This is a genomic window from Thauera sp. 27, assembly GCF_000310125.2.
In the GTDB taxonomy this organism is placed as follows: Bacteria; Pseudomonadota; Gammaproteobacteria; order Burkholderiales; family Rhodocyclaceae; genus Thauera; species Thauera mechernichensis.
On record NZ_AMXB01000015.1, the window covers coordinates 1 to 57,671 of the forward strand.

At 65.2% G+C, this 57,671-nt stretch carries 47 protein-coding genes and 2 pseudogenes (1 of these 49 running past the window's edge); 14 read left to right on the plus strand and 35 right to left on the minus strand.

Annotated features, from left to right (window positions below; all coding sequences use genetic code 11):
* The 4 genes and pseudogenes from B447_RS09840 to fliF all read right to left on the minus strand — a co-directional run.
* A pseudogene (locus B447_RS09840) lies at positions 1-372 on the minus strand (flagellum-specific ATP synthase FliI); the annotation flags it as partial.
* Positions 369-1,283: a flagellar assembly protein FliH gene (locus B447_RS09845; RefSeq protein WP_002939200.1), complete on the minus strand. Its 915-nt coding sequence runs from the start codon at positions 1,281-1,283 to the stop codon at positions 369-371. The pseudogene B447_RS09840 and the gene B447_RS09845, both read right to left, overlap by 4 nt.
* A 33-nt stretch (positions 1,284-1,316) precedes the next feature.
* Positions 1,317-2,318, minus strand: a complete 1,002-nt coding sequence (fliG, locus tag B447_RS09850) for a flagellar motor switch protein FliG (protein ID WP_002924085.1) — start codon at positions 2,316-2,318, stop codon at positions 1,317-1,319.
* Positions 2,315-4,009: a flagellar basal-body MS-ring/collar protein FliF gene (fliF, locus tag B447_RS09855; protein WP_002924086.1), complete on the minus strand. Its 1,695-nt coding sequence runs from the start codon at positions 4,007-4,009 to the stop codon at positions 2,315-2,317. The genes fliG and fliF overlap by 4 nt, the downstream gene beginning before the upstream one ends.
* Before the next feature lie 218 nt (positions 4,010-4,227).
* Between fliF and B447_RS09860 the strand changes: the two genes are divergently transcribed.
* The 5 genes from B447_RS09860 (at position 4,228) to B447_RS21800 (ending at position 8,777) form a co-directional block, all read left to right on the plus strand.
* Complete coding sequence (locus B447_RS09860) at positions 4,228-5,391, plus strand: sensor histidine kinase (RefSeq protein WP_002924087.1); 1,164 nt, start codon at positions 4,228-4,230, stop codon at positions 5,389-5,391.
* A complete protein-coding gene (locus B447_RS09865; protein WP_002939202.1) occupies positions 5,388-6,845 on the plus strand; it encodes a sigma-54-dependent transcriptional regulator in 1,458 nt (485 codons plus the stop codon). Before B447_RS09860 ends, B447_RS09865 begins: the two co-directional genes overlap by 4 nt.
* A gap of 153 nt (positions 6,846-6,998) precedes the next feature.
* Entirely contained in the window at positions 6,999-7,322 is a 324-nt protein-coding gene (gene fliE / locus B447_RS09870) for a flagellar hook-basal body complex protein FliE (RefSeq protein ID WP_002924091.1), read from the plus strand.
* 149 nt (positions 7,323-7,471) lie between these two features.
* Complete coding sequence (locus B447_RS09875) at positions 7,472-8,356, plus strand: tyrosine-type recombinase/integrase (protein WP_002939207.1); 885 nt, start codon at positions 7,472-7,474, stop codon at positions 8,354-8,356.
* Between the two features lie 4 nt (positions 8,357-8,360).
* Entirely contained in the window at positions 8,361-8,777 is a 417-nt protein-coding gene (locus B447_RS21800) for a tyrosine-type recombinase/integrase (protein WP_051018800.1), read from the plus strand.
* Between the two features lie 48 nt (positions 8,778-8,825).
* On the opposite strand, the gene B447_RS09880 is transcribed toward B447_RS21800, so the two are convergent.
* The 9 genes from B447_RS09880 to B447_RS09920 are packed head-to-tail and all read right to left on the minus strand — an operon-like array spanning position 8,826 to position 17,172.
* Positions 8,826-12,362: a conjugative transfer ATPase gene (locus B447_RS09880; protein WP_002939212.1), complete on the minus strand. Its 3,537-nt coding sequence runs from the start codon at positions 12,360-12,362 to the stop codon at positions 8,826-8,828.
* Positions 12,362-12,802 carry a TIGR03751 family conjugal transfer lipoprotein gene (locus B447_RS09885; RefSeq protein WP_037982637.1) on the minus strand — a complete coding sequence of 147 codons (441 nt, stop codon included), beginning with the start codon at positions 12,800-12,802 and terminating at the stop codon, positions 12,362-12,364. Before B447_RS09885 ends, B447_RS09880 begins: the two co-directional genes overlap by 1 nt.
* Positions 12,783-14,195 carry a TIGR03752 family integrating conjugative element protein gene (locus B447_RS09890; RefSeq protein ID WP_002939220.1) on the minus strand — a complete coding sequence of 471 codons (1,413 nt, stop codon included), beginning with the start codon at positions 14,193-14,195 and terminating at the stop codon, positions 12,783-12,785. The genes B447_RS09885 and B447_RS09890 overlap by 20 nt, the downstream gene beginning before the upstream one ends.
* Positions 14,185-15,075 (minus strand): TIGR03749 family integrating conjugative element protein, encoded by an 891-nt coding sequence (locus B447_RS09895; protein ID WP_002939221.1) that lies wholly within the window; start codon positions 15,073-15,075, stop codon positions 14,185-14,187. Before B447_RS09895 ends, B447_RS09890 begins: the two co-directional genes overlap by 11 nt.
* On the minus strand, positions 15,072-15,767 hold the full coding sequence (locus B447_RS09900; RefSeq protein ID WP_002939224.1) for a PFL_4703 family integrating conjugative element protein: 696 nt from the start codon (positions 15,765-15,767) through the stop codon (positions 15,072-15,074). The genes B447_RS09895 and B447_RS09900 overlap by 4 nt, the downstream gene beginning before the upstream one ends.
* Positions 15,764-16,186: a TIGR03750 family conjugal transfer protein gene (locus tag B447_RS09905; RefSeq protein WP_002939225.1), complete on the minus strand. Its 423-nt coding sequence runs from the start codon at positions 16,184-16,186 to the stop codon at positions 15,764-15,766. Before B447_RS09905 ends, B447_RS09900 begins: the two co-directional genes overlap by 4 nt.
* 13 nt (positions 16,187-16,199) lie before the next feature.
* On the minus strand, positions 16,200-16,559 hold the full coding sequence (locus B447_RS09910; RefSeq protein ID WP_002939228.1) for a TIGR03745 family integrating conjugative element membrane protein: 360 nt from the start codon (positions 16,557-16,559) through the stop codon (positions 16,200-16,202).
* 23 nt (positions 16,560-16,582) lie between these two features.
* Entirely contained in the window at positions 16,583-16,816 is a 234-nt protein-coding gene (locus B447_RS09915; protein ID WP_002939232.1) for a TIGR03758 family integrating conjugative element protein, read from the minus strand.
* Entirely contained in the window at positions 16,813-17,172 is a 360-nt protein-coding gene (locus B447_RS09920; RefSeq protein ID WP_002939236.1) for an integrative conjugative element protein, RAQPRD family, read from the minus strand. The genes B447_RS09915 and B447_RS09920 overlap by 4 nt, the downstream gene beginning before the upstream one ends.
* A 31-nt stretch (positions 17,173-17,203) precedes the next feature.
* Here B447_RS09920 and B447_RS23030 point away from each other — a divergent pair, with 31 nt between their 5' ends.
* Together B447_RS23030 and B447_RS09930 are read left to right on the plus strand one after the other, a co-directional pair.
* A complete protein-coding gene (locus B447_RS23030) occupies positions 17,204-17,596 on the plus strand; it encodes a helix-turn-helix domain-containing protein (RefSeq protein ID WP_443080966.1) in 393 nt (130 codons plus the stop codon).
* 9 nt (positions 17,597-17,605) lie between these two features.
* Positions 17,606-19,276: a DNA cytosine methyltransferase gene (locus B447_RS09930; RefSeq protein ID WP_002939240.1), complete on the plus strand. Its 1,671-nt coding sequence runs from the start codon at positions 17,606-17,608 to the stop codon at positions 19,274-19,276.
* Here B447_RS09930 and B447_RS09935 read toward each other — a convergent pair.
* Positions 19,273-19,719: a very short patch repair endonuclease gene (locus B447_RS09935; protein ID WP_037982640.1), complete on the minus strand. Its 447-nt coding sequence runs from the start codon at positions 19,717-19,719 to the stop codon at positions 19,273-19,275. The genes B447_RS09930 and B447_RS09935 overlap by 4 nt on opposite strands.
* Before the next feature lie 147 nt (positions 19,720-19,866).
* Here B447_RS09935 and B447_RS09940 point away from each other — a divergent pair, with 147 nt between their 5' ends.
* From B447_RS09940 to B447_RS09970, 7 genes are all read left to right on the plus strand, one after another.
* Entirely contained in the window at positions 19,867-21,345 is a 1,479-nt protein-coding gene (locus tag B447_RS09940; RefSeq protein WP_037982642.1) for an ATP-binding protein, read from the plus strand.
* Positions 21,342-24,002 carry a Z1 domain-containing protein gene (locus B447_RS09945; protein WP_002939247.1) on the plus strand — a complete coding sequence of 887 codons (2,661 nt, stop codon included), beginning with the start codon at positions 21,342-21,344 and terminating at the stop codon, positions 24,000-24,002. Before B447_RS09940 ends, B447_RS09945 begins: the two co-directional genes overlap by 4 nt.
* Positions 23,995-24,960, plus strand: a complete 966-nt coding sequence (locus tag B447_RS09950) for a PD-(D/E)XK motif protein (protein WP_002939251.1) — start codon at positions 23,995-23,997, stop codon at positions 24,958-24,960. Before B447_RS09945 ends, B447_RS09950 begins: the two co-directional genes overlap by 8 nt.
* Positions 24,960-27,029 (plus strand): AIPR family protein, encoded by a 2,070-nt coding sequence (locus tag B447_RS09955; RefSeq protein WP_002939258.1) that lies wholly within the window; start codon positions 24,960-24,962, stop codon positions 27,027-27,029. The genes B447_RS09950 and B447_RS09955 overlap by 1 nt, the downstream gene beginning before the upstream one ends.
* 59 nt (positions 27,030-27,088) lie before the next feature.
* Positions 27,089-28,816 (plus strand): hypothetical protein, encoded by a 1,728-nt coding sequence (locus B447_RS09960; protein WP_002939272.1) that lies wholly within the window; start codon positions 27,089-27,091, stop codon positions 28,814-28,816.
* A 169-nt stretch (positions 28,817-28,985) separates the two neighbouring features.
* Complete coding sequence (locus B447_RS09965; protein WP_198291768.1) at positions 28,986-31,352, plus strand: sensor histidine kinase; 2,367 nt, start codon at positions 28,986-28,988, stop codon at positions 31,350-31,352.
* Between the two features lie 17 nt (positions 31,353-31,369).
* Positions 31,370-32,431, plus strand: a complete 1,062-nt coding sequence (locus B447_RS09970) for a histidine kinase (protein WP_198291769.1) — start codon at positions 31,370-31,372, stop codon at positions 32,429-32,431.
* 308 nt (positions 32,432-32,739) lie between these two features.
* Here B447_RS09970 and B447_RS09975 read toward each other — a convergent pair whose 3' ends face one another.
* The 21 genes and pseudogenes from B447_RS09975 to B447_RS10085 form a co-directional block, all read right to left on the minus strand.
* The gene (locus B447_RS09975) at positions 32,740-33,489 is read right to left on the minus strand and encodes a TIGR03747 family integrating conjugative element membrane protein (protein ID WP_002939280.1); all 750 of its coding nucleotides are present in this window, start codon (positions 33,487-33,489) and stop codon (positions 32,740-32,742) included.
* Complete coding sequence (traD, locus tag B447_RS09980; RefSeq protein ID WP_002939294.1) at positions 33,486-35,654, minus strand: type IV conjugative transfer system coupling protein TraD; 2,169 nt, start codon at positions 35,652-35,654, stop codon at positions 33,486-33,488. The genes B447_RS09975 and traD overlap by 4 nt, the downstream gene beginning before the upstream one ends.
* A 10-nt stretch (positions 35,655-35,664) precedes the next feature.
* Positions 35,665-36,216 carry an integrating conjugative element protein gene (locus tag B447_RS09985; protein ID WP_002939296.1) on the minus strand — a complete coding sequence of 184 codons (552 nt, stop codon included), beginning with the start codon at positions 36,214-36,216 and terminating at the stop codon, positions 35,665-35,667.
* Positions 36,213-36,794, minus strand: coding sequence for a hypothetical protein (locus B447_RS09990; protein WP_002939298.1), 582 nt, complete (start codon positions 36,792-36,794; stop codon positions 36,213-36,215). Before B447_RS09990 ends, B447_RS09985 begins: the two co-directional genes overlap by 4 nt.
* Entirely contained in the window at positions 36,776-37,525 is a 750-nt protein-coding gene (locus B447_RS09995; RefSeq protein ID WP_002939299.1) for a TIGR03759 family integrating conjugative element protein, read from the minus strand. The genes B447_RS09990 and B447_RS09995 overlap by 19 nt, the downstream gene beginning before the upstream one ends.
* Positions 37,522-38,517 carry a PFGI-1 class ICE element type IV pilus protein PilL2 gene (locus B447_RS23035; protein WP_083491436.1) on the minus strand — a complete coding sequence of 332 codons (996 nt, stop codon included), beginning with the start codon at positions 38,515-38,517 and terminating at the stop codon, positions 37,522-37,524. The genes B447_RS09995 and B447_RS23035 overlap by 4 nt, the downstream gene beginning before the upstream one ends.
* A 486-nt stretch (positions 38,518-39,003) precedes the next feature.
* On the minus strand, positions 39,004-39,645 hold the full coding sequence (locus tag B447_RS10010; protein WP_002939302.1) for a PepSY-associated TM helix domain-containing protein: 642 nt from the start codon (positions 39,643-39,645) through the stop codon (positions 39,004-39,006).
* Between the two features lie 25 nt (positions 39,646-39,670).
* On the minus strand, positions 39,671-41,800 hold the full coding sequence (locus B447_RS10015; RefSeq protein WP_002939307.1) for a TonB-dependent siderophore receptor: 2,130 nt from the start codon (positions 41,798-41,800) through the stop codon (positions 39,671-39,673).
* Positions 41,801-41,997: 197 nt separating this feature from the next.
* Entirely contained in the window at positions 41,998-43,179 is a 1,182-nt protein-coding gene (locus B447_RS10020) for a type III PLP-dependent enzyme (RefSeq protein WP_002939308.1), read from the minus strand.
* Positions 43,176-43,937, minus strand: coding sequence for an HpcH/HpaI aldolase family protein (locus B447_RS10025; RefSeq protein WP_002939311.1), 762 nt, complete (start codon positions 43,935-43,937; stop codon positions 43,176-43,178). Before B447_RS10025 ends, B447_RS10020 begins: the two co-directional genes overlap by 4 nt.
* Positions 43,937-45,715: an IucA/IucC family protein gene (locus B447_RS10030; protein WP_002939316.1), complete on the minus strand. Its 1,779-nt coding sequence runs from the start codon at positions 45,713-45,715 to the stop codon at positions 43,937-43,939. The genes B447_RS10025 and B447_RS10030 overlap by 1 nt, the downstream gene beginning before the upstream one ends.
* Positions 45,716-45,719: 4 nt before the next feature.
* Positions 45,720-47,417 (minus strand): IucA/IucC family protein, encoded by a 1,698-nt coding sequence (locus B447_RS10035; protein ID WP_198291770.1) that lies wholly within the window; start codon positions 47,415-47,417, stop codon positions 45,720-45,722.
* 43 nt (positions 47,418-47,460) lie between these two features.
* Positions 47,461-48,666 carry an MFS transporter gene (locus B447_RS10040; RefSeq protein WP_002939330.1) on the minus strand — a complete coding sequence of 402 codons (1,206 nt, stop codon included), beginning with the start codon at positions 48,664-48,666 and terminating at the stop codon, positions 47,461-47,463.
* Positions 48,667-48,669: 3 nt separating this feature from the next.
* Positions 48,670-50,412, minus strand: coding sequence for an IucA/IucC family protein (locus B447_RS10045; protein WP_002939331.1), 1,743 nt, complete (start codon positions 50,410-50,412; stop codon positions 48,670-48,672).
* Between the two features lie 14 nt (positions 50,413-50,426).
* Entirely contained in the window at positions 50,427-51,452 is a 1,026-nt protein-coding gene (gene sbnB / locus B447_RS10050) for a 2,3-diaminopropionate biosynthesis protein SbnB (protein ID WP_002939333.1), read from the minus strand.
* Positions 51,449-52,453 carry a 2,3-diaminopropionate biosynthesis protein SbnA gene (gene sbnA, locus B447_RS10055; protein WP_002939336.1) on the minus strand — a complete coding sequence of 335 codons (1,005 nt, stop codon included), beginning with the start codon at positions 52,451-52,453 and terminating at the stop codon, positions 51,449-51,451. The genes sbnB and sbnA overlap by 4 nt, the downstream gene beginning before the upstream one ends.
* Positions 52,454-53,031: 578 nt before the next feature.
* Positions 53,032-54,609: pseudogene (locus tag B447_RS10060) on the minus strand (helicase-related protein); the annotation flags it as partial.
* A 91-nt stretch (positions 54,610-54,700) separates the two neighbouring features.
* Positions 54,701-55,381, minus strand: a complete 681-nt coding sequence (locus B447_RS10065; RefSeq protein WP_198291771.1) for a LysE family translocator — start codon at positions 55,379-55,381, stop codon at positions 54,701-54,703.
* Between the two features lie 45 nt (positions 55,382-55,426).
* Positions 55,427-56,335: a helix-turn-helix transcriptional regulator gene (locus B447_RS10070; RefSeq protein ID WP_198291772.1), complete on the minus strand. Its 909-nt coding sequence runs from the start codon at positions 56,333-56,335 to the stop codon at positions 55,427-55,429.
* Positions 56,336-57,093: 758 nt separating this feature from the next.
* Positions 57,094-57,306 (minus strand): helix-turn-helix domain-containing protein, encoded by a 213-nt coding sequence (locus B447_RS10080; protein ID WP_002939357.1) that lies wholly within the window; start codon positions 57,304-57,306, stop codon positions 57,094-57,096.
* Between the two features lie 9 nt (positions 57,307-57,315).
* Positions 57,316-57,671: the 3' portion of a hypothetical protein gene (locus B447_RS10085; protein WP_002939358.1), read on the minus strand. The gene runs 214 nt beyond the window's last position; 356 of the gene's 570 nt are visible here — the last part of the coding sequence; its start codon lies off the right edge, out of view; it ends in the stop codon at positions 57,316-57,318.

Genomic DNA, 57,671 nt, shown 5'->3' on the forward strand with positions numbered 1-57,671 from the left:
GTCGCCGACTGGCAGGTGCTTGGCGCGGTCGGCGGCGCGCCGGCGCGGCCCGATGCGCCGCCCGGGCACGAGGCGCGGTACGCCGACCTCGATCGGCAGTACCCTCGCCCCCGGAGCGAGACCGAAGACGTCGTCGGTCGGCATCATGTACAACTTGTCGCCGTTGAACCCCACGACCTCTGCGTCGACCGAACCGCCTCCCGGTACCAGGATGCGGCAACCGGCGCCCAGCGGCAGCTTGATGCCGGCGGCCTCCATGACCAGGCCGTTGATGCGCGTGAGACGGCCGGATGTCTCGAGCGGGCTGCAGTCTTCCACCAGGCGACGACCGTCGGCGAGGAAGCTGCGCCACAGGGCTGTGTGCGGGTTCATGCGCCGGGTGACTCCGTGCCAGTTGCGCGCGGTCGTTGCACCCCGTCGTCGTCATCCGGCGGGGGAAGGGCGGTCGAGTTGCCGTCGTCGGGCTCGGGCTGAAGGGGGGGCTGCGGTGCCCCGTCCGCGTCGTCTGCTGCCAGCCCGGCGGTGTCTGTCGTTGCCCACGCCGCTTTCTCGTGGCCTATCGACTCGAGCACACGCCGCCAGCGTGTCTGCAGGGTCGCGTCCACCAGCGTGCCCTGGCCTTCGACACGACATTCTCCGCGCTGAAGGCGCAGGTCCTCGTGCAGGCGGTGTCCGCCGTGCGCGAACTGGTCGCCTGCATTCCTGCGCACGAGATCCAGGTCCTCGGGGTGGAGATGGATCTGCGCATGTCCCTGGGGCAGTTGGAGCAAGGCTTCGCGGACGGTGTCGAGTATGCTTTCGGGGTGGTGTTCGAGGGTGACCCGGACGATACGCCGCGCCATTTCGATGGCGAGCGCCATGACCTCTTCGGCGACCTCGGCATCGAGGGTCTGCATGGCGTCCTCGAGCCCGGCCACCAGCTGTGCGACCCGGGCCGCTTCCGCCGCTGCCAGTGCGTGGCCTTCCTCGTAGCCCTGCCTGCGTCCGGCCTCCAGGCCTTCGGCCAAACCTTCTCGCCGGCCCTCCTCGAAGCCGGCCCGGCGTACTTCCTCGTGCATGCGCTCGATCTCCTCCGCCGTGGGCAGGCGGAAGTCCGGCGGCAGTTGCGGCACTTCTGGTGCGGCGGCCGGCGACGGTGGAGGCGGCGGGGGCGCAGGGGCGTCGAGTGCGCTGGCGGCCTGCGCCTCGGCGTCATCGCCCCTGGCGCCATCGGCCTTGGCGTCGAAGTCGGCGGGCGTCCAGCGCCTGTAGGCGCCAACGGCCTGGTGGCGGGAGATGCTCATGCCGCTTCCCGGGGCTCAGCGCTCGTGCGCGGATCAGACGAAGCCATCGTCTCCGCCCTTGCCGCCGAGCATGATCTGGCCTTCCTCGGCCAGGCGGCGGACGATCTTGAGGATCTCCTTCTGCTCGGCCTCGACCTCGGACAAGCGCACCGGGCCGCGGGTTTCGAGGTCTTCGCGCAGCATCTCGGCCGCTCGGCTCGACATGTTCTTGAAGACCTTTTCGCGCAGGTCAGGCTGTGCCCCCTTGAGCGCGATGATGAGCGAGTCGGACTGGACTTCGCGCAGCAGGGTCTGGATGCCGCGGTCGTCGATGTCGAGCAGGTTCTCGAATACGAACATCTCGTCGAGAATCTTCTGTGCCAGGTCCGGGTCGTATTCGCGAACGTTGTCGATGACCGCCGTCTCGTGCGTCGATCCGACGAAGTTGAGGATCTCGGCCGCATGGCGTATGCCGCCCATTGCCGCCTTCTTGACGCTGGACGCGCCCGAAAGCATTCGCGTCAGCGCATCGTTGAGCTCCTTGAGCGCCGAGGGTTGCACACCGTCGAGGGTGGCGATGCGCAGCACCACGTCGTTGCGCAGGCGGTCGTTGAAGTGCTTGAGGATCTCACCCGCCTGGTCGTACTCCAGGTGAACGAGGATGGTGGCGATGATCTGCGGGTGCTCGTTCTTGATCAGGTCGGCGGCTGTCGCTGCGTCCATCCATTTCAGGCTTTCGATGCCCGCCGTGTCCGAGCCGCTCATCATGCGTGCGAGGAGATGTCCGGCGCGTTCGTCGCCGAGCGCCTTGGTAAGCATCTCGCGCAACTGGGCTTCGTCGGGCTGGATCATCGCGCCCTTGCCGAAGTGCGCGTCCACCTCGTCGAGCAGGGGGAGCACGCGTTCGCGCGTGTGGCCGGGCATTTCGGCCATCTTCAGGCTGAGCTTCTGCACCTCGCGCGGGCCGAGCTGGCGCAGCACTTCTGCGGCTGCATCAGGGCCGAGGGTGAGCAGCAGCATGGCGGCCTTCTCTAGGCCTTCTTCAGGCGTGGTCACTTGCGCGCCTCCTCATTCGTGCCCATCCAGCTCTTGAGCAGATTGGCCATGGTCTTCGGGTCGTCGCGGGCGAGCTGGCGGATGCGCTCGAGACGCTCCTCGAAGGTCTCTTCGGCTTCGCCCGACAGCGTGACCCGCACGCCTTCCTCGTCCTCGCCGAGGGCCGCCTCTCCTTCCTCGCCTGCGGCGGACTCGGGTGCCGGCGGTGGCGGCAGCACGGTGCGCAGCAGGGGGCGGATCACGCCGAAGTAGGCGAGCAGCACCACCAGCAGCACGAGCAGCCAGTTCAGGCCTTCCTTGCCGAGCTCGATGATCTCCGGATCCTTCCACAGCGGCAAGGCGGGCTCGGCCCCATCGTCGGCAAAGGGGCTGTTGGCCACGTTGATGCTGTCGCCGCGATCGGCGTTGTAGCCGACCGCCTCGCGCACCAGGTTGGTGATGCGGGCGATCTCTTCATCGGTGAGCGGGACGCTCGTCGGCGTACCGTCTGTGCCCGGGACGTTGCGGTTGTTGACGACGACGGCCACCGACAGGCGTTTGACCTGTCCTACCGCCTGCCTGATGTGCTGGATGTTGCGGTCGAGTTCGTAGTTGAGCACCGCGCTGCGGTTGCTGCTGACGTTTGCCGCGCCGATGCCGCCCGGGCCACCCGCGACCGGCGGGGCGGTGAGGGGCGCCGTGGCCGGCACCGGGGGCTGGTTGGTGAGCGCGCCGGGCACGCCTTGCGGCCCCTGCAGCGGGTTGATCGACTCGCTCGTCTGCTGGCTGCGGATGGCCTGGTCGGGGGAGGGGTTGGGCTTGAAGGTCTCTGCAGTCTGTTCGACCTGGTTGAAGTCGACGTCGGCGGCGACCTGGGCGCGGAAGTTGTCCTTGCCCACCATGGGAATCAGGATGTTCTCGATGCGCTCGATGAAGGCCTTCTCCATCGCCCGCACGTATTCGAGCTGGCGCGCATTGAGCCCTGCATTCATGAGCGGATCGGCCTGCTCGGTGAGCAGGCTGCCATTCTGGTCGATGATCTTGACGCCATCGGCGGTCATGCGCGGCACGCTCGACGACACCAGATGCACGATGCCGGCGACCTGGTTCTGGCTCAGAACCCGGCCCGGACGCATGTTGACCATCACCGAGGCGGTCGGGCGCTGTTCGTCGCGCAGGAAGGAGGTCTGCTTGGGCATTGCCAGGTGGACCCGGGCACCCGCGACCGCATCGATCGACTGCACGGTGCGCGACAACTCGCCTTCGAGCGCGCGCTGGAAATTGACCTGCTCATTGAACTGCGAGATGCCCAGCTTCTGGCCGTCCATCAGTTCGAAGCCTGCCAGCCCGCCCTTGGGCAAGCCTTCGGCTGCCAGGCGCAGCCGTGTCTCGTGAACCTGCGCCTGCGGAACGAGGATCGCGCTGCCGTTGGCCGACATGCGGTAGGGCACGTTCTGCTGCTGCAGGGCGGTGATGATCTGGCCACCGTCGCGCTCATCGAGGTTGGAGAAAAGTACGGCGTAGTCGGGCGCCCGGTTCCATAGCAGCACGCCCACCACGAGCGCGATTGCAAGCGCGATCGCAGCGGCGGCGGCCAGCTTCTGCCGTTGCGACAGCGCGTTGATGTTCTGCATTGCCTGCTGCAGCCGGGAATCCGCTGCTGCGGGTGCGGTGCCTGGTGGGAGCTCTGCGGTATTGTCTGCTGCGGCCATGGTGGCTGTCCTGTCGCGTGCGCTTCTTCCGATGGCGGCATTGTCCGCCTGCCGCTGCAAGTCCCGTGATTCGATAAGCGGCATTTTTTGCCGCCTGTTTGCCGGCTAAGATAGCGCTCTCCCCCGCTACAGTGCATCTCGTGAAAACGGATTCCGCGCACACTCCCGCCCAGATCGCACCATCCGATGCCGCAGCAAGTACTGCGCCGGCAGGCGGCATGGCGGCGCCTGCACCTGCACTCGACGCCGCCCAGCTTGCCGAAGCCTTCGCGCTCTTCAGTCGCGCATCGGAGGAGCTGTCCTCGGCCTATGCGGCGCTGCAGGAGCAGGTGGGGCAGCTCACGGAGCGCCTCTCCGTATTGATGGGGGCGCTGCCAGCGGGCGTTCTCGTGCTCGATCGGATGGGGCGCATCGTTCAGGCCAACCGTGCGGCTGGTGAGCTGTTTGGTCGTGATCTTGCCGGTAGCGGGCGGGATGAGGCCTTGCGAGCGCTGGAGGAAACCGAGACACCCGGCGAGTACCTGCTGCGCGGGGCGCGCATCGACCCCGGAGCCGAAGCGCGCCGCGTCGCGATGACCGAGGCTGAGCTGGAGTCGGGCGAGGAGCGCATCGTGTTGCTACATGACATCACCGATACCTTCCGCATGCGCCTGACCGCCGAGCGTAACGAACGTCTCGCGGCGATGGGCGAGATGGTCGCCGGCCTGGCGCACCAACTGCGCACACCGCTGGCCGCCGCCTTGCTCTACACGGGTAATCTGCGCCAGACCGAGCTCGATCCGGTGCAGCGCATCAATGTGGCGGATCGCGCGCTCGAGCGACTGCGTTACCTTGAGCGCCTGATTCGCGACATGCTGCTGTTCGCCCGTGGCGACAGCACGGGGCGCCACCGCTTCGAAGTGTGCGAACTGGTGACCGAGCTCACGCATACGCTCGAACCACTGGCGCGCGCACGCCAGCTTCGCTTCGAAAGCGCGTGTGCCTGCCCTCAGGCCCGTGTGCTGGGCGACCGCAAGGCCTTGGGTGGGGCGCTCACCAATCTGCTGGAGAATGGCATCCAGGCTTGCCCGCAGGGGGGGCAGCTTGCTTTCGCTGCGGTCGAGGTCGACGCGGCAGAGTCCGGCATCGGCTGCGCCGCAGTGCGCTTCACCGTACGCGACGGCGGCGCAGGCGTCGCACCCGAGCTCCAGGAGCGTCTCTTCGAGCCCTTCTTCACGACACGCGCCGAGGGCACGGGCCTTGGGCTGGCGATCGCGCGCGGTGTTGCGCGCGCCCATGGCGGCGACATCACGCTGCGGTCCAGCCCTGGGCAGGGCGCCGAATTCACGCTGACCGTGCCACTGGTCACGGCCTCCGCTTCGAATGGGGACGAACCCACATGATCGACACCCTGAACATCCTTGTCGTCGAGGACGACGCTGCGCTGCGCGATGCGGTCTGTTTCACCCTGGAGATGGCCCACCACGGCGTCGTCGGCGCCGACGGTGGGCCCGCTGCCCTGGCCGCACTGGAAGAGGGGCATTTCAACCTCGTGGTCACCGATCTGCGCATGCAGCCCATGGACGGCCTGCAGCTGCTGCATGAGATCCGCGCGCGCTGGCCGCAACTGCCAGTGCTGCTGATGACTGCCTACGGCGACGTGGACAAAGCGGTGGCGGCGATGCGCGGCGGCGCCTGCGATTTCCTCATGAAGCCTTTCGAGCCCGAGGTGCTGCTCGAGAACGTGCGCCGCTATGCCGCCGTGCAGCCCGATGCGGAGGATACCGTCGCCGAGGATCCGCACACGCGCAACCTGCTCGCGCTCGCCGCGCGTGTCGCCGAGACCGACGCTACGGTCATGCTCTCGGGCGAATCGGGGACCGGCAAGGAGGTGTTTGCGCGCTACATCCATGAGCATTCGCCGCGCGCCGGCAAGGCCTTCATCGCCATCAACTGCGCGGCCATTCCCGAGAACCTGCTGGAGGCGACGCTGTTCGGCTACGAGAAGGGCGCGTTCACCGGTGCGCAGTCCGCCCAGCCGGGCAAGTTCGAGCAGGCACAGGGTGGCACCATCCTGCTCGATGAGATCTCCGAGATGCCACTGGGCTTGCAGGCCAAGCTGTTGCGCGTGCTGCAGGAGCGCGAGGTCGAGCGCGTGGGCGGCAAGAAACCGGTGGAACTCGACATCCGCGTGCTGGCTACCAGCAACCGCAACATGCCTGCGGAGGTCGCTGCCGGGCGTTTCCGCGAAGACCTCTATTACCGTCTCAACGTATTCCCGATTGCGATTCCTGCGCTGCGCGAGCGCCCGGGCGACATCGTTCCGCTCGCACGCCACTTCCTTGCACGCCATGCGGCCCGTCTGAAGCGCCTGGTGCGGTTCTCGCCCGAGGCCGAGGCCTTGCTGCCGCGATACGGCTGGCCCGGTAATGTCCGCGAGCTCGAGAATACGATGCACCGCGTGCTCATCCTCACCACAGGGGATGAGGTGAGTGCGGAAACGGTGAGGCTATGCCTGCCGCACTGGAACCCGGGAGCGGCAGATGTTGCCGCTGTGTCGGCAATATCTGCCGCTTCGATGTCGGCAATTGCGCCCATCTTCCCGACGCCGCCGGCCCAGGCGCCCTTGCGGGCCGCGCCGGCAGCTGCAGATGCTGGCCTGCTTCCTGCATTTGCAGTTGCCGGGGCCGGGCCCCAGCGTCCTGCCAACATGAAGGATCTGGAGCGCGAACATATCCTCTCGACCTTGCGCGAATTGGGTGGCTCGCGCAAGAAAACCGTTGAAAAACTTGGCATTTCGGAGCGCACCCTGCGCTACAAGCTGCAGCAGTACCGTACCGAAGGGTATGACTGCTGAGCCTGATTGTCGGGTGTCGACAGGATGACCAAGGGGCTTGCAGGGCCTGAAGCGAGCCGAGGCGACTCCGTGGCCGCTGCCATCGTAGCCGGTGGCATGCCGTTTGCTCTGCTACACTGACGTCACCGAACACCCTGAGGCTGGGGAACGCACATGGATACCCGTGGAATCGACCAGATGCTGAGCGAACTGCGCTCGGTGTCGCAGGCTGCACAAGGCAAGGCCGTATCGCCCGCCGATGCGCCGGCCGGTGGCGTGAACTTTGCCGACGTGCTGGGAAACGCGCTCAAGGACGTCAGTGCGGCCCAGGGCGAGGCCAGGGCAATGGCGCAGAACTTCTCGGCCGGCGACCCGAACGTCAATCTCCAGGACGTCATGGTCAACCTGCAGAAGGCGAGTCTGTCCTTCCAGCAGATGGTGCAGGTGCGCAACCGCTTGGTCACGGCTTACCAGGACATCATGAACATGCCGGTCTGAGGGCGTCCAGCGAGAGCCATGGATGTCCAGTGTTTCGCGGTAATTAGCTGAAAAACAAAGAATTACGCCCTTGGGTCTGTCCAGGGGCGTTTTTGTTCGTCCATTGCATTCCGGTCCTCGTGTGGGTAAAGAACGGAAGAGATTCCGCCATGTCCGCACACACTCCGCTGGCCATCTTGCTCGACCTGTCCGAAGAGAACCGGCTGACCTCGGACGACTTCACCTGCGCGTTGAGCGCCGCACGGGTGCGCGCCACGAAGCCGGGCACGACACCCACCAAGTGCGCCGACGGTGGAGGGCTCACCCTCTACATCCCGCCGACGGGTGCGAAGGTCTGGCGCTACCGCTACCGCCTTGGGGGCAAGGAGCAGATCCTCACGGTCGGCGCCTATCCCGATGTCTCTCTTGAGCATGCCCGCATCGCCCATCGTGCGGCGCGCTGGCTCGTGGCGCGCGGCATTCACCCACTGAGCTACGCGGAGCAGGAAGCCAGGCGCCGGGCGGAAGAGGCCCAAGCCTTCGATGAGCACACCTTCCGAGCAATCGCCGAGAAGTGGCAGCAGGCGACCGCAACGAACCTTGCTCCGCGGACCGTGGAACACCGTCGTGCCATGCTCGACAAGCACGTCATGCAGACGATCGGAGCAAAGTCGATAGGCTCCATCACACGAAAAGAGCTGCACTCGATGCTCACCGAGCTTGACCAGGTGTCGCCAGTGACCGCGCGCCACTGTCGCGGTTACATCCGGCAGATCTTCGAATACGCCGAAGATGCGGAACTGGTTGATGCGAACCCGACGCCGCGCGCTCGCGTGCTGGTGAATGCGACGAAGCGGTCCGAGGTGCCGCGCAAGGCGCTGCCGCTCAATCACCTGGGTGAGTTTCTGAAGACCCTGGACGATGCGCCAGAGACCGATCCGACGACCAAGGCGGCGCTGCGACTGCTGGTGCTGACCTGGTGCCGTACGTCCGAGGTCATCGGCGCGTTGGGAAGAGTTCGACCTGGAGACCGGGACGTGGGTCATCCCAGCTGAGCGCATGAAGGGCAGGGAGGCGCATCGCGTCTTCCTGAGCCGGCAGGCCGTCACGCTGCTTCGTGGGTTGAGGCCGAAGGCGGCCGGCCCGGTATTTCCAAACCGCCGGCATCCGTCGCAGCCGATGCATCGAATGACCCTGACCAACTGGCGCAAGCGCTGGGGGTTCGCCGATGTAATGGAAGTGCATGGCCTGCGCGCCATGGCTTCCACATGGGCAAGCGAGTCGGGCAAGTACCGGCCGGATGTGATCGAGGTGGCACTTGCTCACAAGGAAGGGGATCGTGTACGGGCCGCCTACAACCGCGCCCGGTTCGGCGACGAGTTGCGGGCCTTGTGGCAGGACTGGGCGGATCTGTGTGACGAAAAGGTGGCTGCCGCCCGGTCTGCAACGCGACGTGAACCGCGCCCGGCGCCCTGAGGGAAACGCAGGCCGGTACGCATGGTGACGGTACCGCAGCGAGTGGGTCTAGGCCGGATCCGGTGATGGCTCCCCGACCAGATTGCCCAGATGTGTCGAGCCCACGCGTATGGCGCGCTGGGCGAACCGAGACAAGCTGTCGTTGGCTTCTGCTTTCGGCCGCAGCAGGTAGGTGATCAACTGCGGCGACAGCCCGGCCAGTGGTCGCATCAACACGCCGAGTGGGCGATAGGCCACGATCTGTGCGGTCGGCGCCAAGCCGGTGCCGTAGCCCGCAGCCACGAGCGTCATCATCAAGGCCGAGGACGCGACGCGCTCGGCCACGATTGGGGCGTCGGTCACGTCGTGAAGGATGCGATCGACTTGCAGATGGATGCCCGCGCAGGCAGTCGGATCCCATAGCACCATCGGGTAGCGCCTCGCCTCGGGCAACGGGACGTGCGTGTAGGCGAGGAGGGGAGAGCGCGCCGGCACTGCGAGCGCAAGCGGTTCCCGCCAGACGGGCTTGGCAGTCAATCCGCTGCTCGCCTCGCATGACGTCGCCAAGCCGACATCGTACAAGCCAGTCAGCAAGCCCTCGATTTGGCGACCAAGGTTGGTTTCGGACAGCGAAAGCTCAACGCATGCTGCGGCAGGCATTTCGGTGGATTCGGGTACGGATTTGCCTTCGGCTTCGCCGGAGGCGATCAGGTCCCGCGGTGGCAGCGTCGATGCGGACGGCGCGATGCCGCGCGCCCGGTCGATCTGTTCGGCCACCATGAAGGCCGCCTCCAGTTCGCCGATGCCGTACCGGCGCATGAGCTGGTAGCGCTCCGCTTTCTCCTCGGGCTCCGTTTGTGCGAGCGCCAGATACAGGCTCGGCGGCACGGCGCGGAACAGTACCTCCATCGACTTCGAAAGGATCACACCCTCGCTGAACTTGCCCGCTTCCTTGCGGGCGGACAGCATCAGCGCCTTCTGTGCCGGCGACAGTTCGCGGAAGCGCGCGATATTCTCCACCTCGTCGGGCGGCATGGAGAGGCAGATCCACCACTCGATCATGTTGAGCATCGGCTCGGCCGCCTTCGGCAGGTCGTCGATGTTCTGTGTCGCGAGCCAGTACCAGGCGCCCAACTTGCGCCACATCTTGGTGATCTTGACCACGTAGGGCGCGAGCAGCGGGTTCCTGGTGATGATGTGCCCCTCGTCGGTCACGTTGATGATCGGCCGCCCGAGGAACTGGTCGCGCTCGGCGATGTTGTTGACGGTGTTGATCAGCGAGATGTAGGCGATCGAGAGCTGGGCGTTGTAACCCTCGCGCGCGAAGGTCGCCAGGTCCACGATGGTGATGTCAGCCTCGGGCCAGGGCGTGCCGGGCCGGTCGAACATCTCGCCGTCGGCGCCCTGGCAGAACATGTCCATCGCGTCGGCCATCTCCAGCAACCGCCCGCGCCTGGCTTCCGGCAGGTTGGGATCGTGCCCGCGCTCGCGCAGCGCATCGCGCACGTCGCGGGTCAGCACCGTGCGCTTCTCGCCACCTTCGCAGTGGCAGCGCCGAGCGGCCTCGAGGATGCACTGGCGGATCAGGCTGCGGTCGGCGCGCGTCATGCGCGCTTCCTCCTTGTCCTCGCCGCCGGTGATCATCAGCCGCGCGGTGATCTCCAACTCGCCCAGCACGTCGCGCTGATCGTCGCCCCCGGTCGCGCCGGCCTTGGCGAGGTCCTCGTCGAGCGCGTCGGCATCCAGTGTCTGCACCTGGCTCGGCGTATCGACCAGGCGCCAGGCATCGGCGAACGGCGCCAGGCTGACGCCCGCACCCGGGGCGAGCCGCACGCGGTGAACGGACAGGCCCAGCCGCCCAGCGAAGTCGCCGAACAGGCCGAAGCTGTTGCCGGCCTCGACGATGAAGAGGCGGGGCCGATAGATCGCCGTGACCTGGTTGAGGATGTTGTTGAGCGTGGCCGACTTGCCCGATCCGGTCGGGCCGAACAGGAACAGGTGGGCATTCATCTGCCGGTCGAGCCGGTTCAGCGGGTCGAAGGTGATCGTGCCGCCGCCCCGGTTGAAGAAGGTGATGCCGGGGTGCCCGGTGCCCTGGCTGCGGCCCCATACCGGCGCGAGGTTCGCCGCGTGCTGCGCGAACATGAGCTGCGTGTACCACTGGCGCCTGTCGGCGGCCGGATCGAACACGCAGGGCAACCAGCGCAGGTAGGTGTTGAGTGGCGCCACCTCGTCTTCTTCGCGCACCGGCTGCAGGCCGGCGTTGAGCAGAACGTTCGTGAGCTGCAGGCCGCGGGCATCGAGCTGCGCCCGATCGTGCCCGCGCTGGTAGAAGGCCAGCGCCCCCCGGTACAGCTTGTGCGCGCTGCCGATCAGGCCGCGCGCCTGCTGCACGTCCTGGCGGGCCTGCTCCGAGGCCAGGGTCTCACCCACGGCCTTGCGCGCCAGGTGGTTGAGATGGGCCTCCAGCACGTCCTGCGGCGTGACGACCAGCGTCAGGCACATCACCGTGTCCTCGGGCAACTGGTCGAACAGCGCGTTCATCGCATCGCCACCCTTGCGGGTCTCGCCCGTCAGGTGGCCGGTGGTGGGCGGCATGCGCAGGCGATCCACGACGATGACCCGGTGCGGCATGCCGTCGAAGAACCACAGACCGGCCGCCACGTCCGAGCGTGGCTGGCCGAAGAACAGGCGCTGGGCGAAGTCGGTGCCGCTGGCCAGCTCGATCTCGCCATCGTCCAGTTCGTCGGGGTAGCGCGTCAGCGCGTAGAAGTGCTCGCGATCCTCGGGCTCCGTTCCAAGCATGCTCGGATCGGGGTTGAACCAGCGCAGCAGCCAGTCGTGGATGTCGGCCGCGCCCATGCGCCTGGCCTTTACCCCGGCATTGGCCAGACCGCCGACGAGGCGATCGCAGATCGTCGTCAATGCCTGCTCGGGGGACTGTCCGTGCCGCATCGATGCAGCGTCCGGGGTGCGCCGGTAGACCATCATGCGCACGCGCCGGGTCTGGCCGCGCCACGGCAGGCGCGTCACCGTGGTGTCCTCGAACAGGCCGCCCGGCTTGGCGATCGCACGCAGGTGGTGGGACATCGAGCGCAGGTAGAACGCGCTGAACGTGCTGCCCCGCGCGCGAGAATGCAGATAGCTCGTCAGCGTGCGCAGGTAGTGGTCCCAGTCGGTCTCGTCCTGCGCGTAGAGCTGGATCACCCAGGGGTTCTCGTCCAGTTCATCGAAGGAATCCTGCAGCGCATTCTCCAGGGCATCGCGCGCCTGCCACAGCCAGGCCAGCTCGCGCCCTTCGGTGCCGATCGGCAGGAGCTCGAAGAACGCCGCCACCGACTGGCCGTCCTCCAGCAGCACGCATTTCGAGCCGGGCAGGTACTCGACCCAGGGAAGCAGGTCGGCGAAGGAGGGGGCGACGTCGTAGAGCGCGGCATGGTCGGCCTGCGTGGCCGGCCGGCGTCGTTCGTGTTCGAGTGCGGCGCCTGGCGCATCGATGCCGTGCGCGGCCAGGCCCGCTACATGCCGCTCCCAGGCATCCGGCTCCACGGCGGCTGGCTCCGGTGCGCGAGCTGAGCTGCGCGGCCACGGCAGCTTCCAGCCCATCAGTAGTCCTCCACTCGCTCGCCGGGCATCGCATACTGCACCCGCTGGTAGAGCGGAAACACCGTGCTGTAGCCGGGTACGGGTACCGGATCGGTGCCGGCCAAGTGTGGGAAGACGTACATCACCAGGTCGGGGTTCGGCAGGCGGTGGAACTGGCGGTGGATCTCGTTGGCCGCAGTGCGGGTGTAGGCCGTTCTCAAGGTGGGCGCCGCCCGCGCGTCGGCCTCGGTGAGCGGCCGGCGCAGGCTCTGGCGCGCATCGAGCAACTGGCGACCGGCCTGACCGCCCGGGCCGCCCCCGGTCTCGTGCTGCCAGATATCGAGCATGGTGCGCTCGCCACGCGGCAGCAGCTTCTCCGAATGGGTCGCGCAGCCGCCGAGGGCGATCGAGGCGACGACGACAAGCAAGACCATCGGCCGGTCAATCCAGGTCGAGCGCATGCGTTTCACCCAGTTGGTGGTTCACACGACGCCCCTTGGCGTCGTAGTCGATGGCGATCGGCTGCTCCAGATGTACGGCCACCCGGGCGCCGGGCTGCACGTAGACCGCCGCGAAGGCCTGCCCGTAGAGCTTGTTCACCCAGTCGGCCATGTCGCGCACGCCGCCGGCGAGGATGCGGCCCATCGCCTCATTGCCGCTGATGCCGACCGTACCCAGCGAACCGTTACTGTTGGAGACCACGGCCACGCTGCCATTGTCGGACTGGATGAGCGAGGCCGCCCCTGCGCCGGCCGCGGTGATCAGGGCCTGCGAGCCGAGGTACTGCTGGGCGTTGCTGCGCCGCTCGCCGGAGACGCAGGGGATGCCGTAGGGGTCACTGATCCAGCCCAGGCCGTCCTGCAGGCTGGTGCCGTGCCGGCTGCGGCTGCCGTCGTCCTCTGGCACCGAGCGGATGGTGCCGTCGTGGAACACGAAGGTGATGGCGCGGATCTGCCCGCGCACGCACGAGAGCGTCCAGTCGCCCGAGGCCGTGCCGCTGACGACGGCGCCGGCCACGTCGGGGATCTCGATGCCGTTGGCGGTGAGATTGTCGGCACCGATCAGCACCTTGAAGGGATACGGGTCGTTGACCGTCCCGTCGATGGGGACGCGGCCGATCAGCGCGGTCATCGCGACCGAGCCCATCAGCGTGGCGTTCGCGGGCACGGTATAGACGGCCTGGGTCGCGCTTCCCGCCGCTCGTGCGGCCTTGTCGCCAGCGCCGCCGGTGGCCGTCGGCGGCGCCGACTCCGCCGGACCGAAGCTGCTGGCGAAGCTGGGCAACAGCGTGCCGGAGGAGCCGCCCTTGCCGTCGTGCCCGGCATCGTCCGGTTCGATCCAGCGGATGTCGTCCTTGCCGAGCCGCAGGCCATCGTTCTCGCCGAGACCCAGGCCGATCGGCAGGTCGGAGGACTCGGCCTTGCCGGACAGGCCGTCCAGGCGTCGCTGCAGTTCCTGCATCAGCCCCTGCGTCTGCTGCCGGTCACTGGCGGCCTGGCTGCGCTCCTGCTCCAGGCGGCGACGTTCGCCGTCGAGGGCGCTCTGGATGCGCTGGTCGATCGCCCCCTCGCGGGCGCGCAGGCGCTCGTTCTCGGCCTTGTGCTGGCGGTTGTCGCCCAGCGCGGTCTGCAGCTCGGTGCGCAGCTGCCTGACCTGCGCTACCAGCGTGGCGACGGTATCGCGCGCCGTGTCGCCCGCGATGCCCAGCGCCTTCATCTCCTCGGGCGTGAGATGGCCAGTTGCATCCGGCGCGCCCGACTCAGCGTCGCCACCGGAGAACAACTTGACCCCGACGAACACCAGCAGCAGCGCCATCGGGATCAGCAGCCACTTCAGGAGCGGGTTACTTGTCATGGGAGCCCCTCCCGGCCGCAGCGGCCGGCGGCAGGTTCATGCCGGCATCGATCGGACTCAGCGTCGGCAGCAGCGACTCGGCGAGGCCTCGGCTCCGGGTGACCAGATAGACCACCGTGGTGTCGGTCGAATCGCCCGCCGGCCCCAGGTCAGGGTGTTGGAACGTCGCCGCCACGAAGTCGCCCTGCAGCGCTCGCGGATCGAGTTCGAGCCAGCGGGACGAGGTATTGGTCAGGCGTACTGCGGTCACCCACTGGTCCTCCAGCCGCCATGCCGCCATGGCGCGGGCCCGGACCGGCAGCGCGGGCAGCAGCGTCTCCAGGGCGAGGTCGCGTCGCAGGTTCACGCGCCCGATGCCGGCGACGGGCTCGACCGTGCGCAGCGGCGCGTAGAGGTTCTGCGCCGCGTAGCGGGTCAGGATCACGGGTACCGGCGTCTGCCGGCGTGTGGCGGGCTGCGCGGCCTCGGTCGGCTCGTTCGTGCCGGCGGCACGTCCGTGTCCGGTGGTCGCATCAATGGAGACGATGCGCACCGGCTCGAGCGGCGGTTCGCCGTTCCTCGCGTCCTCGGCGGCGATGTCGAGCAGCATGATGGCGCCGGATTCCACGTCCTGCAGTTGCAGCCGCGTCGGTGCGATGGGCTCGCTTGCCCGCAGGTAGATCGCGCCGCCCGCGCTCTGCACGCGCAGGCGATCGCCCAGGCTCGCGGGCAGGCCGACGCGCACGTTGCGGTCGACGAAGACCACGCGTTCCTGGCCGACCACCAGCGGCACGGCCAGCGGCAGGCGCTCCCAGCGCAGGATCTCGATGGCGTGACCGGACGGCACCGGGCCGAGGCCCACCAGCAGTCCGGCCGCGATGATGAGGACGAGACGTTTCATGGATTGCCTCCATGCGGGAAACCAGTGCCCCCGCTGGGCGTGGCGGCCGGCGATTGCTCCTGCGGTGGCGCCTCGATGCGCTGCGGCGCGCCGGCATAGCAATCCAGCGCCAGGCCGAAGGGGTTGCGCTGGGGATCGACGTCCTGGCGAACCACCTTCAGCGGATAGCGCACCGTCGCACGCTTGACCTGTTCGCCCCCGTGATACTCGTCGGTGCTCACGTCGAGCGTCACGACCCAGTCGCGGCTCGAAACCGTCGTCACCCGCGCGGTGGGGTTGTCGCCGTAGCCGCGGCCCGGGATCTCGTAGATGCCGCGCACCCGCTGGCGCAGCTCGCCGCTGCGGCGACGATGCTCGTAGTCCTGGCGCAGGAAGACCTGGCAGGCGGGCGTGAAGTAGGCCGACAGCGCGTGCAGGTTGCGCGCATAGTCCTCCTCGCCGTTCGTGGGCCAGCGCTGCACCTGTTGCCAGACGTAGAACGCGAACGTATAGACGCTCTCGGGCGGTACGTCCCACCACTTGCGGGTGCTGCCGGAACGCAGGTCCGGCGGCACATGGATGGTGAGCTGCTTGGGCGCACTCCACCACCCGAAACCGAGCAGCAACGCCACCACGAACAGCGCGCCAGCGGCCAGGCGCAAGGTGCGCACGTGCGCCTGCAGGTGGAGGACTTCGTTCCTGACGCGGCTCATGTCGCACCTCGTCCGCGAGCGCGCCAGGTGGTCCTGTGCGTCGTCCAATGGCCCGAGCGGGTGATGAGGCCGTGCTCCCCGAGCCAGGACGCCATCAGCGGATGCCTCAGCGCCAGACGCCACTGCAGTTGCCGGTACAGCCAGGTGTCGGGCCGGCCGCGCTTCTGGCGGCGCAGGAAACCACCGCCGGCAAAGACACCCAGCGCGACACCGGCCACGACCACCGTGGGCACCATGGCGATGCTGTGCGTGGCCCAGGCCAGCGGCACGCCGACGACGAACCCCGCCACGGCGGACAACCCGGCGCAGATCCACAGTTCGTCGGCGGTCAGGCCCCGCACCACGACTGGCTGGCGGTTCAGCCGGTGCGGCAGGAAGGTCACCAGCCCGTCGCGTGCGGTATCGGTCGAAGCGGCCATCACCAGCCGGCCCTTACAGGACGCCCGTGGCCTTGGTGAGCAGCCAGATGCCGACCACCAGCAGGATCGCCCCCACGGCCACCGTCAGTCCGAACTGGCCCCAGGTGGCGCGGCCGGTGTGGATCTCCGAGTAGCGCGTATAGGCGTGGTAGCACACGCCCACGAACATCGAGGCGACCACGAGCAGTGCGATCAGCAGAACGATGTCGTAGCCGTAGTTCTGCAGCGTCTGCATGATGCCGCTGCCCGTGCCACGCGATGGGTCCTCGATGGTCGGCAGACCCTGCGCCGTCGCCGACAGCGGCAGACCCAGCAAGGTCAACGGCGCGAGGATGGAAGTGGTGAGGCGACGGGAGATTGGATGGGGCTTCATGGTGATCGAACCTTTCGTGGCGGTCAGGACAGGAGGAAATAGGTCAGCACCAGGTACATCGCGACGAAGCGCACGACGACACCCAGGAACTGGCGTTGCGAGAGGTGTCGCTCGGCCCAGCCCGTGTAGGCGGTGCGCATGGCCCACACGCCCCACAGCAGCAGGACGGCGAACACGAGGCTGAGCATGGCCGTGGCGACGACCGAAGGGGCGAAGCCGCCGTTGGCCTGAAATGCGCTGATTTGGGCAGCGTTCATTGGGTAGCCTCCTCGTCGGAGGGGCGGTTGGACTGGCGGTAGTCGCCGAGCAGGTCGACCGGATCGCGCGGCTGGGCGCGCTGGGGTGTCAGGTAGTCGTGGATGCCGGCGCGGATGCGCTCGATGTCCTGGTGCAGGCGGGTGTAGTCGAAGTGGTAGCGGGCGCGTTCCTGCGGAGCGGTACCGGCGGCGTGCTCGGCGAGGTGGTCGATCAGGTTGAGCTGGCGGGTGAGCGCGGCCAGTTGCTCCCGCTCCAAGGCGTCGTCGGCAATCGCGGGTTGCAGGGCCGAGAGCGACACGGCCAGCAGCACGGCCGGCAAAGGCCATGCAGGTGCTCTGCGGTTGCTCTGTCCCATCGTGCCATTCCCCGTTTAAGCGGATGGCCAGATGCTGTGGCGCGTGCTCGCTTTGCGCCGCAGAGAATGGGAACTAAGGCATGACCGGATTTGTGGGCCGCGCTGGCCGACATTTGTGCAATGCCTGGTGGATTTTTTGTTGGCTAGCGTCTACCACCTTTTGCTAGAATTGAGCAAACTTGGCAATCAAAAGTCACGAAGGACCAAACCAGATGGTTTACAGATGAGTGAAGTCGAAAGCGAGATCCTCACGCTGGAGGAAGTCGCGGGCTACCTCAAAGCCGGCAAACGAACGGTCTATCGCCTTGCCCAGAAAGGAGAAATTCCGGCGTTCAAGCTTGGGGGAACCTGGCGTTTTCGCCGCTCGGAGCTGGATCGGTGGATCGCCGAAAGCATCAACAAGACGAAGCCGGAGGCCGAGTGAGCGCGGACCATGCCAGCCGCCGAATCACGCTCGGGGAAGAACAAGGGGAGGATTGCTGACGTGCCGGTTCCCATAATTGATCTCTTTGCTGGCCCGGGAGGGCTAGGGGAGGGATTTGCGTCCCTGCAGGGTCACAAGCGGCAGCCATTCTTCGAGATCGGCCTTTCCATTGAAAAGGATGCTGTCGCGCATCGCACGCTGACGCTCAGGGCAGTGTTCAGGCGTTTGCGTGGTACCAGGGACGTCAAGCACTATTACAGCTACATACGAGGCGAGATCGATGAGGCCGCGTTCCGCGGGATCCCTGCCGTGGCCAGCGCCTTCGAGCATGCTGCGACCGAGGCGAGGTGTCTGGAACTTGGCAAGTCCGATGAAGCCAATATCGATAGAGAAATTCGCGCTGCACTGAAGGGGCAGGAAACCTGGGTGCTGATCGGCGGCCCGCCCTGCCAAGCGTATTCTCTGGCAGGGCGCTCCAGACGCGCCAAGGACAAGGACTTTCACAACGATGAAAAGCACTTCCTCTACAGGGAGTACTTGAGAATCATCCGGGTGCACAAGCCCACGATCTTTGTGATGGAGAACGTCAAGGGTCTGCTTTCCTCGAAGCACTCCGGCGACCCAATGTTCGAGAAGATCATTGCAGATCTCTCGATGCCGACCGAGGGGCTCGAATATGAGATCCGCTCCTTCACCAAGGAGGGCGACGGCAGTTCGCTGGAACCCACCGACTACCTAATCCATTCGGAGCGCCATGGGATCCCTCAACGCAGGCATCGCGTGATTCTGCTCGGAGTGAGAAAGGGGCTGGACATGCCTCAACACCAGTTGCTGGCACCGGTAGCAAGGCCTGCCACGGTCAAGCAGGCCATTGACGATCTTCCCCGAATCCGCAGCAAGTTGTCGCGTGGCGATTCAGTGGAGGCATGGCGCAAGGCTGTTCAGGCTGCCCCCTCTTACGTCAAGGGATGGAGGACGGAAAACGAGTCGGTCATGATCGAGACAATGCGTGCCTTTGCCACTGCGGCAACCAGCACCACGACCGGTGGCGCCTTCATTTCACGATGCTACAGAAGGCCGAGGAAGCCGACCGAGCTTCAGCAATGGCTGCACGACCGAAGCCTGGGTGGCGTCTGTCAGCATGAAGCACGTGCGCACATGGCATCCGATCTTGCCCGCTATCTTTTCTCGGCCAGCTTTGCTCATTTATGGGGATATTGCCCACGGCTGGATGTGTTCCCTCCCAAGCTGCTTCCCGATCACATCAATGTGCATGTCGAGCGTGAATCCGAAGCCATCCCGTTCAAGGATCGGTTCCGCGTGCAGTGCAGGAACGAACCGTCCACCACGGTGGTGGCGCATATTGCCAAGGACGGGCACTACTACATCCACTACGACCCCTCCCAATGCAGAAGCCTCACGGTCAGGGAGGCAGCACGGCTCCAGACGTTTCCCGACAACTATGTCTTCGCGGGCAACCGCACGGAGCAGTACACCCAGGTCGGCAATGCGGTGCCTCCGTTGCTTGCCCACAAGCTGGCCAGGATCGTTCGCAGCCTTCTGAACGAAATGAGCAGGAGGAAGCGGAGGCAGGCTGGTGATGCCGTACAGAAGATACCGGCGGGAAGCGTGCGGCGAAACCTGCCGGAACAGCTTCCGGTGCTTGCCGATGCGGGCTAGTCAATGACCTGACCAATCACCAGGACATCCTCATCGCCATGCAGCCACTCCTCAACCGCTTGCGCAGTCTCCTCGACCGAATGTTTCAAGGCGCACTCCCAGACGACCGCCACGCGCCAGCCGAGCGCATGGAGCGCCTCCACGTGTCTCCTGTCGCGATCGACATTGCCCAGGAACTTCCGTCGCCAGAACTCTTCGTTGGTCCGGGGGGTGGTGGTGTAGCGGCAGCCTTCGTGCCGATGCCAGAAGCAGCCGTGGACGAACACCACCGCCCTGTGCTTCGGGAACACAAGGTCAGGGGTGCCGGGCAGCTTTTTGACATGAAGTCGATAGCGAAATCCCCTGGTAAAAAGAAGGGAGCGAAGGGTTCGTTCCGGCCAGGTGTTCTTTCGGCGAATGCTCGACATCATGCGGCTGCGCTGAGGGGTGGTCGGGACGCGCATGGCCTTGAGGGCATTTCACCTGGATGTCTGCAGAAACCGCCACTTCGCGCATCCTCAGCCAATCCAGTCGAGGGGGCGCGATCCGCGAGACGGCTTCTGGAAGCTTAGCATGCAGCTGATTCGCGAGAAATCACGAGGGGTATCTTGATGGCACGGGAACACAGACATCCACCAAGTGCGGCCTGCCTTTCGGCGTCGATGAGGGATCTGGGATACTCGCTCGAAACGGCCATCGCGGATCTGATCGACAACAGCATTTCTGCCTGCGCAGACAGGATCGACATCGTTTGCGACGTCTCCGGCGAGCAACCTCTTGTCGTCATTCTCGACAACGGTCGGGGAATGACGGAACGCGAGTTGTTGGCTGCCATGCGTCATGGAACCGGCAACCCCAGACAGCTTCGCTCACCAAAGGATCTCGGGCGCTTTGGTCTGGGGCTGAAGACGGCGTCGTTCTCTCAGTGCCGGTCCCTGACAGTGGTGAGTACGACGGGTGCTTCCATCTGCGGTGCCGAATGGAACCTGGATCGCATCGATGCCGCGGACGACTGGATCTTGAGCGTGCTTGATGAGCCCGATATCGCGGCACTGTCTTATGTCGAGCGGCTTGGCAAGCGCGGGACGGCAGTCATCTGGCGAGAACTCGACCGGCTGATGGAGGACGAGGCAGGTGATCGTCGGCAGGAAATCGTGAACGAGAAGCTCGAGGCGGTGGGTCGGCACCTTTCCCTCGTTTTTCACCGATTCCTTTCAGGCGAGGTCAAGGGGCATTCCAGAATTTCGCTCACCATCAATGGTCGTCCCATTGCCGCATTCGATCCCTTTTGCAGAAAGAACCCGGCCACCCAGGTCCTTCCCGAGGAAATCGTCCGCATAGGCGATGCCGAGGTGCGCCTGCAGCCCTACGTGCTGCCACATCACAGCCGTCTGTCCGCGTCCGAGTATGACTTCTATCAGGATCGCAGCGACTTTATCTCCAACCAGGGAGGTTATATCTATCGGAATGGGCGCCTGATGGCGTGGGGAGATTGGTTCCGACTGGTGCCCAAGGGTGAGGCCACCAAGCTGGCGCGAGTGCAGATCGACTTTCCCAACAGCCTGGACGAGGCATGGACCATCGATATCAAGAAGTCGCGCGCTCGTCCGCCACATGCGGTGCGTGAGCGATTGCGTCAGATCATCAGCAAGGTCACCACCCGCAGTGTGACGGTACACCGGGGGCGCGGGCAGAAGCTGTTTCAGGAATCCCAGGCGCCGTTCTGGGAGCGCTACGCCGATCATGATGGCATTCGGTTTGCGATCAACGATCAGCACCCGATCATCGCCTCACTGACAGGAAGACTTTCGCCAGAGGATGCAGACCTGCTCCACACGCTTCTTGATTCGGTTGCGGCCTCGCTGCCGGTGGAGATGATCTATTCCGATTACTCGACCCATCCGCGCGAGATCAACCAGAGGGCCGTGGATGAAAACCAGACTCTGGAGCGCCTGAAGAGTCTCAGGAAGGTACTCTACGGCGACGGGCCGGGCGATCCGAATGCCTTTCTCCAGATCGTGCGCTCGACGCACCTTTTCGATGGCCAGATCGAACTGGCCGAAAAATTCATCAGCGAGACCTTTGCATGAGCCTCACAGTCATCACGGAAGAGCGAAACATTGCCAACGCACTCATCTCAGGTCTTGCCAACATGGCCGAGACGCCGACGCGCGAGCAGGTGGAGGAAAAGGCGAGACAGATCGCCGCGATCTTCGGCTATACGGGTGATCTCCGCAATATCGTCACCGAGGCGATGATCTCGGTCGACACGCGCATGGGGGCCGGTGTTTCGCTGGTGGATGTCACTGCGAAGCATGATGATCAGTGGGTCCACAAGCGTGAGGATGTCGCCTGGACGTATGCGGAATCCTATGGAAACTTTCTTCTCAAGGAAGGCTGGCCACCGCAGATGGTCCAGTCGCTGAGCGATGTGACGACCCGCATTCTCGGCCACCTGCAGGATCCGTTGAGCGAGGGCACAACCTGGAACCGTCGCGGCCTTGTCATCGGTCATGTGCAGTCGGGCAAGACGGCCAACTACACCGGCCTGATAGCACGCGCCGCCGACGCCGGCTACAAGTTCATCATCGTCGTCGCCGGCATTCACAGCAATCTGCGCAAGCAGACGCAGCAGCGCATCGATGAGGCCTTCATCGGCCGGTCCAGCGATCCCGAGGATCGTCGCAACATCGGTGTCGGCCTCGCGCCGGGCTATCCGCACCCGGCCACCCTCACCAACATCAACGAGGACTTCAACAAGAACACGGCGGAAAAGAGCGGCTGGAAGATCAACGACTTCAGCAAGCCGATCATTCTGGTCATCAAGAAGAACGTCACGACGCTCTCGGCTCTTCACAAGTGGCTGAAGGAGCTGAACGCCGAGGGCGATGGCCGGATTTCCGACGTGCCGATGCTGCTGATTGACGACGAGGCCGACAACGCGTCGATCAACACGAACAAGGAGGATCTGGATCCGACCCGCACGAATGCGATGATCCGGCGCATCCTCGGGCTGTTCGCGAAATCGTGCTATGTCGGCTACACGGCGACACCGTTCGCCAACATCTTCATCAACCCCGACGCCTACGGCGATGATGTGCGTGAGGAGCTGTTCCCGCGCGATTTCATCTATTGCCTGGACGCACCAACGACGTACTTCGGTGCCGAGAAGGTGTTCCTCGACGAGGCGACCAGCCAATCGATCGTGAGGCCGATCGACGATTGCGAGGATCTCATCCCGTACGCCCACAAGCGTGACGATCCCGTCCACGAGTTGCCCCCCAGCCTCTATCGCGCACTCGACGAATTCATCGTCGCCCGCGCCATCCGGAACCTGCGTGGGCAGACCGGCAAGCATTGCTCAATGATGGTCAATGTGTCGCGCTTCGTGCCCGTTCAGAAGGCCGTGCGTGACTTCCTGAGTCTCAGGGAGAAGAAGATCAGGGAAGCGGTTCTCGCCAACTACGCGATGCCGGAAGAGGTTTCCTCAAGGAACGCGTACATGCAGGGCCTGAAGCACACCTTCGATACCGAGTATGCCGATGCTGGGTTTACCTGGGCGGAGGTGAAGGCTGCCCTCAGCGGCGTCTTTGAGCACCTCCACCTCTATGTCATCAACAGCAAGAGTGACGAGGTGCTCGACTACGCCCGCTACGCGAAGGAAGGAATCGGGTTGACCGCGGTCGCGGTCGGTGGTCTGAGCCTCTCCCGAGGCCTGACCATCGAGGGGTTGACCGTCAGCTACATGTACCGCAACACGAAGATGTATGACACCCTTATGCAGATGGGCCGCTGGTTTGGCTACCGGCCGGGCTTCGAGGACCTCTGCCGCGTCCATCTCTCGCGTGATTCGATCAACTGGTACTCCCACATCGCTGATGCCGCCGAAGAGCTTGTACAGCAGGTCAAGCGCATGCGGCGCGATCGCCTCAGCCCGAAGGATTTTGGCCTGTACGTCCGCTCGCATCCGGACAGTCTGCTGATCACGGCGGCGAACAAGATGCGATCCGGCCAGGAGGTCACGGTCGAGCAGAGTTTCAGTGGGCGATTGCGGGAGAGCTACATTGTCTCCACCGACCCCGACGTGAATTCCAGGAACCTTGCGCTGATCGCCGATCACTGGCGCAGTGGATTCGGCGGGCGACCGGAGGAGTCCACCGAAAAGGGCATCATCTTCAGGGACGTGCCCGTCGAGGTGATCGACGATTTCCTCACCCGGTTCGAATGCCATTCGACCTTTGCCGGACAGAAGTCGGACGTGGTGAGCTATCTCGAACGGATTGCGACGAAGCGCCCGCTGGCCGATGTTCTGCTGATTTCCCCTTCCGGTGGCTCAGGCGGTGAAAGCCCGTTCACCCTGAGGAATCAGGTGCGCGTCGTCGGGAAGGATCAGCCGAACGGCACTTCGTGGCGCTTGAACAAGGACAGGGTTGCCTCGCGTGGCGACGAGAAGCTCGGGCTCAGCGACACGCAACGAAATGAGGCCAAAACGCTCGCTGGCGGCGAAGATGGCTCAGGAGCGGTATCCGACACACATTACCGCATGGTTCGGAACAAGCCGCTCCTCATGATTCACAGCCTGGAGCCCAAGGGCGAGGCCGTGACGGGACCGATCGCCGCCTTCGGCGTCAGTTTTCCCTACGGGGACTATTCGACGACCATCAATGTCGTCGTGAACAAGGTCTGGCTCCAGCAGATGCAGGGTTACGCCGACGATCCTGACGAGGAGGATGACTACGATGCCTGAGTCCTCTCCGTGGGATGACATCGCCGTTCCGGGGGCGGACTTCAACGTCCGCCAGGTTGCGGTGGGAACGGCCGTGCCCTGTTTCTGGGGACGCGATGCCGGTGGCGCCTGCCTGTTCATCGTGGAGCTTCACGGCGACCACGCAGCCCAGTACCGGAAGAACGCGGTCACGGTGAACGGCATCGATGTCGATCTTCGTGCCGGAGATCAGGGGCAGCAGCACCTGGTTCTCGCCCTTGAAAGGCAGGTTGACCGCGATCTCTTCGAAGGACTGTGCCGCACCCTTGCGTCCTCGCTGGAGCACGCCACCGATTCGGCCAGCGCTCTCGCAGTCTCGCTGGCACACATCCGCCGTTGGAAGACCTTCCTATCAGGCCGAAGTCAGCACCTGTCCATCGAGGAAGTCCGCGGCCTCTTCGCCGAAATCGTCTTTCTGATGGAACTGATCGATCGACAGATGTCGAGCGGAGCCGCCGTCGAAGCCTGGCTCGGTCCGGAACGATCACATCAGGATTTCATCTTCGGCAACACAGCCGTCGAGGTCAAATCGCTCTCGGGTGCGGAGCGGAGCAGCGTCCGCATTTCATCGGAAGACCAGCTCGAATCCCTGAACGATGCACTGTTCCTGCGCGTGTACCGGCTGAGCAGTCTGGCCGACGCGGCAGGAGCCCGCTCGCTCAACGAGATCGTCACCGCAGTCCAGGCACGGCTCGGCGAGGCGGACGCCGTCGAGACCTTTGACCGGAAGCTGGTTGCGCACGGCTATGCGCCGCTCCCTGACTACGATGAGCCTCGCTTTGTCGTCAGCGACGTGCGCAGCTATCGTGTCGGTGACGGTTTTCCACGTCTGATGCGGTCGCAGCTGCCGACAGGGATTGCCAACGTGGCCTACGACATCAGGCTGGAAACGATTGCTCCGTACGAGTGTGACGAAGCAGCCATCTTCGGGGAGGATTGATGGAGCAGACCTGCGAAGAATTCTTCCACGACTTCCGACAGGAACTGTTGGCGGGCGCCGAAGCCAATGGCAGCTTCCAGCTCTCCGAGTTCATGGAGGCCATCGCGAACGACCTTGTCGAGACAGGCTTCACGGAAGGTTTCGAACTCTGCCATTTCCGGGCGCAGCGGGGCATGCGCGTGGACGGCTACTGGTTCAATGACGAAGGAGTTCTGGACCTCTTCATCGCGGACTTCGACTCCCGAAACGAGCTGGCATCGCTCACCAGAACAGAAGTGGCCGCGGCATTCAAGCGTGTTGCCAACTTCTTCGAGGCCAGTGCCAACAAGGGCCTGGCCGGCGAGCTGGAGGTCACATCGCCGGAGTACGGCCTTGCCAGGCAGATTGCGGATCGCAAGGACGCCATTCGGCAGGTCAACCTGGTTCTCTTCTCCGAGCGCACGCTCAGCGAGAAAATCCAGGCCCTTCCCGATACGGAAGTGGCAGGTGTTCCGGCTGCTCACCACATCTGGGACATCTCACGACTTCATCGTCAGCGAAGCTCCCGCAGCCACAAGGAGCCACTCGACCTCGACTTCGAGCAGATGTTCGGCAAGGGCATCGCCTGCCTTCCCGCACACCTGGGGACCGATGCCTACCAATCCTATCTCATGGTCATGCCTGCCGAAGTGCTGGCGACCCTGTACGAAAGATTCGGAGCGCGATTGCTTGAGCAGAACGTCCGAACATTCCTGCAGGCTCGCGGCAATGTGAACCAGGGAATCAGGGCAACGATCCTGAACGAACCTGGGATGTTCTTTGCCTACAACAACGGGATCACGGCCACTGCACAGAGTGTCGAGACAGGGATGACGGATTCCGGTCTGGCGATCACGAGGGTTGTCGACCTCCAGATCGTCAATGGTGGCCAGACCACTGCATCGCTGTTCCACACACGGAAGCGGGACAAGGCCGATCTTTCCCAGATATTCGTCCAGTTGAAGCTGTCCGTCATCGACAGCCTGGAGAGCGAAACGGTCGTTCCAAGGATATCGGAGTATGCGAACACCCAGAATCGGGTGAATGCCGCCGACTTCTTCTCGAACCACCCGTTCCATGTGCGGATGGAAGGGTTTTCCCGGCGGATCTGGGCGCCGGCGCAGAAGGGCGCCCCGCGCGAGACGAGGTGGTTCTATGAGCGCGCACGCGGCCAGTATGCCGATGCACAGTCGAAGCTCACACCTGCGGAGCAGCGTCGATTCAAGGCGGAGCATCCAAAGCCACAGATGTTCACGAAAACAGACCTTGCGAAGTTCGAGAATGTCTGGGATGACCACCCCAGGTGGGTGAATCTTGGCTCCCAGAAGAACTTTGCGCGCTACGCCGCCCGAATCGGCAGCGAGTGGGAGAAATCGTCCGACGCGTTCAACGAGTTCTATTTCAAGAGGGCCGTCGCGCGCGGGCTGATCTTCCGTGCCACGGAGCGCATCGTTTCTGCGCGACCCTGGTACAACGGCGGGTACCGAGCAAACATCGTGGCCTACACACTGGCGGTACTCGGAGACATCACGAAGCGCAGGAGGGAGAGCGTCGACTTTCTGGGCATCTGGAATGCACAGAAGGTCGACTCAGTGCTCGAAAGTGCCATCACTGCCGTGTCGGGGGTCGTGAACGACGACATCATCAGACCCCCGCAAGGCATTTCCAACATTTCCGAGTGGTGCAAGAAGGATGCGTGCTGGACGAGGATACAGGCTCGTACCGACGCCATCGCCAATCTCCTCCCGCCTGAGTTCTACGATCGACTTGTTCCGCAAGATGATCAGGCAGCGATCGTGAAGACTGCGAAGCAGACGCAGAGGATCGACAACGGCATCGAGGCGCAGCGAAAAGTGCTGGCTGTTCCCGCTGCGGAATGGGCTCGCATCCATCAGTCGCTGCTTGAGAAGGATCTGCTCACGCCGAAGGAGGACGGCGTGCTCAGGGTGGCCATGCAGATACCTGCGAAAATTCCCACCGAGAAGCAGTGCGCGATTCTTCTCGACGCACTTGAAAAGGGGCGTGTGGAAGGGGTTGTGGTTGATGGCTAGGTTCTCAACGCGAGCGGGATGCCTTCTGCCAGCTCGAACATAAAGCGAAACATTTGCCTATGGGCTCAGCGGTCAGTAACTTTTTCGAATCACTCAACAAAGAAGAGGCCAAGCTGGTTCCTCGGCTGGCTGGCGATCGTCTTGGCATCCAACTCAGGTGCGCGCTGAGTGAGCTCGACTGGTACTACTACAACATCACAAGAACTCAAGAACCAACCTTCGAACAGCAAGAGCACTACTACATTCTCCAGCTTGGGGTGGTTCGACTGATCCATCTCGCGCTCAGCAGTCGTCCATCGTTCGATGTCCCGGTGGTCTCTTTTCCAAGGCGGCCCGAACTGTCGAAGGCCGTTCTGGAGCTTGCCTCAGCTCTGGGAATGATTCAACACGGTCGCCGTATCGCTCAGTACGTTGCCATGGGCGTGGGCGAAATTTCTGAAGGCGAGCAAGGCGAGTTCAACGTGATGCTGCCAGAAAAACTCGTCAACAGCTCCGGCCATGAGCAGGATGTCCTTGAGGGGTTTACATCTGAATCCAAGAAGCGATTCGAGCGTCTCATGCAGGTGGAGCCGATTCGGAAGTTGGAGAGGGAAGTGGGGGAGAAGCTATCTGCCCTAGTTCGACCATGGGGAACTCATTTCATTGGATATGACGCCGATCCACTGCTCGACGACTACTTCTTCGGTCTGGCCTACCACAGTATCCAATTGCAGGAAGGTTTCGACAGCTTTCACTATGCCCTGAGGTTCGGAGGTGTGCGTTACCAGCACTATGTCCTCGCTCTCACCTTCTTGCTGTCGAATTCCATGAGGCACGAGAGATTTGCGGAAGCGCTGGTCAATAAGGATGGATCGATAAGGCTGGAGAACGTGCTCACCATTACCTCAGACGTTGAGCCGTTTATTGCAGATCTAAGGGAGGCAGTAAACTACTTTGGCAGCGCTTATGATGACTTCGAAGAATTAGGAGTGGATGAGGCGAGAACTGTGTTTGATGTTCTTTCCTGCGGTAGGCACAGCTTGGAGCTTGTGTCTGCGCCCGGCTCCCCGACGCCTCTGATTGTACAATGTTCTGAGCAGGGGTTCATTCGGTGTCTTTCGGGGGCGCGAAGCGAGCCTGTGAGGTATATGCTTGAGGCATTAAGGCTCCGTTTTCAGAAGGATTACGACCGAAATCAGTGCTCGAGAGAAGTGTCTCTGCAGAAGGCTGTCAAACGAATTCTGGGGGCGTCCTTCAATGGGCTTGAGTTTATTGAGAATTTAAAAGTTAAGTCCGACGGGAAAATGCTGACAGACATCGATCTTGTCGTGATTGAGAGAATTACTGGAATAATCCTGTTATGCCAATTGAAGCATCAGGATCTTTATGGATTCAATCTTCATGCGGAGCGAACCCGCGGCGGCCGTCTTGTGGAACAGGTCGATGGATGGCTGCAAACCGTCGACAGTTGGCTCCAAAGCGTTGGGCAGGAAGGATTCCGAGGTGCTCTGCGGCTTCGCGCTACCATTCCAGATCTTCAGATTTATCGAATGGTTATCGCAAGGCATTATGCTCATCAGTTGAAGGATATTGCCTTGCTGCGGAAGGCGCTTTATGCAAATTGGCCTCAACTGCTGTTGGCGACAGAAATCGCGTCACGGGAGTCCGCTGAACGTGGATTGATTGAACTTGTCGAGCGGATCGTTGAGATTCCCAATTTGCAGTCTGCTTATGAACATCAACCTGAAAGTCGAGCGAAGTGGACTGTGGGTGGTCTGACTTTCTCGACGTTCCAAGCAGGCTGCTGAATGATATGGAAATTGAATAGAAGCTCCGCCAAGCACGGATGCTTTTTAGAATATCGCTGCCGTGATATTCGTGGTCATCGCAAGCCCCCTGCGGGCTAAGCAACGGGGTTGGGGCACCAGCAACTCTAGGTAGGTCAGCCACGGCAGCGCCGCCTTCGACAGTTCGTCAATGAAATCGGATTTCCGGCTGCCACCGGTCTGGAGAAACATCGAACGCGCTACACCTGACTTCGGATTCAAACTGGATCGACATTACGTATTGTGCTTCACAACTAGGCCAATCAGCAGAGCATCCTTGATAGGATGGTATCAGAACAGAGAAATAGGAGCGTCTATGCCGCGGTTGAGACCTCGGGCAAGGATAGTCAGGACCATTGGGGACCAGCTCATCAGCGGTCCTGAGGCAGCTCTCATCGAGCTAGTCAAGAACGCTTTTGATGCTGACTCACCCTCCGTGCATATCGCGATCGTTCCGCCTGAGGATGGGCGGTGGGAGGGTGATGCGGGCCTTATCACGGTGACTGACGCTGGTCACGGTATGTCGGCCGCAGATCTTGTCGACAAGTGGTTTGAGCCTGCGACCAGCGACAAGGTGGAACGACGTCTCAGCCCCGGCGGTCGCATCATGCTCGGCGCCAAGGGTGTTGGCCGTTTCGCGACGGCCAGGCTCGGGCGGTTGCTCCACCTCCGGGCAGCACGCAAGGTATCAGGGCGCAGGCTTGAAGTCAGCGAAATCCAGATCGACTGGAGGCTCTTTGAGCAATCCAAGTACCTCGACGAGGTGGAGATCGACTTGGCTACCAAGCCTGGCGAGCGTGGTGAAGTACCTGGGGTTGCGCTTCAGATTAGAGCACTGAGAGACCATTGGACGAAGAAGCAACTGGAAGCTCTGGTTCGCGAGCTGCGTCGCATGGTGTCACCCATCGCGACCAAGGAGGGAGACTTCCGGATATATCTCGACTTGTCTGGATTCACGCAAGACGTACACGGTTTCGATGGGCCGCGGCTGGTCTCCGGCGCACTTGACCTCATCGAGAGTGAGGACGCCGGCTCGCGGGACCCCACCGAGATCCGGCCCCTCAGTATCGATCGTGTTTTCCACTACATGGTGAAGGGGGCGTTCGATGCGAACGGGCGCTTCAAGGGGACCTTTATAAACCAGCGTGGAGACGCCAAGCCACAGTCTATCGAGATTCCTGCATCGGAGCTGACAGCGGAAGAGGAGCCTTGCGGCAAGGCCAGCCTGCGATTGAACATTTACGATCGAGAAGGCGATGCGATTGTGGAGTTATTCCAGAAGCTGGGTCTGGGGTCCATTGGCCGCCTTGATGCCAGAAGAGTGCTTGATGAGAATATCGGGATAGGAATCTATCGAGGAGGTTTTCGAATCCGTCCCTATGGCGATGCGGAAACCGATTGGCTCGAACTGGAGCGCATGAGGGTCCAGAATCCTTCACGAAAGTTGGGCCTGAATCAGGTCTGGGGTGTGGTAGAGATTCCCGATGAGAATGCCTCGGGTCTAGTCGAACGGAGCAGCCGGGAAGGTCTTGAACACAATGGCTCGTTTGTCCGGCTCAAGCGACTGATAGCCGACGTACTTGCTCACGTTGAGTCGATGCGACAGGACTTCCGGCAGAGTGCTGGTCTCAGCAGAAAGACGACCGTTGATACCGGTGAGGTCAGAAGCAAGGCCAATCTGCGAGCGACGAGCAGGGTAGTGGCGGATCTGCCGCTCAAGTATCGGGAGAAGGTCGAACGCGCGATCAGGCAGGACAGTGCAGCACTGAAAACATCGATCGACGAGCTTGAGACCTATCAGCAGGCTTTGGCGTCCAGATCAGCGCTCGGTCTGGTTGTGGCCCAGGTTCTGCATGATGGACGTCGATTCCTCTCTGACATTTCTACACGGTCCAAGAGACTCGCCGACGGAGCCCCGCGGCTTGAAGAGCAGAGCGCCTTCGGAAGGCACTTTCGGAGCACGTTCGGAAAGGAGGCCGGTTCAATCAGCCTGTCGGCCGGACATCTGAGCAAGTTGTTCAAGTCGCTTGATCCCATTTCGGGGAAGAGGCGTGGGCGTCCCAAGGCATTCAATGTCCAAGAGGTGTTGAGCCGATGCTTAACGCTCTTTAGTGATGCGATTGCCGACACGGCTATCGATGTGACCTATGACCTGCCTAATGAGGTCACGCTCGTCGTTGGCTATGAGTCTGATCTTATGGCTGCGGTTCTCAATGTCATCGACAATGCCGTCCATTGGCTTGGGACGAGCCCGACGAAACCGAGAAGGCTCGTCTTTTCTGTCAGCCAGTCAAAGAAGTACGTTCGAATTTCGATCTCGAATAATGGGCCTTTGATCGACGAACGGTTCCATGCGCGGATGTTCAGCCCAGGCTTTTCTCTCAAGACCGAGGGTTCCGGGATCGGGCTCGCCATTGCCAGGGAGGCGATGCGGGCGAGCAAGGGGGATGTTGCCTTTGATGCCGAGGCGGATGAGACAACTTTCGCGATTGAGATGCAGAGGGCGCCGCAGAAATGATATCACCAGTCCCGGAATTGAAGATCCTCGTCGTGGAGGACGAGGATTCAAAGATACTCGAATGGAAGGATGCGATTGCCGCCCACAATGCGGACGAGGAGAACAAGGGCTTCCGTCTCCAGATGACGACTTCCCAGAACGTCACGGATGCTAAGCGGCAACTTGATCTGCATCGACTTGATGCCGCTGTCGTGGATCTCCGATTGCAGGTTGAACCAGGTGTTGCCGAGATCAACAGTCAGGGCAATGATCTGGTCCGCCACATTCTTGAAGTCCAGCCTCTTGGTGTAGTGGTCTATACAGGGCAGCAGGCTGATGCCGACACGGCTAGCTACGACTGCCCTCAGGTCAGAGTCATGGACAAGGCCGACGGTATGGAACAGGTCTTCACTTGGCTGGGAGAGAACAAGGATGTCTTCCTGCGACTGAGAGGTGCTAAGAGTGCGTTCAACAGAGAGACGGCCAGGGTATTCTTCCGTTCGATCTGGCCCCGCTGGAGTCACTGGACCAGTTCAACAGTGCACGGCGCGGATCTAACCGAAGTTGTTGCTCGTCATGTTGTTGCGCATGTGCATGACTCCATGCTTAATGCTGGTGGCGATGCAACGCACCCGGAAGAGGCTTATTTCGTTCCCCCGTTGAAGGCTCGACTCGATACCGGTGACCTTGTTCAATACGAAGGCGGATCATGGGTTGTGGTTACCCCACGCTGCGACTTGGCGAACCAGGGAAAGGTTGCAACGATCCTGTTGGCGTTTTGCGAGGACATCTCCAACAGTTGGAAAGAGTTGGAGGCTACTGACAGCGGTAAGTCGAAGGATAAGATGAAGAAACTGATACAACATGATGGAATGCCGAAACAGCATTTCCTGCATCCAATGCGGGACGCTGCCGGGCAAGCCAGAGGTCCATGGATGGTCCAGTTCCATAACTTAAAGGCCATCACCGCCGAACAGGCCTTCAATGAGCTCACGGGCCTCCGTTTCGCCTCGCTGTCCCCGTTGTTTATTCCTTCGTTGGTCGAGCGATTTGGTGCCTATTTCAGCCGGATAGGAACCCCGGACTATTCAAGCGATTGAGTTGACAGACTCCCGCACCGGCAGGTTACTTTTCTGCGATCTCAAGGGTAAGACCAGTGACTATGAAGTCGAAGACTCGATGCCCCACACAACACCCCATCTCCCGCGCCAGCAAAGGATGTGCGCGTCTGAGGGTAGAGGCGACGGTTAAGGCCAATGTCAATCGCTATCCATCCGTTTAACCATGTGGGTTTGCTAGACCTGTTGATGATGGCGTGGGCGGTTGCCATCCAAACGTGATCAGAACTCTGACTGAGCAGTAACGTGTGGTCTTGCTGGAGAAAATCGACAATGGCCGACTGGATTTTTCAAAGGTACTTCTTGAAGCTCCCCACCGCGATGTTCACGGCCAACCCAAGCAGCATCGCCCCCGGCAGCAGGATCAGCAGCGGGTGCACGGACACCGGCAACGCCAGGTAGATCACCCACGGAAGCACCACCAGCGGCATCAGCGCGGCCTTTGCCCGGTGGTAGACGAAGCCTGATTCCCGCCCAGCGCCGAATTTGCGGATGTCGCGCCGTACCAGCCCATCGACCAGGCCGACGAAGGCGGCGAGCAGGAACAGCGGCAGCGTCAGCACCAGGGCCAGCAGGCGGACGAGGAAGGTCAGCGTGGTGAAGGCGGCGGCGATCAGGTAGCTTTCGGTCCAGACGTACATCTGGCTGAGGTAGTAGCGGAAGTCGCGGCTGCTGCTGCGGCTGGGTGCGCTGGCCTGGGCCGAGGCGTCGCGCATCCATTCCAGCAGGCCGGTCTTCACGAAGATCCACTCGTAGGCGCCTTCCACCAGCCAGCGCGCCGTGCGGCCGGGTTCCTGCACCACGGCACTGCGCGTGAAGTGGGTGGAGATCTGGTCTAGTTCGTATTCGAGCATGCCCTGGGCGTGGCGCCATCCCTGGTCGGGCCAGAACAGGTGCATGCCAACGCACTCGATGACGATGGACAGCAGCAGCGAGGCGACCAGCACGCCGAACAGGCGCCAGGGCAGGGTGATGAGACCGATGATCAGCCCGTGCTGGCGTGTCCGTTGCTGCTGGGTGGTGACCGCCGGGTCCTTCACGGCCGCGCCTCGTCGTCCTGTGTGTCGGATGTTGCGGACTGCGTCTCCCCGATCAAGTCCTCGGGCAGTGTGTCGTCATCCTGCACGGTGGGCAGCGTCGGGCTTTCCCACCATTCCCCGGCCTCGGCGTAGTGCTGGCGCATGTAGCCGGCGAGCTGCTGCAGGTCGCTGGGCATGACCTCGTCCGGATCGGGCGCTGGGAGCGGCATGCGGATCTTCCACAGGTTGCCGCCCTCGATGAGGGCGAAGCACTGCCCCTTCGGCAGGCCGACCACGTGCGCGGGCTCGATGAGCGGGACGCTCGACGTGCTGATGCGATCCTGCGCGTTGGAGGTGAAGTCGGTCGGGCCGTGGATGTCGGAGCTGTCGGTGGCGCCGCTCACCAGCGTGGTCGTATAGACCTCGACCTTCGGCAGTTGCCGGGTCAGCAGCTCCGCGGTGGCGGTCTCGCGTACGCGCAGCATGAACAGGTTGTTGAAGTTGCCGATGACCTGGCCGGCCTTGGCGCGGTTGCCGATGCGCGCCTCGATGTCCGAGAGCGTCTGCGTGTAGGCCGTGACCTGCATGCCGGCGCCGCCGCCCTTGTTGATGAGCGGTACGAACTCGTTGCCCATCAGCTCGTTGAATTCGTCCGCGTGGACGTTGATCGGCACCTTGGTATCGGCGGCCGCGCCCGGCAGGCCGTCGTCGATGCCGTGCTTGTAGATGTGGCCGGCGACCGACACCAGGTCGCTGAACATGCTGTTGCCCACCGCGGCGGCCACTTCGGCATCCGACAGCGCATCCAGCCCAACGTAGACCACCGCGCGCTTGCGGATGATCTGCATCCAGTCGAAGATCGGCCGCGGGTCGGTCAGGTCCGAGTAGTTTGGCGCCAGCAGCTGGGCGATCTTGCCCGTGGTGAGCTTCTCCAGCAGGGGCAGCAGTGACGCCACGATCTTGTCGAAGTAGGTGCGGTCGTAGCGGACCGCCGACCGCAGGCCGTCGAGCACCGGGTCGTAGGTCCGCGCCTGCGACAGGTACTGCTCGAGCGCCACCACGCGTTTCTCGCGCCCGACCATGTGGCGCGGAATGGTCTTGTCGTTCAGGCGGCCTTCGAGCTGGACGATGATCTCCCAGGCCTTGGGCTCGGTCTTCGCGAAGAATTGCTGGGCGTACTCGATGAACAGGCCGTCGATGTTCACCACGTGCCGCTGGATCAGCATGTAGTCCGGGCGCTGCCCCAGCTCGACCAGGGCGCGGGCGATGATGTTGACGAAGCGCCAGGCGAATTCGCGGAAGGCCGCGCTGTTGCCCTCGCCGGAGAGCTGGCCTGCGATGCGCGTGGCCACCTCGGAGATGCGCCCGAAGCGGCCCACGGCGTTGTAGCGGGCGCTGATGTCGGGCCAGCCGAGGTGGAAGACGTAGAGCTCGCCCGCGCGCCCGGCGCGGCGGGCCTCGACGTACATGCGCTTGAGCAGGTCGGCGTCGCCCTTGGGGTCGAACACGATCACGACCTCGTGCTCGCCGCCCACCTTGCGGCGGATGTCCTGGGTGATGAACAGCTCGGCCAGACGGGTCTTGCCGACCCGCGTGGTGCCCAGCACCAGGGTGTGGCCGACGCGCTCGCCCAGCGGCAGGGTGACGTTGACCTCGTGCGGCTCGATGCCGTGCAGGCGTGGCATGCCGCCCACGGGAGGAAGGGGCCGGGCCGGGTTGAACGGGCTGTCCCAGGCCAGCACGCGCGCGAGCTTCGACAGCGGTGGTGGCGCGAACTCCAGCTGCGCTTCCAGCCGGCGCGCCATCCGGTAGAACGCCGTCGGCTCGGTGTAGCGGCGGAACTCCGGTTTGTATGTCTGCGTCAGCCGGTGCGTGTGCCGTTGCTCCCAGCGGAAGCCGCGACCGATGAACAGGCGGTGCTGGCTCACGGGCACGTCGCGGCTGGTCATCACGTAGCGTGGCAAACGGCGGATGTTGCGGCGGTAGCGCAGGATGGTCCAGACATCGCGCAGGCGGATGGCACCGAAGGCCAGGAACGCCAGTGCGCTGCCGAGACCCAGCAGCGGATTCAGCGCGAGCGACCACGGTGCCACCACGCACACCACCGCGGCGCCCGCGCAGACGGCAACGGTGTATAGCTCCACCGCTGGCCGCAGCAGGACTTCGACGGCATGCGGCTGGGCCATGGCGCAGGCCTCACTGCTCGATGCCGGTGGCGGTGACCAGTACCGGGTAGTGACGCAACCCCAGGCGCTGGGCCAGTTCGTCGCCCGAAACGGGCGCCAGGGTCAGGCCGGGCGCCAGGGCGCGCAACGACGCCAGGGCCTGCGGCGACTCGACCTGGACCACCAGGCCCACGGCACCGAGGTCGCGCAGGGCCGATGCCCGCTGGCGAAGCCAGGCGCGGGAGCGGTCGTCGTCGCCGACCAGGAACAGCGGGGTGAGTCCCGGCGCCTGGATCACCCGGCGAACAACGTCGCCCGGCGACAGGCTGGCCGAGTGTATCGGCAGCATGGCCGCTTCATCGAAATAGTGGTTGGGCACCCGCGGCGGCTCAATGCGTGGCGGTGGTGCGTCTCCGGCACGCGGCTGGAGGTCGAGCGCCTGGTAGTACGGCAACGCGGACACGCCTCCGCGATCCTCGACGACGATCAATGGCAGCGACTGAGCGAGGGCGGCCGGCGTCGCGGCGAGCGACAGCAGGCCCATCACCCACCGCACAGCCGCGCGGAAGCGATGGCGTTTCATGGCAAGGTCCTCCAGGGGGTGTGGTCCGGCACCGGCTCGCCGAGCACACGGACCAGGTGCCGGCCGACGCTGTGGCGGTAGCGCGCGGCGGGTGCGCCACCGGCGGGCCGATGGTAGCGACCGATCGTGACCAGCCAGTCCTGGTCCGGTGCGTGCTGCTCGCGCAGGATCTCCGCGACGAGTTCGAGATTCCGGTAGGGATCGAGCAGTTCGCAGGGTTGCTCGTAGCGATGGCGCTGGTAGCCCAGGTTGATCTGGCCCAGGCCGGCGTCGATGCGGGTGGGCGGGACTTCGCGCAGGGCCTGGTGCAGTCCGGCGCAGGCCTCCGCGCGGGTGGCGAAGCGGCGCGGGGCGCCGGCCACGTTGAGCGTCCAGGGCCAGGGCACGAGGCGACCGTTGAAGCGGGTGCCGCTTTCCTGCAACGCCACGGCGTAGAGCACGGTCGAGGGGATGCCGGCGCGCTGCGCCGCGACCTGGTAGGCCGGTGGCGGCACTTCCTGCGCCTGCACGAAGCCGGCCAGTACGCTTCCCAGCAGCAGAAGCGTAGCGCGGCAACGGGTCAGGGCTGCCGTTGCCATTGCCCACCGACCTGGCGCACGACGGCGGGCAACTCACCCTGCAGGCCGAGGGACAGCCAATGCCCGTCGTCGTGGTTGAGGGTGATCTGCCGGGCGCGCACCTTGGCCGGGTCGATCCGCGCACGCTGCGCCCAGTCGCGGATGTGCGCATCGTCTGCACGACTGCCCACGACGTAGACGTCGAACTCGGCGCCGGAGGCCTGCAACCGCTGCACCGCCTGGTCGCAGGCGGCGCAGCCATCCTTGACGAAGACCGCGGTGCGGCCAGTGCTTTGCGCGAGGCTGGCGGACGATGCGGCCGGGCTGATACCGGGCAGGCTGACCCGCTGCATGCCGGGTGCCAACCGCTGCCAGGCCGCGTCGTAGGCGCGTTGGTAGGCGAGCATCTTCTCGACGCGGCGGGCTTCCGCCTGCACCTGCAATTCCGCATAGCGGCGACGTTCCTCGTCGGAGCGCGCTTCGATGCCCAGGGCCGTGAGCGGGTCGAGATTGGGTGAATAGATGCCCAGGGGGCCTTGCATCAGTTCGCGGTAGCGCGCCCATTCGTCTGCCTGCAGTCCCCAGTCGCGCGCCTGCTGCTCCTCGCTTCGGATCGTGGCCAACGGCCGTTCGCGGCTGGGTACGATCACAGAGGCTGCGGTGCCTCCGGTGTCCTGTGCGGTCGCGGCCTGGGGGAAGGCAAGTGCAGGCAGGAGTGCCGCGAGGATCGGAACCAAGTGGAGGCGCTTCATCGTGAACCGCCCTGGCGCGCCGGAACGCCGATGCGTAGGCTCTCATCAGCCTGACGAAACGTGGCGCTCCCGTTTTCGATGGATTCGAGCCGCCAGCCGTCTTCTTCCTCGCCGACGCGCAGCAGGCGGACCTGGGACAGCACGTTCGCGCCATGCGGCCGGATCGACAGGAAGCGCTCGTCGGCGCGCAACTCGACACCGAGCACCTGGAAAGACGGTCCGGCCGGTTTCGGCCTGGGCGTCGCCGTCGCGGGTGGGCGCGGCGTGGCTTGGGATATCGGGCGCTGTGCCTGCCGCGATTCCAGCTGTGCCAGGCGATCCCGCAGGGGGCGCAGATCGCTGGCGACCAGGCGCTCGCCCAGCGCCAGGTCGATGTCGGCCAGGCGCTGGGTCACGGCCCGGTGCTCGGTGTCGTAGCATGCCTGTGCCACGGCGGCGGGTTGCCGCTGAAGCAGTTCGACCTGCTCGGCAAGGTCGGCCAGAGGACCTTCGAGCACGGCCATCTGTGCGCTAGGTGCTCGGGTGAAGCAGACCCGGCGTGTGCCATGATCGACCTGCAGATTCCAGGCCGGGCCGGCCAAGGTGAGCAGTGCATCGTGCAGCACGACCGGACCGAGCCGGTAGTGGGCCGCCGGCAGCGGCAAGGTCAGCAGCGCATCGGCATCGTGCCCGTCGCACAAGCGGTAGCCGGAACGCTGCAGGACGTGTCGCAGGGCATCGCCCACGCTGGCGTGCAGGGTGTCCGGCACGGCCACGTCGACCACCTGCAGCAGCAGGTCCTGCTGGGCAGCGGTCGGTGCGAGTTCGACCAGGGTATAGCGGCCGTAGCGCACCACCGGGACGTAAGCCGTTGGTGGCGCCACCGACTGGACGGCTTGCGCTGGGGCGACAGGAGGCGACGACGGCGGTGCGCTCGCGCAACCTGCTGCCAGGGTGGTGGCCAGCAACAGGCTACTGCGCGCCGTCCAATGGGACGGTAGGGCGGATTGCATGGATCGGCTCTCGGCGTTGTCGAGCCGATACCATCGCCATCCGGGGAGGCCGCATCAGCAAACAATGTGAATCGCCGCTGTGCCGGTTTGTTGGGGGGCTGGTAATTTTACTTTGTCGTGCGCCGTGCCAAGGCGCTGTTTCGCAGCGGGTGCGAATCCTGCCCGACAACTTTCGCTCCGGCCGGTAGTAACTGGAGCAATCGTGGAGGTAACAAAGCGGTTGAAGCCTTCAGTGTAGAGGGTCCTTCAGGGACTTGGCGAGCACGCAGGCCGCAACGTGAGTGAACATTGAGCAGGCCCTGAAATGAATGTTGCGCAAGCCGACCTGCCGGCACCGACCCTCACCTTCCCACGCCGGGCTTGCGCAGCCGCTCTGAGGTCAGGACAGGAGCGGACAAGCCGCAGCCCGAGATGGCCCAGCCTCGGCATGAACGCGACTGCCCAAGCAGGGCTCGCCACGACCATCCAGCATGCGGGAGCGCAGATTCAGCCGGCGAGCCAGGCGAGGATCACGGCCGCCGTCAGCCCGCCGCCAGCAAGCACGACGAGTCGGCGGCGCGAGCCGTGCAGCCGGCCCCAAAGCCAGAAGCCGGAGATGGCGAGGAAGCCGAGCGAGAGTGCGGCTGCGTCGGACAGCAAAATCCACGTCGGACCGGTGCCGATCGCCATGTGAAGCCGTGCGAGGTAGAGCCACAGGTTGGGCTTGGTGCGCTTCACCTCGGCCTGACGGCTCCCCACCCAGTGTTCCACCTGCACCGTCTCGGATGGCGTGTCGGCGCGCAGCAGCCAGCGCTCGGGCTGGCGCAGTTCTCCGTCGGCCCAAAGGACTGTGCGCGCCGGCTCGATGCGTGCCTTGAATGCTTTCGGCGACACACCGAGCGCGGGGGCGAGCGCGGCGGCAAGCGCCGCCGGGTTGGGCGTCGTCGGCTCGACCGGCAGCAGGTGCGTGATCTCGGTGCGATCGAGCGCCGGGATCTTCATCACCGCCCGGTGATTGAGCAGGAAGCCCGTCACCGCGAAGAGCAGCATCATGGCGGCGAGCGCCAGGCCGCACCATGCATGGATGCGGCGCAGCCACTTCTGTGAATTCCCCCGGCTCGTGGGCGGGCGGCGATGCAGGTGGATCACGGAGATATTCCCGCCCCGGCCCGGCTTAGAAGCTCATCTTCGCCGACACGCGCAGCGTGCGCGGCATGCCGACCGCGAGCAGCGGGGCGTTCGAGTCCACCTTGCTGTCGCCGGCGGCCGCCCAATAGCGCTTGTCGGTCACGTTCTCCACGGTTGCCGCCAGGTCGAGTTGGTTGCCGACGATCTTGGTGCGGTAGCGGGCGCCGAGGTCGTAGCGGGTAAAGCCGTCGACCTCGGCCCGGTTAAACGCATCGACCTCGCGCTTGCCGGTGTAGTAGGCGCCGGCTGACAGCGCCAGACCCGGGATCGCCGCCAGGCGATGCTCGACGAAGAGGCTCGCCGTGACCCCGGGCGTGTTGGCCGGGCGGTTGCCGACAATGCGCTTGTCGTTCTCGGCCTTGATGAACTCGGCATCGATCCACTGCATGGACGAGAAGATGCCCCAGCGCGGCGAAATCTGGCCGCCGGCCGACAGCTCGACGCCGCGCAGGCGAGCCTCGCCGAGGCGCTGGTAAATGCCGTCCACCTCGCCGTTCATCGGCCGCTCTATCTGGAACAGCGCCGCGTTGGCCTGCACGCCGGGCCATTCGGTCTTGACGCCGCCCTCCCATTGGCGCGTCACCAGCGGCTCGAGGGAAGTGCCGGCATTGACGGCGGTGGGCCGCGCAATGCCGCCGTCCTCCATGCCCTCCAGGTAGCCGGCGTAGAGGTTGGTGGCGGGGGTGAGCTTCCACACCGCGGCGACGGTCGGGCTGATCTTGCGCTTGGTGTAGTCCTGGCTCTTGTCCGTCGCATGCTCGAACTCGAACTTGCTCGCGCGCGCGCCCGCGATCAGCAGCCAGTCGCCCAGCGCAGCGCGGTCGAAGACATACCAGCCGCGGTCACGGGTGTGGGAGGAGCGCGCGTCCTGGCCATGGGCCACCGGAATCTCGGCGATGTCGCGCGGATTGTAGAGATTCTGTGCAACGCTGACCGTGTGGGTGTTGCCGAGCGACGTGCTGAGGGTGTTGCGGGAATGACCGAAGGTGAAGTCGTGCGTCACCGGCCCGGTCTCGAAGCGGCCGGCGAGTTCGGTCCGCACGTTGCGGTTGATGAACTTCTGGTTTCTGGTCCGGAAGATGTCCAGTATGCCCTCGCCGGTCGTCACGTCGTAGTTCCTCATCCGCGAGAAGTTGCGGTCGCGTTCGAGCTCGGAACGCCCCGCTTCCACCGTCCACACCCAGTTGTCGGTCAGCGCGAAGTCGTTGCGCAGCTGCACGTTCTGCCCCTTGGCGTCGTAGTTCGCCCAGTCGGGTGCGATGCGGTTGCGCGGGTCGGGGATCCGCGGCAGGGTGATCTTGCCATTCACAGCGGGCAGCGCGAGGATGCTCGATTGCTCGACGACATCCTTCGCGATGTCCTCGACGTCGAGCTTCAGCAGCCAGCGATCGGTGACCTTCCAGTCGAAGGCGCCAGCGAAGAGGTAGCGGTCGCCGTCGGCACCGTCGACTGCGCTTTGCAACTTGCCGCCGACGAGGTTCACCCGTGCGCCGAACTGCCCCTCGTTACCGAAACGCCTGCCCACGTCCACGCCGGCAACGAAGCTGCCGTTGTCGTCGGTGGAAAGCTGAAGTGCCGTGACGGGCGTACTGCCGGCGCGCTTAGTGATGAGGTTGATGATGCCCGAGGGCGGCACGAAGCCATAGTAAAGGCCGCTCACGCCCTTCAGCACCTCGACGCGCTCCTTGTTCTCGAGCGGCAGGTCGATGAGGTTCACGATCGGCAGGCCGCCGTTCAGGCGGTAGCTGGAGCGGTTGTCGACCAGCAGCCCGCGGATCGACAGGTTGTCGTAGGCAGTGGCGCCGAGTTGGGCGCGGGTGACGCCGGCGGTGTTCTTCATCGCCTCGTACAGGCTGTTGGCCTGCTGCGCGTCGAGGAGATCGCGATCGATGACGTTTACGGTCATCGGCACTTCCTTCGCCGGTGTGTCGCGGAAGGCGCCCACGCCGATGCTGCCGGCACGCCAGCTGTTCGCCTCGGTGGCGAAGACCTCGACGGTGTCAAGGGTGCGCTCGCCTCCCGTCGCGGTGGCGGTGTCGTCAGCCGCCTGAGCCTGCCAGGCGGCGGCGAGCGCCAGGCAAAGGACGGTCTTTCGTGTCAATGTTATGTGCTTCATGCAGTCGAACCTCCGGATTTTCTGTTTTGCTTGGCTGGCTGCGGGTGCTGGCTGGCTTGGTGGACGAAATGAATGGGTGCGGCGCAATGCAACACCCTGTTAGATACGAATGAGAAGTTATCGCATTAAATATGCCTTGATTTGCTCGCCGCGCTCATTCCGGGCACTCGCACGACTCGAAAACGACGCCCGAGGGATCAGCCGTCCACGAACACGCGTTCCGGATGCGGGTGGCTCAGGAAGTCGTGGTGGGAGATGTGCCAGCCGTAGGCGCCGGCCAGCAGGAAGGCGATGCAGTCGCCGGCGCGCAGGCGCTCGACGGGGACGTCGCGCGCGAGGATGTCCTTGGGCGTGCACAGTTCGCCGCACAGCGTGACTGTGGCGCCGTGCACGGCCGGACGCGCGAAGGGATAGGGCCAGACATCGCGCGGCAGGACGACGAAGGGATGATCGTGCTGCCACGACACGGGCAGGCGAAAGTGGTGGGAGCCGCCGCGCAGGATGGCGAAGTGGCGGCCGCGGGCGGTCTTGATGTCGGTGACCTCGGTGAGGTAGTAGCCGCAGTCGGCGGTGAGGAAGCGCCCGCATTCGAAGACGATGCGGCACGCCGGCCGGCGCGCCGCGATGAGGGCGCTGAGGCCGGCACAGAAGCCTTCCCAGGCGAAGGACGCGCTCGGGTCGGCGTAGTTCACGCCGATGCCGCCGCCGACGTTGAGCCAGTCGATGGTGAGGCAGTGGCGCTGCTGCCAGGCTTCGGCCAGATCGAAGTAGTGCTCGAGCAGGGCGAGGTGCGCCTGCGCATCCAGATTGTTGGAGATGGCATGGATATGGAACCCGCGCAGGCGGACGCCCGGCAAGGTCCGGGCGAGCTCGATCAGGTCCGGAATCCGTGCCTCCTCGATGCCGAACTGGGTCGCCTGCCCACCCATGCGCAGCGTGGCCTGCTGCGGTACGTGCTCGGGATTGACGCGCAGCAGGATGTCCGCAACCCGCCCGTGGCGGCGCGCGATCCAGTCCAGGCGCCGCAGTTGATGCTCGCTTTCGACGTGGATCAGCGCGACCTCGTGCGCGAGCGCGCCTTCCAACTCGGCGTCGGTCTTGCCGGGACCGCCGAAGGCGATGGGCATGCCGCCGTCCACCGCGCGCACGCGCTCGATCTCACCCAGGGATGCCACTTCGAAGCCGTCGGTATGGCCGAGCAGCGCCTGCAGGATCGGGGCGTCGCTGTTCGCCTTGATGGCATAGAACAGCTGACATTGGTCGGGCAGGCTGCGGCGCAGCCCCTGCACGTGCCGGCGCAGATGGGCGAGGTCGTAGAGGTAGGCGCACACGGGTTCGGTGCGCCCTTGCAGGTACTGATGCAAGGCTTGCAGGTTCATTGTGCGGAGTCCTGAATACGATGCTGGGCGAGGTGGCTTACCATCGCGCGGCGGGCGATGCCGCGGTCGTCGCCGAGGACGAACATGCGCACAGCGTCCCAGCGCCAGGCGTGGAAGTCTTCGGGGGCACGCGGCAACGCACAGAACGTCTTGCCGTGCCGGCGCGCGGCGTTATGGATGCGCGCAACCGCTGCGCGCACCTCGGGATCGCGGGTCTGCCAGGGCAGGCCGAACGACTGCGAGAGATCCGCTGCGCCCTCCAGCAGGACGTCAACGCCCTCCACCGCGGCGATGGCCTCGGCCTGCTCGAGGCCGTCGCGGTCCTCGATCATCGCCACCACCAGAGTCTGGTCTCGTACGCCATCAAGTACCGTGACGAGGTCGTCGCGCCCGTAGCGGCTGTGCCAGGTGGCGTTGAGCCCGCGCTCGCCGGCCGGGGCGAAGTGGCTCAGACGCACCGCCTCGCGCGCGGCCTCGGCCGAACGGATGCGGGGAAAGACGATGCCCTCGGCGCCGGCATCCAGCACCTGCAGTACCTGATGCGGGGCGGCAACCCGGACCAGCGCCGCTATGCTGCTCGCCCGCGCGGCGAGCAGCATAGCGGCGAGGGTTTCGCCGCCGATCAGGGTGTGCTCGAGGTCGACGATGACGAAATCGTAGCCGGCGGCCGCGATCAGCTCCACGGTCAGCGGGGCGGGGGTGGAGCAGAACAGGCCGCAGACCGGCTCGCTACCCTGCAGGCGCGACTTGAGGCTCATCACCGCTCCCCGGCCTGCGCCAGCGGGTTGGGGGCGAGCCGCGTGCGCAGGCGGATCTCCGGCTGGAAGCGCCGGCTGGCCAGCATCTCGATAGCGACCTCGTCGGCCAGGCAGTCGAACAGGGCGTAGCGTGCCGCCCACTGCGGATGCCGCTCCTTGTGGGCGCGCAGCACCTCGCGGGTGATCTGCCAGAAGCGCTCCTCCGCGATGTCGTAGAAGCGCGCGAACACCCACGCGAGCTCCGCCAGGCTGACGAAGAACAGCGCATCGAAGGTGAAGTCGCGCAACTCGTCGGCGTCGGCGGCCTCGATGAAGGAGTTCGGGTTGACGCGGGCGTGCTCGGCGGGCGGGGCGGTGAGCGCCGGCGGAGGCGCGGACAGCAACTCGCGGCAGAAGCGCACGCCGTCGTGGAAGTCCTTGAGCGCCACGCGCGCGGGCAGGCCGTCCTCGTGCAGCAGGATCATGTTCTGCGCGTGCGACTCCAGCGCCGTGCCGTGCTGCCACAGCAGGTGCAGCACCGGCAGCCAGGCCCGCTCGACCAGGCGCTGCAGCCAGCTTTCCGCGCCGTATCGCTTCACCCAGGTGTCGACGAAGGGCCGCCCGTCGGCGTCCACGTGCATCACCGCGGTCATCGGCACGGCGGCCTCGCCCGGCCGCAGGTGGCTGTGCACGCTCTCGCGCCAGATGCACGACATGGCACCGTAGAGTCCCTGCACCGGGGCCGACGAGGTGCAGCTCACGCCGGCGACCTCGCGCAGGATCACCGGGCGCGCCAGCGGTTCGGGCCAGTCCGTGCGCTCCGTCACCAGCCGTTGCAGCCAGTCGCTGATGACCGGGGCGTTCACCACGGTGTGCGGCGCCAGCACGCGCGAGGTCGAGGTGTTGACGAGGTTCATCGCGAGCTTGAGCGAGAGCTGCCGGGGCGCGTCGACGTTGCACAGGGTGCGGATCGACTGCTGCGGCAGGTAGCGCTGCGCCATCTCGCCGATCACCACCAGCTCGCCGCGCGCGAGCTCTTGGTGGCAGGCGGGCAGGATCACCTCCTCCCATTGCCAGGGATGGACCGGCAGGGGCAGGTAGTCCTCGGGGCGCGCGCCGCGGCGGGCGAGCGCGTCGCGAAAGCCTTGCCGGTCGGCATCGTCCAGCAGCGCGTGCGCCACGCCCTCGCCGTCCCGGGTGGGACTGACCGCCCAGCGGCAGCGCTCGCGGGGCACTGCGATCAGCAGCGGCCTCACCACGGCGGCCATTTCCGGCGCATAGGCGGCGTTGTCGTCCAGGGTGAAGCCGAGGCGCGACTTGTAGCTCGGGTGATAGGGATGGCCGTCGGTGAGCCGCGCTTCCACGGTGTCGTAGTCGGCATCGCGCAGGATCCTGCCGCCGCGCGCATGCAGGGTCTGGGCATCCTTGATCTGGGTCGCGAGCAGTTCGGCGGCGAACTGCTTGAGGCGGCCCTCGTCAGCTTCGAGCCAGGGGACGATCTCGGCGAGGAACAGCGCCGGGTCGGCGGCCTCCTCGGCGGAGCCGCCGTCGGGCTCGCGCAACAAGGTGGAGGTGAGGCGCACGCGGCCGAAACTGAAGGTGCGCTGCGCCCGGCAACGGTAGTTGACGGGGACGCCGTCGGCACCGCGGCCGGGAACGGTGAGCGCGTCGCCCTGCCACTCGCAGTGCGGCAGGGCGTGCTCGAACAGCAGCGCTTCGACGAGCTGGCGCAGCACGCGCCGGCTCGCTTGGCGGTAGGCGGGACTGGCGATCAGGTCTTGGTAGTCGGCGGGTCGCATGGGATTACCTTTGAAGCATGGGGTTGGGAATGTCGACCCAGCTCGGCCGTTCTCCCTGTTGATCGAAGCTGCTCAGCAAATTGGCCTTGGCCGGCAGGGTGGGCTGCACGGTGAGCTGCAGCGCCAGCGGATCGCCGCTCGCCGTGAGGCGCGCGGCGGTGTCCCGCCACAGCACTGCCTCGGTGACGAGACCGGTCCGCCCCAGGCAGGCGATCGCGTGGGCGATGTGGTTGACCACCACGTAGTACTGGAAGCGGTGCCAGGCCTGCTCTTCCGAGTACAGCGCCGGACTGTCTGGCTTGATGCGGTCGAGCCGGGGGAAGCGCTTTCGGCTGATGCTGGTGCCCTCCATGTCGCGTGCGTAGCCGCGCGCCGGCCAGCCGTCGCGAAAGGCGACCATGGCGTTCTGCAGATGCGCTTCGAGGCTGATGCCGTATTCGGAAAACAGCCGCAGCAAGGGCAGCAGGGTGACCTCGAGGTAGCGCGCCCACCACGCGCGCACCAGGGCCTCGTCGAGCATGCACTCCCCCGCCGCTTGCCGCAGTAGCACGAGCAGGGGAATCTCGCCCTCGCCCTCGGCCGGCTCTTCCAGCACCGCGGCCAGCACCCGCACATGCTCTGCCTCGTCGGCCGGCATCGCTTGCCGGTACACCACGGCGCAGGCGGCGCGCAGCGCCTCGTCGGGAAGCCTCAGGGTTTGGCTGGCGAGCTCGGGAAGGACGCGGAAAGCGGCCGATTCGAGCACCTGCGGCAGCAGCGACAGCGCCCGGCTGGCGTCGAGCGCGCGCTCGACCTGTTCCGGCGGGTTGTTGCGCACGAAGTTGGTGATGCGGATGTTCAGCGACAACTTGAGGAAGAGGTTGCGGCGCGGCAGCCAGACCGTGCGGACCGACGACGTGGGCCACACCATCTCGCCGAGCGGGCCGAGGGGGACGAGCGCGCCGTTCTGCTTCAGCGCGTCGATTTCGGGCAGGCCGAGCAGGTATTCGGCCTGCCACGGATGGCAGGGCAGCAGCCGGTAGTCTCCGCCCGCGAGCCACTGCTCCGCGGCGCGCGCCGCCTCCTGGTCGAGCGGCGGGACGTCTCCGTTCGCCGTCTGCGCCTCGATCAGGTTGGCGGTCACCGCGAAGTAGTGCAGGCGGAAGGAGGCGCCCAGCTCCGGCGCGTAGCTCTGCAGGTCCTGCTCGCCGAAACCCTCGAACGCCTTGGAGGTGACGTGGAAGATGTGGCCGAAGCGCAGCGCCTGTTCCGCGGCGACGAAGGGCGGACGCGGCGCCTCGGGGGCGGGCTGGTGGAAGCGGCGCACGTGATCCAGGCTGTTGCGCATCAAGCTCTGCAGACGCGCGCGGCAGCGCTCCGCAACGTCGGCGGGATGGCGCCGTGCAGCGGCGAGGGCGGCGGCGATGAGGTCGGCGAGCGGGGTCGCCTCGGCCAGCGGCTGCCAGACGTCGCCGCCGCCGATCAAGGCGAACGGCGCCAGGCGGTGGTAGCCGATCGGCGAGAAGTAGCTCAGGGCGCCGGCCAGGCAGGACCCGGTGCGGTCGAACGGCAGCAGAAACGGCATCAGCCCGGCGGCCCGCCACTCCTCGAACTGCGAACGCAAGTCGGCCGGGCCCGCCTCGCCGGGCGCGAGACGCGGGTCGCCACGACCGGTCTCGCGGCAATAGGTGTTGAAGTACTGCTCCACCAGGCGGCGTTCCACCGGGGGAAGTTGCAGCAAGCGTGAGGACATTCCGATCCTTCCTTTAACTTTTCATACGACTGGCGAGGGCGGCGTGGCGACCGCCGCAGGCCAGGAGGCCGGTGGCGAGGAACAGGGCCGCCACCGCCCACAGCAGGTTTGCCGGTGCGAGCGTGGGCATCAGCAGCATGACCAGGAGCGGGCCGAGCAATTGGCCGAGGACCATGAAGCTCCTGCTCAGTCCGGTCAGGTGGCCGTAGGCCGAGGCCGGCAATTGCCGGCTGCAGGCGAGCAGCATCGATTGCGCCAGGGCCGCGTAGCAGGCGCCTTGAACGATGCGCAGAAAGGCGACCAGCCACATCGCGTCGACCACCGTCAGCAGGCCGATGGACAGCGCGCAGCCGAGGGCGGCCAGGATGAAGTGGCGCCTGGGGGCGCCACGGTCGTTCAGATGGCCCCACAGCGGCGCCGCGAGCATGGCGGCGAGCCAGCCCAGCGCATGCAGCAGCCCGGTCTTGCTGGCGATGGCCTCGGTGGCGGGGAAGCGCGCGGCGACGTAGAGCGCGAACACGTTGACCAGCGCGAAGGCGGCGGCCTGAGCCAGGCACGCGGCGAGCATCCAATTGCGCAGCTCGGCGTCGTCAAGCACGCTGCGCAGCCCGGCGAACGGCGGCGCGTCGGCCGCGGGCGGGGTTTTGGCGGGCTCGCTGACCTGGCTCCACAGCAACAGGCCGGCGATGCCGGTCGCGACCGCCGTAGTGGTCAGCAGCGGCTCCAGCGACCAGTAGTCGAGCATTACGCCGCCCAGCACCGGACCGGCCAGGCAGCCGCAGGCGATCGCGCTCTCCTGCAGACCCAGCGCGCGTCCACGTGAGGTTTCCGCGCTCGCGTGACCGATGAAGGCGGTGAGAACCACGCCGATGGTGCTGAAGCCTTGCAGCAGGCGGCCTAGCATGAAGCCGTAGACACCGGGGCTCAGCGCCATCTGCAGCATGCTGGCGATGAACACCGCCAACGAGGCGAGCAGCATGGGGCGATAGCCAAAGCGGTCGCACCACCTGCCGACCGCGGGGGCGAAACACAAGGTGCCCACCGCCGGTGCGGCCAGCGCCAGGCTGCTCCAGCGCGCGGCGCCGACGGCATCGACCCCGCTCAGTGTCGCCACGTAGAGCGGCATGATGGGCACCAGCACCATCAAGCCGAGCGTCGTCACCGCCTGGCAGGCCAGCAGCAGCCCGAGATTGCGCGAAGGCAGCGGCACGGCAGCCATCGCTCAGCACCGGCCGGGAAGAAGCGGGTTGTCCAGGCGCCCCATGGCGCTGGGCATGCCGGTGCCGAAGCTGGCGCGGCCGAGCAACGGCGCCAGTACCTGCTTGAAGGGCCAGCCCGGTTCGTCCAGCAACAGGCTTTTGGTCGATGCGGCGATCGCCTCCGGCAGCGGCACGCGCGCCAGGCAGGCTTCCAGGGCCCCGCGGAGGATCCGCCAGCCGTGCGCCTCGTCCCGGCCGTAGCGCTCAGCCAGGGCGGCGATAACGGCGTAGAGGTTCACCTCGATGGCGAGGGTCTGCAGGTAGGCGAGCAGCTCGCGTGGCGTGGCCAGTTCCAGGGTGTTGGGGGTGCTGCGGTGGATGACGTAGTCCGGCACCGCCACCCCCTGCGTGTCCATCAACGGCGGGCAGATGCGCAGGGTGTCGTGGTCGCGCAGGACGAGCGCAGCGATCCTCCGGCCGCGGAATGCGAGCACCACGTTCTGCCCGTGCAGCTCGGGTATGACGCCGTAGGCGAGGCAGCGTAAGCCCAGCTCCAGCAAGGCGCCGGCCACGTCGGCGAACAGCGCCCAGGCATCGTTTTCCTCGGGGGCGGGTCCGAGGAGTTGGTCGAACGCAGGCAGCGCGCCGTCGGCCGTGAACACCGGCAGGGCCGCCATCGGAATCAGCCGGGCGTCGGGCAGTGAGGGGTAGCGGCGAACCAGGCAGGCGAGCTCACCCGGTTCGGCTTCGAGCGCGTCCCTTTGGCGCAGCGCCCACCAGTGGCTCTCGTCGCACAGCAGCAGATGTGACGCCAGCCACTCGTCCCGCTCGCGCAGATTCTCGAGGCAGGCGCCGGCGAGCGTCGCGTTGTGCAGGTAGCGCGGCGGCAGGGTTCGGACTGCACCCAGGGCATTGACCGAGAGCGCAAGCTTGAGGTGCGTGCCCGGTCGGCCGACGACGGCGAGCGAGCGCAGCGAGGCGGTGGGAGTCGCCGCTCCTGGCCCGGTTCCAAGGTCGATGCAGTCGGCGAGCGTGGGCGACGCGCTCCGTTCGAGGTGCGCCCGCTGCCAGGGGTGCACCGGCATCCACAACCAGGCATCACCTTTGGCGCCGAACGCATGGGCGGTGGTGGCGAGCCGATCATGCTGCACACGGTCGAGCAGCGCTTCCGCGACGGGCTGACCGGGGGCGGCCGTGCCGCGCACCTGGCCCCGCGGCACGGCCACCCATTGCAGCGGGATGGACGCCGCCGCCTCGGGGCCATAGGCCGAGCCGTCGCTCTCGCCCCAGTCCTTGGCCCGCGCCAGGGGGTGAAAAGGGCGGTCCTTCAGGCAACTCAACGCTTCCCACGAGAGCAGCTCGTCCGGGGCGGCGGCGAGCTTTGCCAGAATGCCGGGCTCGTGCGCCGCGGCGAGCTCGGCCTGGTCGCTGGCCAGGCGGAGGAAGCGGGCGAGGCGGCCGGTCGACTCCTTCCACCAGTCGGCGGTCTGTAGGGTTTCGGCAACCTCGACGGCGGCGAGCCGGGCGGATCGGGTCGCGCCCGGCGAGGCGACGCCGCGCTCCGAAACCCGGAACGGGCGCAGGCCGCCGGCATGGCGGCCGTGCCAGCGCAGCGTCCGGCCCGCGCTCAGATACACTTCCAGGACTGCTTCGTCTTCGCTCGGCGAGTAAAAGCGGCAATGGCTGCGGAAGCCGTAGAGATCCTCCAGCCAAAGCGCATCGAAGAGATCCTGGAGGAGGCCGCGCTCATAGGCGTGAGACGACATCTTCGACACGTGCCTCAGCCGAACAGCGGCAAGAGGGTGCCGACGCCCTGCGCCTCGGCCAGCCGGTAGAAATGCCGCGCGCAGACGAGGTCGTCGAGCGCCATGCCCATTGGATTGAGGAGGATGATCTCGTCGTCGCGCTCGCGGCCCGGCCGCTCGCCGATGACGATCTCGCCGAGCTCGGCGTGCAGGCGCTCGCGGCTGAAGCGCCCTTCCAGCACGAGCTGGTTGATGATCTTCTTTTCGCGGTTGGACTGATCCCAATCGTCCACCACGACCTTGTCGGCCTTCTCGTAGGCGTCCTTGTGCACGTCCATGATGGAAACGTTGCTGACGAAGGCGCCGGCCTTGAGCCAGTCGAAGGCGAGGTAAGGCGCGTCGGCCACGGTGCAGGTGACGACCACGTCGCACTCGCGCACCGCGGCTTCGGCCGAAGGGGCGCGCAGCATGGCGACCCTGGGGAAGCTATCCTTGAAGGTGCGCGACAATGCGTCGGCGGCGGACGGCGAAAGATCGAACAGATGGAGCCGTTCGATCGACGGGAACTGCTCGAGCAGGGTCTGCATCTGCATGCGCGCGATCGGGCCGCAGCCGATGCAGGCGACGTCGGTGAAGCCGCTGCGCGCGAGATGCCGGGTGGCGACGGCGGTGATCGCGGCGGTGCGCATGCCGCTGATCAAGCCGCCTTCCATGATCGCGATCGGGTAATTGGTCTGGGCGTCGTTCAGCACCACCACCGCGCTGGCGCGCTCGAGGCCGAAGCGGGCCGGATTGTGCTGGCGGCTGCCGATCCACTTGAGGCCCGCGATCGGATCCTCGCCGCCCAGATAGCACGGCATGGCGATGATGCGGTCGGCGATGTGGTCGGCGCCCGGCCAGCGCAGATAGGGCTTGAGCGGCTGCACGTAGGCGCCGCGAGCATGAGTGGCGAGGCCTTCCGCGATGGCGTCGACATAGGGCTGCGAATGGCCGCCGCCCAGTTCGATCAGGTCGCTGCGGCTGAGGTAGAGCAGGCCCGGGGAGCTCGTGGTGTTTGTCATGCGGCTTGTCCAATGGTCGAGTTGAGGGAGGTTTCGGGGTTGTGCTCGAGGTGGCGGTCTCTCATGCGCGACAGCCACTCGTCGTTGTAAACCGTGTCGAGATACCGCTCGCCGCGGTCCGGGAGGATGGTGAGAATGCGGGCGGAATGGGGCAGGCGGGCGCAGAGGCGCTGGATCGCGGCGATCACCGAGCCCGACGAGCCGCCGGCGAAGATGCCTTCGTGCTTGACCAGCTCGCGGCAGGCGAGCGCCGACTCGTAATCGTCGACATGGATGACGTCGCCGATCTCGTCGCGCCGCAAGAGCTCCGGCACCCGACTGGCGCCGATCCCGGGCAGCTCCCGTGGGTAGGGGGGCGCACCGAACAGCACCGACCCGGCGGCGTCGACCGCCACGACCTTCAGCTGCGGCCACGCCTCGCGCAGTCGCCGGGCGATGCCGTGCAAGGTGCCGGAAGTGCTGACCCCCAGCACCAGGTAGTCCACCGGCCGATCCAGATCGCGCAGGATCTCCTCGCCCTCGCCGTGGTAGTGGCTCTGCCAGTTGCGCTCGTTGGCGTACTGGTTGATCCATACCGTGCCCGGCCGCTCGCGCAGCATCTGCTTGACGCATTCGATGCGGGTCTCCAGGTAGCCGCCCTGGCGATCCTTCTCGGTGACCTGCTCGATGTTGCCGCCGTAGCAGCGGATGATGCGGAGATTGGTCGGCGAGATCTTCGGGTCCACCACCGCGGTGAAGCGAAGTCCGCGCAGCCTGCACACCATGGCCAGCGCAATCGCCAGGTTGCCCGAGGAGCTCTCGACAACGTGGGCATCGCACGGAATGCTGCCGTCGGCGAGTCCGCGCTCGACGATGTACCGCGCCGGGCGATCCTTGACGCTGCCGCCGGGGTTGCACAGTTCCATCTTCGCCATGACCTCGCACGGGGAGTCACGGAACAGCCGGGAGAGACGGACGATGGGAGTCCCCCCTACCCCGTCGAGGATGCTGTCGAGGATCATCGCGCGTCCCTCCCCGCCATCGAGGCTGCGATGAGGGCGTACCTCGGCAGTCCGGCCGGCCGGAACGCATGAAGCGGACAAGCGGGCGCCGTTACGCGCGGCGCACGATGTGCTGCAAGAGAATCTGATGGCATAAAGTCTCCCGCCAAGTTGAGCCGATGAGGACTGGCTGGCTTGGCCTGGGGAGGCTTGGCTGGCTGACGGAAAATTCGAGTGACCGGACCGCCGCGGCGCGGCTGCGAACCGATCGGCCAGCCTGTCACAGAAACACGAGCGGCCGGCTTCTCGCACTGGTGGCACTGATTGCCCCCCGCACGACGCAGTATATGATAATCATTCGCGTTTATGCAATCAGCCCCGAGTAACGATTAGAGATGCATTTGCTGCCGGGGCGGCATACCGTGCACCATGGGCCGAAAACGGCGCCACGAAGGTCACCCCTGCTGTTTCTCGGTCCCTCCTCCCGATGTGATCTACTACCCGCTGCTGGATCGAGAACTTCGGGACAAGGAACGGGAAGAGCGCCGGCTTCGCTGAAAAGCAGCGGCCCCCGGAGGGGCCGCCAAGTCCAGCAACGCTCAATGCACCAACTGCCGCGCCAGCGCCACCTCCACCGAATCGCCATCCTGGTTCAGGACATCAAGCCCGGATTCGGGCACGTCGCCCGAGGTGGATTGCAACACCATGATCTTCTTGGCCATCAGCCCCAGCAGGTCATCTGCGAGGAGCTGGCGTAGCCGAGATAGATCACGCGCACCGGCTGCTTCTGGCAGATGCGCCATGAGCGTCGCGCGGCCTGCTGCAGCGAGTACACGTTGTAGCCCGACTGGAGGAACACGATGGTCGGGAACTCCAGCAGGTCCAGGCCGGTTTTCACCAGCTCGGGATTGGTGATGAGCACGTCGATGCCGCGGTCCAACTGCTCGGCGATCCAGTCTTCGCGGCGGGAGGCATCCACGCTCGCGCGCAGTACCGCCACCTTGAAGCCTTCCTGCTCCAGCAGCACCTTCAAACGCGACGTGGTGTCGCGCGTGCCGGTGTAGACCGAATAGACCAGGGTCTTGCGACCTTCTGCTTTCTCCTGCTTGCAGATCTCGATCAGCTCGCGTTCCTTGGGCATCACCTCCAGCTCGTTGAACTGAGCCGCTACGAACGCCAAGGTGTTGCGCGTGCGCGGATGCACCACCGTTTCCGACCGGAAGCAGCAGTCCGGCCAGGCCAGCAGCACGTTGAGGACTACACCGAGCAGCGTCGTGTCGCGCTTCGCCAGGGCCTGCTTCAGCTCCTGGGTCAGGCGACCCGCCAGATCGCGGTAGGCCGCGGCTTGCGCCGTGTCCATCGCGACTTCGCGGAACGCCTCGTCGTAGGGCGGCAGCACATTGCCGCCGATGTCTTTCAGCTTGAGGAAGACCGTGAACGGCAGGACGCAACGCAGCACGCCCTTGGGACCGAAACCCGGCGCCTTGACCGTGCGCACCGATACCTTGGTGCCCTTCCTTGGCCGTCTTGTGCGCCGTGCCGGTGCTCTCGGAATAGATGTCCTTGAGCACGCCGTGATCGCGCATGAACGCCATCGCGGCCGAGGTCATGCTGCCGCTCTTGGTCGGGCGGTAGCCGTCTTCGATCATTCGCCCCGGCAGGGCTCGGAACAGGAGGTGGAACAGGTCGTCGCCGTAGCCGCCCATCAGCGTGCCGGTGAGCAGCAGCGTCTTGCGCGCCTTGGCCGCCAACACCCCCATGGCTTGGCCCTGGGCGGAGCCGCCGTTCTTGTACTCGTGCGCCTCGTCGGCGATGAGCAGGTCGAAGGTGCCTTGCGGCAGGTACCGTTTGATGAACTCGGACGGCTGGTAGCCGCCCTCGCCGAAGCCGAACTCCATGTTGGCCATCGCACGTTCCATGCGATGGGCTTGCCGGTCCGAGAAGACCAGCTCGCCGTTGCCATCCATCAGGTTGATGAACTCGTGGATGTTGTCCCCGAGCATCGACGCGAGGAAGGCGTCACCGAACTGCTGCATCAGCTTCTGCGCGGTGACTTCGCCAATGGTTGGAATACGCTTCAGTGCCTTGAGCACGGTCGAGGACTGGTCGCTGGCGGACAGGCCTCTGGGACGAATCAACGACCACAGCGGTGCGGCGCAGTGGCTGCTCTTGCGGCGGTGCAGCAGTCCAGCTGAGCATGGAGAAAAATGCGAGGCCAGCGCGCCGATCCACTTCATGCTCCTGTGGGCGATTACGTGCCGATGCTGCTCAGCGAAGCGAAAGTGCCGCGATGAAACCCAATGCCAACACGATCAGCACGACCCCGGATAGGCGTTCCAGCCAGGGTAGTGCCCGCGCAAAGCGCCGTAATACGATCTGGTTGCCGACCATGATGGCTACGAGAACATCCCAGAGCAGTACTGCGCTGAACATCCAGGCGCCATAGACCACCTTCCAGCCCGTGCTGGCATATGGGCCGGCAAGCATCCCGGCCAGGCTTCCATAGAACAGCGCGTTCTTCGGGTTGAGTATGCCGGATAGGAACCCCATGCTGGCCGCGCGGTGCCAGGCAACGACCGGGCGGTCTGGATGGGCGACTCGACGGCCGGTCGATACATCCAGTTCGCTGTGTCCGGCATGGCGAACGAACAGCCCCCCGAGGTAAAGCAGATAGACGCAACCGGCCACTTGCAGGACGATGAACAGCGCGCTGTCGGGGCGCAATGCGGCTGTGCTGACGAACGCCGTGACAATGAATACCCCATTGGCCATTGCGATACCTACGCATGCTCCACTTGCCACCCGCCAGCCAGCCGATAGAGAGGTTCGGGTGATCAGAAAGAAGTCTGGGCCCGGGGAGAGCAGCGCCAGGAAATGCGCTGCGGCGATGATCAGGAACTGTTCCATTCGAGGCACACACGGAGATTTTTCGCGCAGTGTGCCGGGCATGGGCCGTCTCGTATTGAATGAAATTGCAGCCCTGCGTCCGGGGGACTAGCTACGAAATCGGCCGGGCGTGGTGCCCACATGGGCCTTGAATACCCGCTGGAAGTGTGCCTGGTCGGAGAAGCCCAGGTGGTAGGCCAGGTCCGAAAAGCCGTCTCCGCCCCTGATCCGCTCCCTGGCGAGGTTGACGCGCTGATTCATTTGCCAGGCGTGCGGCGTCATGCCAGTGACGGTGCGAAAGGCGCGGATCACCTGGTAGCGGCTCATGCCGGTCAGGTACGCCAGCTCGTCGAGGGCAATGTGGGTGGAGGGGGTTGCGAGCAAGCAGTCCAAGGCTGGCCGGATCTGTTCGGCAAGGTGCGACGGAATGCTGGGTGTCTCGATGCGTAAGCCCTGCTCGGCGTCGCAATCGCCGATGAACTCGATCAGCGCGGCTTCCTTGTCGTGCGGAGGGGCGTTAGAGAACAGCAAGGCATTGAGCCGACAGAAGCGAAGGTGGCTCGCGCGGTTGGCCACGATGCGTATCGACTCGGCTTTCGTTGGCGCGGTGCCGGTATATTCCTGTCGGATGGCCGCGAGCCACGCAGTGTCCAGATGCAGCATCTGGTAGCTCCAGGCTGTGCCCGGTGTCGGGTTGCAGGCATGCACACGTGTCGCGGGCACGAATACGAGTGTGCCAGCGTGCAGCGCGATCGGACCATCAGCGGCGCCGGTGAAAACGCTGGTGCCGCAATCGACTGCGCCGATGGAGAAGGTCGGGTGATGGTGCGGCCTGTAGCAGGCCCGGCTGTGGCAGGCGCGGCGACTCTCGACGAAAGGCAGGGCCGGGTCGCGCCAGAACACCGGGGCTGGATTGTTACGCTGTGCTTGGCCTGATGGCGAATGAAGGTACATTTGATGCTCGCGCCTGATAGAGACTTCGGGTCGGAGGCTGGGGACAAGATTGCGACGTCCCACGGAACTGGCGCCTCAGCGCATGCTACACAGCGTCGTATAGGGCGTGCCCTCAAGCGCCGGAGGGCGGCGCATGCCCGGTGTGACCCGGCAAAGCAGCTTGTCCGTCTCGATCATCCAGCTGCCATCCGCGGCTCGGTGTTCGGCTTGGTCGTGCGCTGCAGTCGCGCGAGCGATCGCAGCATCGACGCGGTCGCGGGCGGTGGGTGCATCCGTCGGCATGGGCGCCAGATTGCGCGTTGACGGTCGTGGATCGGGCGCGGTACCGGATTGCCGGGCAAACGCGCGTGCCGCGTCGAGGTCGATACGCGGTCGGCCAGTCGGGCGGGCTTGGGACGCGGCTGGCCGGGCGAGGTTGTCGCGAGGAGCTTGAGGCGGGGAGACCGTCGTGGGACGGTGAGGGGGACGGTGAGGGGGACGCATAGGCGTGTCCTGGCGCGGTGGCAAGGGGATGACGGCCGGCATGTGCTCGGGTTCTGTGGTGGCGGACCGGGTCGTCGCGGTTGGTGAGGAGTCGCCGGCGCCGACAGGCGCCGTGGCCGCAGGCGGCAGGGCGGATGCTGCGGCGGGAACGAGGTGTAGCGTAATTGGCGCCCGCAACTTCTCTACCGTGACAGGCGTACGCCCCCCGGGAAGAGGCGTCCGGGCAAGCAGCACGACATGGGTGAGCACGGAGAGAAGCAGACAGGCGGCCGCCCGCCGCCGTTCGGCGCGTAGTAGCGCGATGACGCGCTTCGCGACGGGTTGAGTCGGTGCCTCGATCACTCCTGGTCCGGAACATATTCGAGCAAGTCACCCGGCTGGCAGTCGAGATGGCGGCAGATCGCTTCCAGGGTCGCGAAGCGGACCCCCTTTACCTTGCCGCTCTTGAGCAGCGACAGATTCTGCTCCGTGATGCCGATTGCTTCCGCAAGTGCCTTGGAGCGCATCTTGCGGCGCGCCAGCAACACGTCTAGGTTGACGACGATGGCCATGCCGCCTCCCTAAATGATCTGCGCGTTTTCGTCGGCGATGCGTACTGCCTCTTCGGTGATGCGCGCAAACAGAAGCGTCACCAGCGCACCGATCAGCAACATCGCTTCCGTGCCGGTCACGGTCACCGTCAGCATGCGCTGGCCGGGTGGGTTGAGCAGCGTCACGCCGAGGCTCATCAGTGGTGCGTAGGCGATCTGGGCACCGGCCAGCCAGAGCAGCTGGCGTCCCAGCAAGCCCATCAGGGTCGCGGCCTGGCCAGACAAATAGGCGCCGCACCGGAGTAGATCGCCCAGGCGTCCGAGCGTCAGCAGTGCGGCGACACCCAGCGCCGCGATGGCGCAGTCTATGGCACTGCCGGTTACGC

Coding starts and splice junctions, on each gene's coding strand:
- B447_RS09845 (WP_002939200.1), bottom strand. CDS start 1,283: ATGAGCATCTCCCGCCACCAGGCCGTTGGCGCCTACAGGCGCTGGACG.
- fliF (WP_002924086.1), bottom strand. CDS start 4,009: ATGGCCGCAGCAGACAATACCGCAGAGCTCCCACCAGGCACCGCACCC.
- B447_RS09860 (WP_002924087.1), top strand. CDS start 4,228: ATGGCGGCGCCTGCACCTGCACTCGACGCCGCCCAGCTTGCCGAAGCC.
- B447_RS09865 (WP_002939202.1), top strand. CDS start 5,388: ATGATCGACACCCTGAACATCCTTGTCGTCGAGGACGACGCTGCGCTG.
- fliE (WP_002924091.1), top strand. CDS start 6,999: ATGGATACCCGTGGAATCGACCAGATGCTGAGCGAACTGCGCTCGGTG.
- B447_RS09875 (WP_002939207.1), top strand. CDS start 7,472: ATGTCCGCACACACTCCGCTGGCCATCTTGCTCGACCTGTCCGAAGAG.
- B447_RS21800 (WP_051018800.1), top strand. CDS start 8,361: ATGAAGGGCAGGGAGGCGCATCGCGTCTTCCTGAGCCGGCAGGCCGTC.
- B447_RS09880 (WP_002939212.1), bottom strand. CDS start 12,362: ATGGGCTGGAAGCTGCCGTGGCCGCGCAGCTCAGCTCGCGCACCGGAG.
- B447_RS09885 (WP_037982637.1), bottom strand. CDS start 12,802: ATGCGCTCGACCTGGATTGACCGGCCGATGGTCTTGCTTGTCGTCGTC.
- B447_RS09890 (WP_002939220.1), bottom strand. CDS start 14,195: ATGACAAGTAACCCGCTCCTGAAGTGGCTGCTGATCCCGATGGCGCTG.
- B447_RS09895 (WP_002939221.1), bottom strand. CDS start 15,075: ATGAAACGTCTCGTCCTCATCATCGCGGCCGGACTGCTGGTGGGCCTC.
- B447_RS09900 (WP_002939224.1), bottom strand. CDS start 15,767: ATGAGCCGCGTCAGGAACGAAGTCCTCCACCTGCAGGCGCACGTGCGC.
- B447_RS09905 (WP_002939225.1), bottom strand. CDS start 16,186: ATGGCCGCTTCGACCGATACCGCACGCGACGGGCTGGTGACCTTCCTG.
- B447_RS09910 (WP_002939228.1), bottom strand. CDS start 16,559: ATGAAGCCCCATCCAATCTCCCGTCGCCTCACCACTTCCATCCTCGCG.
- B447_RS09915 (WP_002939232.1), bottom strand. CDS start 16,816: ATGAACGCTGCCCAAATCAGCGCATTTCAGGCCAACGGCGGCTTCGCC.
- B447_RS09920 (WP_002939236.1), bottom strand. CDS start 17,172: ATGGGACAGAGCAACCGCAGAGCACCTGCATGGCCTTTGCCGGCCGTG.
- B447_RS23030 (WP_443080966.1), top strand. CDS start 17,204: ATGCTGTGGCGCGTGCTCGCTTTGCGCCGCAGAGAATGGGAACTAAGG.
- B447_RS09930 (WP_002939240.1), top strand. CDS start 17,606: ATGCCAGCCGCCGAATCACGCTCGGGGAAGAACAAGGGGAGGATTGCT.
- B447_RS09935 (WP_037982640.1), bottom strand. CDS start 19,719: ATGCGCGTCCCGACCACCCCTCAGCGCAGCCGCATGATGTCGAGCATT.
- B447_RS09940 (WP_037982642.1), top strand. CDS start 19,867: ATGGCACGGGAACACAGACATCCACCAAGTGCGGCCTGCCTTTCGGCG.
- B447_RS09945 (WP_002939247.1), top strand. CDS start 21,342: ATGAGCCTCACAGTCATCACGGAAGAGCGAAACATTGCCAACGCACTC.
- B447_RS09950 (WP_002939251.1), top strand. CDS start 23,995: ATGCCTGAGTCCTCTCCGTGGGATGACATCGCCGTTCCGGGGGCGGAC.
- B447_RS09955 (WP_002939258.1), top strand. CDS start 24,960: ATGGAGCAGACCTGCGAAGAATTCTTCCACGACTTCCGACAGGAACTG.
- B447_RS09960 (WP_002939272.1), top strand. CDS start 27,089: ATGGGCTCAGCGGTCAGTAACTTTTTCGAATCACTCAACAAAGAAGAG.
- B447_RS09965 (WP_198291768.1), top strand. CDS start 28,986: ATGAAATCGGATTTCCGGCTGCCACCGGTCTGGAGAAACATCGAACGC.
- traD (WP_002939294.1), bottom strand. CDS start 35,654: ATGGCCCAGCCGCATGCCGTCGAAGTCCTGCTGCGGCCAGCGGTGGAG.
- B447_RS09985 (WP_002939296.1), bottom strand. CDS start 36,216: ATGAAACGCCATCGCTTCCGCGCGGCTGTGCGGTGGGTGATGGGCCTG.
- B447_RS09990 (WP_002939298.1), bottom strand. CDS start 36,794: ATGGCAACGGCAGCCCTGACCCGTTGCCGCGCTACGCTTCTGCTGCTG.
- B447_RS09995 (WP_002939299.1), bottom strand. CDS start 37,525: ATGAAGCGCCTCCACTTGGTTCCGATCCTCGCGGCACTCCTGCCTGCA.
- B447_RS23035 (WP_083491436.1), bottom strand. CDS start 38,517: ATGCAATCCGCCCTACCGTCCCATTGGACGGCGCGCAGTAGCCTGTTG.
- B447_RS10015 (WP_002939307.1), bottom strand. CDS start 41,800: ATGAAGCACATAACATTGACACGAAAGACCGTCCTTTGCCTGGCGCTC.
- B447_RS10020 (WP_002939308.1), bottom strand. CDS start 43,179: ATGAACCTGCAAGCCTTGCATCAGTACCTGCAAGGGCGCACCGAACCC.
- B447_RS10025 (WP_002939311.1), bottom strand. CDS start 43,937: ATGAGCCTCAAGTCGCGCCTGCAGGGTAGCGAGCCGGTCTGCGGCCTG.
- B447_RS10030 (WP_002939316.1), bottom strand. CDS start 45,715: ATGCGACCCGCCGACTACCAAGACCTGATCGCCAGTCCCGCCTACCGC.
- B447_RS10040 (WP_002939330.1), bottom strand. CDS start 48,666: ATGGCTGCCGTGCCGCTGCCTTCGCGCAATCTCGGGCTGCTGCTGGCC.
- B447_RS10045 (WP_002939331.1), bottom strand. CDS start 50,412: ATGTCGTCTCACGCCTATGAGCGCGGCCTCCTCCAGGATCTCTTCGAT.
- sbnB (WP_002939333.1), bottom strand. CDS start 51,452: ATGACAAACACCACGAGCTCCCCGGGCCTGCTCTACCTCAGCCGCAGC.
- sbnA (WP_002939336.1), bottom strand. CDS start 52,453: ATGATCCTCGACAGCATCCTCGACGGGGTAGGGGGGACTCCCATCGTC.
- B447_RS10065 (WP_198291771.1), bottom strand. CDS start 55,381: ATGCCCGGCACACTGCGCGAAAAATCTCCGTGTGTGCCTCGAATGGAA.
- B447_RS10080 (WP_002939357.1), bottom strand. CDS start 57,306: ATGGCCATCGTCGTCAACCTAGACGTGTTGCTGGCGCGCCGCAAGATG.